The sequence below is a fragment of the Gemmata palustris genome (assembly GCF_017939745.1).
Classification (GTDB): Bacteria; Planctomycetota; Planctomycetia; order Gemmatales; family Gemmataceae; genus Gemmata; species Gemmata palustris.
This window is the reverse complement of record NZ_JAGKQQ010000001.1, coordinates 344762-401346: the sequence shown is the minus strand read 5'-3', so window position 1 is coordinate 401346 and position 56585 is coordinate 344762. Positions and strand designations below refer to the sequence as shown.

The 56585-nt window shown below is 63.8% G+C and carries 56 protein-coding genes, 2 tRNA genes and 1 pseudogene (1 of these 59 cut by a window edge); 36 read left to right on the top strand and 23 right to left on the bottom strand.

Annotated features, from left to right (window positions below; all coding sequences use genetic code 11):
• Positions 1-34: 34 nt before the first annotated feature.
• The 9 genes from J8F10_RS01705 (at position 35) to J8F10_RS01665 (ending at position 5421) form a co-directional block, all read left to right on the top strand.
• Positions 35-247, top strand: a complete 213-nt coding sequence (locus J8F10_RS01705) for a helix-turn-helix domain-containing protein (RefSeq protein WP_210652077.1) — start codon at positions 35-37, stop codon at positions 245-247.
• Between the two features lie 15 nt (positions 248-262).
• Positions 263-625 carry a hypothetical protein gene (locus J8F10_RS01700; RefSeq protein WP_210652076.1) on the top strand — a complete coding sequence of 121 codons (363 nt, stop codon included), beginning with the start codon at positions 263-265 and terminating at the stop codon, positions 623-625.
• A 62-nt stretch (positions 626-687) separates the two neighbouring features.
• The gene (locus J8F10_RS01695) at positions 688-1416 is read left to right on the top strand and encodes a hypothetical protein (protein ID WP_210652072.1); all 729 of its coding nucleotides are present in this window, start codon (positions 688-690) and stop codon (positions 1414-1416) included.
• A gap of 68 nt (positions 1417-1484) precedes the next feature.
• A complete protein-coding gene (locus tag J8F10_RS01690; RefSeq protein WP_210652071.1) occupies positions 1485-1763 on the top strand; it encodes a hypothetical protein in 279 nt (92 codons plus the stop codon).
• Between the two features lie 74 nt (positions 1764-1837).
• Complete coding sequence (locus J8F10_RS01685; RefSeq protein ID WP_210652070.1) at positions 1838-2821, top strand: hypothetical protein; 984 nt, start codon at positions 1838-1840, stop codon at positions 2819-2821.
• Positions 2818-3189 carry a hypothetical protein gene (locus J8F10_RS01680; protein ID WP_210652066.1) on the top strand — a complete coding sequence of 124 codons (372 nt, stop codon included), beginning with the start codon at positions 2818-2820 and terminating at the stop codon, positions 3187-3189. Before J8F10_RS01685 ends, J8F10_RS01680 begins: the two co-directional genes overlap by 4 nt.
• 532 nt (positions 3190-3721) lie before the next feature.
• Positions 3722-4417 (top strand): hypothetical protein, encoded by a 696-nt coding sequence (locus tag J8F10_RS01675; RefSeq protein ID WP_210652064.1) that lies wholly within the window; start codon positions 3722-3724, stop codon positions 4415-4417.
• 95 nt (positions 4418-4512) lie between these two features.
• Complete coding sequence (locus tag J8F10_RS40525) at positions 4513-4890, top strand: hypothetical protein (RefSeq protein ID WP_210661706.1); 378 nt, start codon at positions 4513-4515, stop codon at positions 4888-4890.
• Positions 4891-5142: 252 nt separating this feature from the next.
• A complete protein-coding gene (locus tag J8F10_RS01665) occupies positions 5143-5421 on the top strand; it encodes a DUF4177 domain-containing protein (RefSeq protein ID WP_210652062.1) in 279 nt (92 codons plus the stop codon).
• A 108-nt stretch (positions 5422-5529) separates the two neighbouring features.
• Here the strand turns inward: J8F10_RS01665 and J8F10_RS01660 are convergent, their stop codons facing one another.
• Positions 5530-6192: a hypothetical protein gene (locus tag J8F10_RS01660; RefSeq protein WP_210652061.1), complete on the bottom strand. Its 663-nt coding sequence runs from the start codon at positions 6190-6192 to the stop codon at positions 5530-5532.
• 84 nt (positions 6193-6276) lie between these two features.
• A complete protein-coding gene (locus J8F10_RS01655) occupies positions 6277-6414 on the bottom strand; it encodes a hypothetical protein (protein WP_210652060.1) in 138 nt (45 codons plus the stop codon).
• 437 nt (positions 6415-6851) lie between these two features.
• Between J8F10_RS01655 and J8F10_RS01650 the strand changes: the two genes are divergently transcribed.
• The 9 genes and pseudogenes from J8F10_RS01650 (at position 6852) to J8F10_RS01615 (ending at position 12728) form a co-directional block, all read left to right on the top strand.
• Complete coding sequence (locus tag J8F10_RS01650; protein WP_210652059.1) at positions 6852-7043, top strand: hypothetical protein; 192 nt, start codon at positions 6852-6854, stop codon at positions 7041-7043.
• Between the two features lie 61 nt (positions 7044-7104).
• Positions 7105-7317, top strand: a complete 213-nt coding sequence (locus tag J8F10_RS01645) for a hypothetical protein (RefSeq protein ID WP_210652058.1) — start codon at positions 7105-7107, stop codon at positions 7315-7317.
• Positions 7318-7436: 119 nt separating this feature from the next.
• Positions 7437-7739: a hypothetical protein gene (locus J8F10_RS01640; protein WP_210652052.1), complete on the top strand. Its 303-nt coding sequence runs from the start codon at positions 7437-7439 to the stop codon at positions 7737-7739.
• Positions 7740-7771: 32 nt separating this feature from the next.
• Complete coding sequence (locus J8F10_RS01635) at positions 7772-8041, top strand: hypothetical protein (protein ID WP_210652050.1); 270 nt, start codon at positions 7772-7774, stop codon at positions 8039-8041.
• A gap of 104 nt (positions 8042-8145) precedes the next feature.
• A complete protein-coding gene (locus J8F10_RS01630) occupies positions 8146-9582 on the top strand; it encodes a ParB N-terminal domain-containing protein (protein WP_210652048.1) in 1437 nt (478 codons plus the stop codon).
• A 219-nt stretch (positions 9583-9801) separates the two neighbouring features.
• Positions 9802-10335 (top strand): transposase, encoded by a 534-nt coding sequence (locus J8F10_RS38240; protein ID WP_246522776.1) that lies wholly within the window; start codon positions 9802-9804, stop codon positions 10333-10335.
• Positions 10336-10627: 292 nt separating this feature from the next.
• Entirely contained in the window at positions 10628-11167 is a 540-nt protein-coding gene (locus J8F10_RS38235) for a hypothetical protein (protein ID WP_246522759.1), read from the top strand.
• Positions 11168-11281: 114 nt separating this feature from the next.
• A pseudogene (locus J8F10_RS01620) lies at positions 11282-12086 on the top strand (IS5 family transposase).
• A 444-nt stretch (positions 12087-12530) separates the two neighbouring features.
• Positions 12531-12728 carry a hypothetical protein gene (locus J8F10_RS01615; RefSeq protein ID WP_210652047.1) on the top strand — a complete coding sequence of 66 codons (198 nt, stop codon included), beginning with the start codon at positions 12531-12533 and terminating at the stop codon, positions 12726-12728.
• Between the two features lie 355 nt (positions 12729-13083).
• Here J8F10_RS01615 and J8F10_RS01610 read toward each other — a convergent pair whose 3' ends face one another.
• The gene (locus J8F10_RS01610) at positions 13084-13503 is read right to left on the bottom strand and encodes a DUF6941 family protein (RefSeq protein WP_210652045.1); all 420 of its coding nucleotides are present in this window, start codon (positions 13501-13503) and stop codon (positions 13084-13086) included.
• A gap of 322 nt (positions 13504-13825) precedes the next feature.
• Between J8F10_RS01610 and J8F10_RS01605 the strand changes: the two genes are divergently transcribed.
• Entirely contained in the window at positions 13826-14113 is a 288-nt protein-coding gene (locus J8F10_RS01605; RefSeq protein ID WP_210652043.1) for a hypothetical protein, read from the top strand.
• Positions 14114-14392: 279 nt separating this feature from the next.
• Positions 14393-14665, top strand: coding sequence for a (2Fe-2S)-binding protein (locus J8F10_RS40520; RefSeq protein ID WP_210652041.1), 273 nt, complete (start codon positions 14393-14395; stop codon positions 14663-14665).
• Here the strand turns inward: J8F10_RS40520 and bfr are convergent.
• The gene (gene bfr / locus J8F10_RS01595) at positions 14623-15108 is read right to left on the bottom strand and encodes a bacterioferritin (RefSeq protein WP_210652035.1); all 486 of its coding nucleotides are present in this window, start codon (positions 15106-15108) and stop codon (positions 14623-14625) included. The two genes, J8F10_RS40520 and bfr, sit on opposite strands and share 43 nt — an antisense overlap.
• Positions 15109-15892: 784 nt before the next feature.
• On the opposite strand from bfr, the gene J8F10_RS01590 reads away from it, so the two are divergent.
• The 7 genes from J8F10_RS01590 (at position 15893) to mug (ending at position 21711) form a co-directional block, all read left to right on the top strand.
• Positions 15893-16852, top strand: a complete 960-nt coding sequence (locus J8F10_RS01590; protein ID WP_210652033.1) for a carboxymuconolactone decarboxylase family protein — start codon at positions 15893-15895, stop codon at positions 16850-16852.
• Positions 16853-17188, top strand: a complete 336-nt coding sequence (locus tag J8F10_RS01585) for a carboxymuconolactone decarboxylase family protein (RefSeq protein ID WP_210652030.1) — start codon at positions 16853-16855, stop codon at positions 17186-17188.
• Positions 17189-17191: 3 nt separating this feature from the next.
• A complete protein-coding gene (locus J8F10_RS01580) occupies positions 17192-17569 on the top strand; it encodes a DoxX family protein (RefSeq protein ID WP_210652028.1) in 378 nt (125 codons plus the stop codon).
• Between the two features lie 15 nt (positions 17570-17584).
• Complete coding sequence (locus J8F10_RS01575; RefSeq protein WP_210652026.1) at positions 17585-18622, top strand: hypothetical protein; 1038 nt, start codon at positions 17585-17587, stop codon at positions 18620-18622.
• A 72-nt stretch (positions 18623-18694) separates the two neighbouring features.
• Positions 18695-19711, top strand: coding sequence for a CPBP family glutamic-type intramembrane protease (locus J8F10_RS40180; protein WP_210652024.1), 1017 nt, complete (start codon positions 18695-18697; stop codon positions 19709-19711).
• 108 nt (positions 19712-19819) lie between these two features.
• Entirely contained in the window at positions 19820-21163 is a 1344-nt protein-coding gene (locus tag J8F10_RS01565; RefSeq protein WP_210652023.1) for a di-heme oxidoredictase family protein, read from the top strand.
• Positions 21160-21711: a G/U mismatch-specific DNA glycosylase gene (gene mug, locus J8F10_RS01560; protein ID WP_210652021.1), complete on the top strand. Its 552-nt coding sequence runs from the start codon at positions 21160-21162 to the stop codon at positions 21709-21711. The genes J8F10_RS01565 and mug overlap by 4 nt, the downstream gene beginning before the upstream one ends.
• Before the next feature lie 307 nt (positions 21712-22018).
• Here mug and J8F10_RS01555 read toward each other — a convergent pair whose 3' ends face one another.
• From J8F10_RS01555 to J8F10_RS01540, 4 genes are all read right to left on the bottom strand, one after another.
• Positions 22019-23176: a glycosyltransferase gene (locus tag J8F10_RS01555; protein ID WP_210652019.1), complete on the bottom strand. Its 1158-nt coding sequence runs from the start codon at positions 23174-23176 to the stop codon at positions 22019-22021.
• A gap of 15 nt (positions 23177-23191) precedes the next feature.
• Positions 23192-24331, bottom strand: a complete 1140-nt coding sequence (locus tag J8F10_RS01550; RefSeq protein WP_210652016.1) for a glycosyltransferase — start codon at positions 24329-24331, stop codon at positions 23192-23194.
• Between the two features lie 311 nt (positions 24332-24642).
• Positions 24643-26097 carry a DUF1501 domain-containing protein gene (locus J8F10_RS01545; RefSeq protein ID WP_210652015.1) on the bottom strand — a complete coding sequence of 485 codons (1455 nt, stop codon included), beginning with the start codon at positions 26095-26097 and terminating at the stop codon, positions 24643-24645.
• 45 nt (positions 26098-26142) lie between these two features.
• Positions 26143-29256 carry a PSD1 and planctomycete cytochrome C domain-containing protein gene (locus J8F10_RS01540; RefSeq protein WP_210652013.1) on the bottom strand — a complete coding sequence of 1038 codons (3114 nt, stop codon included), beginning with the start codon at positions 29254-29256 and terminating at the stop codon, positions 26143-26145.
• A 210-nt stretch (positions 29257-29466) separates the two neighbouring features.
• Here J8F10_RS01540 and J8F10_RS01535 point away from each other — a divergent pair, with 210 nt between their 5' ends.
• Positions 29467-30558, top strand: a complete 1092-nt coding sequence (locus J8F10_RS01535) for a transaldolase family protein (protein WP_210652011.1) — start codon at positions 29467-29469, stop codon at positions 30556-30558.
• 62 nt (positions 30559-30620) lie between these two features.
• Here the strand turns inward: J8F10_RS01535 and J8F10_RS01530 are convergent.
• The 7 genes from J8F10_RS01530 to J8F10_RS01500 all read right to left on the bottom strand — a co-directional run bounded on the left by J8F10_RS01530 (position 30621) and on the right by J8F10_RS01500 (position 36489).
• Positions 30621-30689 (bottom strand) — tRNA-Cys (locus tag J8F10_RS01530).
• A 16-nt stretch (positions 30690-30705) separates the two neighbouring features.
• A complete protein-coding gene (locus J8F10_RS01525) occupies positions 30706-30972 on the bottom strand; it encodes a hypothetical protein (RefSeq protein ID WP_210652010.1) in 267 nt (88 codons plus the stop codon).
• 27 nt (positions 30973-30999) lie between these two features.
• A tRNA-Arg gene (locus J8F10_RS01520) sits at positions 31000-31070 on the bottom strand.
• Between the two features lie 56 nt (positions 31071-31126).
• Entirely contained in the window at positions 31127-32410 is a 1284-nt protein-coding gene (locus J8F10_RS01515; RefSeq protein WP_210652007.1) for an RNA ligase family protein, read from the bottom strand.
• 58 nt (positions 32411-32468) lie between these two features.
• Positions 32469-33599 carry an N-methyl-L-tryptophan oxidase gene (gene solA / locus J8F10_RS01510; protein WP_210652005.1) on the bottom strand — a complete coding sequence of 377 codons (1131 nt, stop codon included), beginning with the start codon at positions 33597-33599 and terminating at the stop codon, positions 32469-32471.
• Between the two features lie 438 nt (positions 33600-34037).
• The gene (locus tag J8F10_RS01505) at positions 34038-36020 is read right to left on the bottom strand and encodes a serine protease (protein ID WP_210652003.1); all 1983 of its coding nucleotides are present in this window, start codon (positions 36018-36020) and stop codon (positions 34038-34040) included.
• Between the two features lie 79 nt (positions 36021-36099).
• Positions 36100-36489, bottom strand: a complete 390-nt coding sequence (locus J8F10_RS01500) for a hypothetical protein (RefSeq protein WP_210652002.1) — start codon at positions 36487-36489, stop codon at positions 36100-36102.
• Between the two features lie 117 nt (positions 36490-36606).
• On the opposite strand from J8F10_RS01500, the gene J8F10_RS01495 reads away from it, so the two are divergent.
• From J8F10_RS01495 to treZ, 3 genes are all read left to right on the top strand, one after another.
• A complete protein-coding gene (locus tag J8F10_RS01495; protein WP_210652001.1) occupies positions 36607-38037 on the top strand; it encodes a DUF1501 domain-containing protein in 1431 nt (476 codons plus the stop codon).
• 460 nt (positions 38038-38497) lie between these two features.
• The gene (treY, locus tag J8F10_RS01490; RefSeq protein ID WP_210652000.1) at positions 38498-41335 is read left to right on the top strand and encodes a malto-oligosyltrehalose synthase; all 2838 of its coding nucleotides are present in this window, start codon (positions 38498-38500) and stop codon (positions 41333-41335) included.
• 11 nt (positions 41336-41346) lie between these two features.
• Positions 41347-43224 carry a malto-oligosyltrehalose trehalohydrolase gene (treZ, locus tag J8F10_RS01485; RefSeq protein ID WP_210651999.1) on the top strand — a complete coding sequence of 626 codons (1878 nt, stop codon included), beginning with the start codon at positions 41347-41349 and terminating at the stop codon, positions 43222-43224.
• Positions 43225-43380: 156 nt separating this feature from the next.
• Here treZ and hslU read toward each other — a convergent pair whose 3' ends face one another.
• Genes hslU through hslV form a run of 3 tightly spaced genes read right to left on the bottom strand, consistent with a single transcriptional unit; the run spans position 43381 to position 46185 of the window.
• Positions 43381-44715 carry an ATP-dependent protease ATPase subunit HslU gene (gene hslU / locus J8F10_RS01480; RefSeq protein ID WP_210661704.1) on the bottom strand — a complete coding sequence of 445 codons (1335 nt, stop codon included), beginning with the start codon at positions 44713-44715 and terminating at the stop codon, positions 43381-43383.
• A gap of 35 nt (positions 44716-44750) precedes the next feature.
• On the bottom strand, positions 44751-45578 hold the full coding sequence (locus J8F10_RS01475; RefSeq protein ID WP_210651998.1) for a TIGR02996 domain-containing protein: 828 nt from the start codon (positions 45576-45578) through the stop codon (positions 44751-44753).
• A 58-nt stretch (positions 45579-45636) separates the two neighbouring features.
• Positions 45637-46185, bottom strand: a complete 549-nt coding sequence (gene hslV / locus J8F10_RS01470) for an ATP-dependent protease subunit HslV (protein ID WP_210651997.1) — start codon at positions 46183-46185, stop codon at positions 45637-45639.
• A gap of 206 nt (positions 46186-46391) precedes the next feature.
• Between hslV and J8F10_RS01465 the strand changes: the two genes are divergently transcribed.
• The 4 genes from J8F10_RS01465 to hemC all read left to right on the top strand — a co-directional run bounded on the left by J8F10_RS01465 (position 46392) and on the right by hemC (position 49590).
• On the top strand, positions 46392-46970 hold the full coding sequence (locus tag J8F10_RS01465; protein ID WP_210651996.1) for a hypothetical protein: 579 nt from the start codon (positions 46392-46394) through the stop codon (positions 46968-46970).
• A 68-nt stretch (positions 46971-47038) separates the two neighbouring features.
• Entirely contained in the window at positions 47039-48112 is a 1074-nt protein-coding gene (locus J8F10_RS01460; protein WP_210662333.1) for a hypothetical protein, read from the top strand.
• A 90-nt stretch (positions 48113-48202) separates the two neighbouring features.
• Entirely contained in the window at positions 48203-48682 is a 480-nt protein-coding gene (locus tag J8F10_RS01455) for an HIT family protein (protein WP_210651995.1), read from the top strand.
• Positions 48679-49590 carry a hydroxymethylbilane synthase gene (hemC, locus tag J8F10_RS01450; protein ID WP_210651993.1) on the top strand — a complete coding sequence of 304 codons (912 nt, stop codon included), beginning with the start codon at positions 48679-48681 and terminating at the stop codon, positions 49588-49590. Before J8F10_RS01455 ends, hemC begins: the two co-directional genes overlap by 4 nt.
• Positions 49591-49782: 192 nt before the next feature.
• Here the strand turns inward: hemC and J8F10_RS01445 are convergent, their stop codons facing one another.
• A complete protein-coding gene (locus J8F10_RS01445) occupies positions 49783-51843 on the bottom strand; it encodes an FG-GAP-like repeat-containing protein (RefSeq protein ID WP_210651983.1) in 2061 nt (686 codons plus the stop codon).
• 193 nt (positions 51844-52036) lie between these two features.
• Here J8F10_RS01445 and J8F10_RS38225 point away from each other — a divergent pair, with 193 nt between their 5' ends.
• Positions 52037-53629 (top strand): ATP-binding cassette domain-containing protein, encoded by a 1593-nt coding sequence (locus J8F10_RS38225; RefSeq protein WP_246522754.1) that lies wholly within the window; start codon positions 52037-52039, stop codon positions 53627-53629.
• Between the two features lie 5 nt (positions 53630-53634).
• Here the strand turns inward: J8F10_RS38225 and J8F10_RS38220 are convergent, their stop codons facing one another.
• From J8F10_RS38220 to glgA, 4 genes are all read right to left on the bottom strand, one after another.
• Positions 53635-54384 (bottom strand): hypothetical protein, encoded by a 750-nt coding sequence (locus J8F10_RS38220; protein WP_246522752.1) that lies wholly within the window; start codon positions 54382-54384, stop codon positions 53635-53637.
• Positions 54385-54636: 252 nt separating this feature from the next.
• Positions 54637-54837 carry a hypothetical protein gene (locus tag J8F10_RS01425; protein WP_210651981.1) on the bottom strand — a complete coding sequence of 67 codons (201 nt, stop codon included), beginning with the start codon at positions 54835-54837 and terminating at the stop codon, positions 54637-54639.
• 72 nt (positions 54838-54909) lie between these two features.
• The gene (locus J8F10_RS01420; protein WP_210651980.1) at positions 54910-55305 is read right to left on the bottom strand and encodes a hypothetical protein; all 396 of its coding nucleotides are present in this window, start codon (positions 55303-55305) and stop codon (positions 54910-54912) included.
• A gap of 23 nt (positions 55306-55328) precedes the next feature.
• On the bottom strand, positions 55329-56585 hold the 3' portion of the coding sequence (glgA, locus tag J8F10_RS01415; protein ID WP_210651978.1) for a glycogen synthase GlgA. It continues 249 nt past the right edge of the window; only the last 1257 of its 1506 coding nucleotides appear in the window; the start codon falls outside the window, past its right edge; it ends in the stop codon at positions 55329-55331.

The window sequence follows — 56585 nt, the reverse complement described above, 5'->3', positions numbered from 1 at the left end:
CGGAAGGTTTCACGAACCGCCGGGAGAGATCGAGATGCACGACGAGGTGAACACGACCACGGTTCCGGGTGAGGCGAAGTACATCACGTTCGCCCAACTGTGCGCGGCGTGGCAATGCAGTGAGGCGAGCGTTCGCCGGGGTATGCGGAACGGCGCGGTGCCGTTCGTGAAGTTCGGGCGGCTGGTTCGGTTCCCGCGGCAACTGCTGGGCGAGCGGACCGGCGGCCAGACGGTTCAGGCACGTTAACTCCAAGGGTGATGAATGCGGTACGCGATTGGGCACACAACGAACGCGCGGTTTGAAGCCGAGAAGCGCTACTTCGAGGCGCGAGAGAAGGGTGACCGGGCGGCGATGGCGCTGCACGAGCGGGTGGCGTTCGGGAAGCCCCTCGTGCGGGCCGGCGGGACGATGGCGGCGGACGTGGCGGCGATCAACGCGCTGCTCCGCAACGACCCGGTTCCCGCCGTCGGGCGGCCGGGCGGAAGTATGGCGGCGGACCTCATGGCGATTCAGGCGACTCTCGCGCGTGGCAACCAACGGCCTGGGGCGCGGCGCCAGCTTGACCCAGAGGACGAGATCGACCTTGCCCTCAACGGCTTCTGTGACACCGATTTTGACGGCTGAGAATTTCCACCGGCCGGCACGTCGCCGGTTGGTTCCATTCAAATGCAATTAGGGTGCTTAGCATGGCGAATCAGAGTACGGATGCGGCCCGCGACCTCGCGGCGGTTCAGGCGGTTCTCTCTCAAGTCGAAAAGGGGGCTCCGAAGCCGCGTGGGATGGCGCTGAAGCGCGAGCGAATCGATCAGCCCGCAACGGTGCCCGCGGTGGCCGGTGTGGACGTGGAAACCGACCCCGCCGTGATCGCGGCGCGCCAGAAGGCGGCGGACCTGCGCGAACGTTGGCTTGGAGTCTGTGACGAACTCGCGGACCTCACGGAGCGAACCGGACTGCAGCCGGGGCAGCGCCCCGAACCGGGTCAACTCGACGAACTGATTGTCGCGGCCATGCTCGCGGGCCGCGCGCCCATCGAAGAGGCCGACGTGCAGCGCCTGCAGGCACTCACCACAACCGAGCGCTGTTCCTACGAGGCCGCGAAGCAGGCGGCCGCCGCGGTGTGGCCTGCGATCGAGTCCGCGAAGCGGCGCGCGGTTCCCGCGATCGAAAAGGCACTCGCGCCTGCAGCCCGCGACTTCGCCCTGGGGCTGGTCACTATGATCCGCGCGGGTATGGAATTTAGCGAGCAAATCGCGCGGTTCGAGCGGCATGGCTGGGGCCATTCGATGCCCAACATCGTGTTCCGCCCGGGTATGTCGGTCGGAACGAATCCATACGACGCACAAGCCCTGATTCGCGAGCTGCTCAACGCGGGCGCACTCACGTCCGCGGACGTAAGTGACCTGCCCACGGGCTGATTCCGGCTCCCTCCCGCGCCGGCACTCGTCGGCGCGGTTCTTCTGCACATCCAACTGAAGGTGTTCCAATGGCGGGCGGGAACGCGATCGGGACCGGCGCGGTGGTTCTCACGGCGAACGCGGACCAACTGCTGGTTGGCTTGAAAAAGGCCGAAGCCGCGACTGAAAGTTGGGCGGCGCGCACCCGAGTGGCGGCCGGGAAAACGGCGTCCGCGATCGGCGGAAAGCTCGGCGGCGGTGCGAGCGAGGTTTTCGGTGTCGCGAAGGATAAAGCGAAACAGATGGCGACCGACTTCGCCACCGAGGGCGCGCGATCATTCGGTGGTACACGGGCACCGAGCGGCTGAACCGGTTTCTCGAAGAGACCGAGCGGCATCTGCAAAACATTACGGCGACGACGGACCGGCTCGCGAACATCCGCATGGAGTGGGTCGAATCCTGGGCGCGCCCGAAGGACGTGGTTGGGGGCTTGGATGTTGAGATCACTCGCGGCGAGAAGGAGCGATCCGCGCTGCTCGAAAGTATCAAGCTCGCGGAAGAGGAGCGGGACAAGCTCAACGACTTCAACTTCCGCACTCAGGGCTTGCGGATCGCGGGCAACCTGGACCGTTTCCAAGGCGCGGCCGACGCCGTCGTTGACACGTACCGCGACCAACTCAACAAACTGAATACCCGACTGCTCGACATATCGGAGCGACGCGGGCGCATCCTCAACCCGGAGCGCGACCCGGTCAAGGTCGGCGAGCTTAACCGCCTGATCGAGAACACAGAACGCCAGATCGCGGCGATGGGGAAAGCCGAGCACCAAATCAAAGCGCTCGAGATGGCGGCCGACGGGTACAGCAAAAGCCAGATCGCGAGCTTCGAGTTCTACGGCGAAAAACTGAAGAAGACCACGGAAGGATTTGAGTATGTCGCGAACGCGGTCGGGATGGGCGCGGGGATCGTGTTCGGTGCCGACGCGGACAAGTTCAAAGAGGTCACGGACGCGATCCGCAAACAGGGCGAGACGTTGGGGTTCAGCGCGAACCAACTCCAGCTTTACGAGCTAAAGGTGCAGGGGTTTGCGGATCGCCAACTCAAAGAGATCGAGAAGCTACAGGACAAGACGGAAGCGCTAGTCAACACGTACAACCTCGCGTCCGCAATCGCGACCGGGGTAAAGGACGCGAAGCCGGACGTGAGTGGCCCGTTCTTGTCGGGCGCCGCGCTGGGCGGGTCATTCGAGGCCCACACCGCGGTCGCGAACTTCCGCGCCAGCAACGCCATCGCGGGCGGGTCGATCGGGGACAACCCGGTGCAGATCCAGCGTGAAGTGTTGAAGGTGCTGAAGAACCAAGACCGCAACATCCGGCAGTTGATCGACATCCTCAAGAGCGGTCCAACCCTCAAGGTGGTCACATGAGCGCGGGAGCACGAGATGGTCCGGCGTACCTCGCGTACATCCGCCGCGGGATGAACCACCTGGGACTACCCGACGCGGTGCGCGTCACGCCGGTTGAGGTCACGGGGATTCGGTTGCACGCGCGCACCTTAACCGCCGAACAGTGGGCCGCGTTGTGCAAGTACGAGGAGCAGAACCCCGGCGACGTGAGCGGTCGCATGGTTCGCGTGGTCGCGTTCGGTCTGTGCGACGCGGAGGGGCAACCGCTGCTCACGATCGACGAGGCTCGCGACCTGCCGTACCTGACCGCGGTGGCCATCGCCGATCAGGTCGCGATCATCAACAAGCTCACGCCCCTCGCGCCGATACCGGCACAAAAGTCAAAGTGACATCCGTCAAAGTGTCGGGGCGGGGGTATCCCCCTGGATTCTCAGAGGTGGGGTAAGGAAGACCGTGTGCCCCTGCTCAAAAAACTCCCGCACGTATTGGAACCAAGAGGAGGGGGGATCTGTGGTTCGCTCAGTCGAGAATCGTGTGTGTGCCCACTGCGCGGGGCCGATCGTCCGGGTTCCTGCCCGCGGTCCGCTTCCGAGTTACTGTTGCTCCGCGTGCAGGTGGGCGGCCGGGCACAAGCGGGACTCGGACCGGCGCCAGAGGGAGCGTTCCGCGCTCACCTGCGAGGGGTGCGGGGATGGGTTCGTTGGGGAGAAGCGAAGGAACCGGTTCTGCCATCGGAACTGTGGGCAACGGCTGCGCAGGGCGACATCAGCGTAAGCGACACTGGAGGGTGTACGTGTGAACCATTTTCGATTCTGCTTGACGAGTGTATAGTTGTGTGGGTAAGCTCGATTTTGGCGCGCGGTCCGTACTGCGCCCATTGCACAATCACCCACGCCCTGTTGTTTTGGACAGGGACGAGTAATGGTAACCACCGCTAAGAAGTTTATCGGCAACGGGTTGTACACGGTCGCTGAGGCGGCCTTGTACGCTCGCGTATCCCCATCTCTCATGTCGCGCTGGCTGTTCGGCAGCGTTAGCAGTCAATCTGTCATTGAGCCACAATTTGCGCCCTCTGATTCGGAGCGGCTCGTCACCTTCCTCGATCTCGTTCAAACGTTAGCCATCAGAGAGATTCGGCTTCAACGAAAGGTACCGCTGCCCAAGTTCCGCCAAGCGATCAAGGTCGCGAAAGAGCATTTGGGACTTGATTACCCCTTCGCTCGTCAGCACTGCACGTATCTTTTGGGCGATGAGTTGGTGATTCGGCCGCCGGGGACGGTGGACGAGTTTATTGAGGTGTCCGGCAAGCATAAGGGGCAGAGGCTGATTGAGTTCGTGGAGATGTATCTCGAAGATCTTTCCTTCGACCCGAACGGGTTGGTGAATGCATACCGGATCTTCTCCAGCCATCACCTGCATCCCATACCCGTTAAAATGGACCCTCAGAAGCGCTTCGGGGAGCCCCTGCTCCCAAGTGGCTACACAGCAATGGCGATCTGGGAGGCGATCAAGACAGAGGGTGGAATCGACCGGACCGCGAAGGTCTACGGAATCTCGAAGGAGGAGGTTGAGACTGCTTACCAATTCGTTGACCATCTTGGTAAGTCAGCCGCGTGAGCACCCCCGCCCGATTCCTGTTCGATGAGTGCATCGGCAAGCCGGTGATGCAGACACTTCACCGATTGGTCTCTCCGGAATGTTAGTTTGTTCACATCTGTGACTATTTTAGCCAGGGAATAAAAGACGGTGATTGGATACCTCAACTGGCCGCCGAAGGCGGTTGGGTTGTCATTAGCTCAGACGGTGCGAAGCAATCAGGAAGAGGGGATAAACTGCCCGATCTTTGCAGAGCGTTCGGTATCACGCACATTGTTCTAAGCCCCTCATTGCATTCAAAAAGAGCCAGTGAGAAGTCGGGCGCCATCGCTAATTTGTGGACGCAAATCGAGTCTGCTGTTAGTGCGGCAGTGCCGGGAACGAGGTTCGTGTTGCGATACAAAAGCAAGAAGGGAACTAATTTAGTTAGTTTGGCACTTGTAGAAGTGCCCCGGCCCCCTGAACCTTCTCCCGAGGTTCAGGGGGCTGAATAATGGGTTCAACACGATCTAATGTCCGGAGGTTATCTGTGAGACACTATCGCCCCAACGGGCGAAACTGACGGCTCACCCGCCAGATCGCACAGGATCGCGTATACGGCCCGATCGCACTTCGGGGCACATTCCGCGCGGGCGCCCGTTCAAGCCGTGGGCGCGCAAGGTGGGCGCTGGGAGGGGCAATTGTCTTTGCGCCAAGACAATCGGGTATGATGTCGGCGGTCCCTCACCACATTCGGAGTGCCGTCCGTGAAACCTTCCTACCGCCTGTTCGTCGCCGTTGCCCTGTTCGCTGTCGGCGCGGTGTGCTGGTCTACGTTGGGTTCGTCGTCGGCGCAGGAGAAAGAGAAGGCGGCTCCCGCGGTGCAGAAGTGGGAATACAAAGTCGTGACCCTTCCGGGAGGGGGTGGGGGTAACGAGCCGGATCAAAAGGTGCTTAATGCGCTCGGTGATGAAGGATGGGAACTCGCTGGGGCGCCGCACGAGGTGGGTAGGGCGCGGGTAATCCTCAAGCGGCCGAAAAAGTGAGCCGATCCCGCCCGTGTTGCTGAAAAGCCTCTGGCAAATTGCCAGAGGCTTCCACGGGGTGTCACCTCCGACCCGATCCGTTCCGTGTTGCTGTGGATCGCGAGCGGCTCACTTCGGGTTCTTGGCCTTCCACAGCTCCGCTTCGAGTTTAAGCCGGTTTCGCGTCGCAATACTTTGGCTCTGGAACCTTATCGCCCCGGCCTCCACTCGCCGTATGGTGTATTGCTCGTATGCCTTCGCCTCGACCAGCAACTCTTCGAGCCAAGGGACGAACTCTTTCGGCTGCTTACCCCACAGTTCCCTACTCGCCTGAAGAACATCCTCAAGGCAGGCTTGGTACTCGGCGACACCGCTGGGATCGATGCCGGCGATAGCTTGCCCCTCTTGGTAGCCGCCCAGCGACAGAATCCCTTGGTGCAGCCGCGCCTTCATCAGCTTCCGTAAGGTGTCGTCTCCGTCTTCGATCTTCAGCGGGATTTTGCCGCAAAGACGCGGGCACGATTTGGCGAGCTGTTCGAGATACCGTTTACTGTCTGCTTCGTTCTTTGCTGGCTTGGGTGGCACGATATCTGGGAACGCGCTCGGCGGCAGCGGGATGAGGCCGCGTTTGAGTTCAGGTAGCCAGTCCCCGCTCTGGGGTTTGTCCTTGCTAGGTGGGGCCGGCTTCTCGTCAGCGACCGGAGATGTGTTGCCGGTCGTAATCGCGAACGTACCGCCCGTACCAACCGCTCCACTCAGGAACGCAACGGAGGTCAGGATCGTGATTCGCATGGGGCGCTCTCCGGGAATGTGGTTCCCGGATTCTACCTGACGCGCCCTGAGTGTACAGCGATTTAGTGAGTCACTTCAGAGGGATCAGCGCACGACTGTGTAGATCAGGTACACGACCGCAGCACCGAGGAGCAGAACGAGAAGGCGGACGGGGGCCGCGCGTCGCCAGAATCGGCGCTCCGCGGGAGTCGAACTGGAGGCCGGCGGATCGTCAGGTGTCACTTCTTCTTCCCCTTCTTCGGGGCCGGCTTCTCTGGCGGACTAGTGAGCGGCGGCAACGGTGGGACCTCAGCCGGGCGGGGCGGCGGCGGCGGATTGTCCAAATGCCGGCGGATTGCGAGCGCGAGAACATCTCGCACCTTTTCCCCGCGGCCTTTCGCGAACCTCTTCAACTCATCTAGCAAAGGGACGGGTAGTTCCGCGTTGATCTGGGCCGCCCCCTCAACCGGTCTCTTAGGCATTCGGCACCCCATCCGCCGGACGATCGCGAACGACACTACAGAGAGTATCGTAACTCGCCCCTAGCTATTTACTAGGTTGGGCAATTTGGATCGCCCCTAGGCTTTTTCTAGTTTCATCATTGACATGCCCCTAGGTCAAATCTAGCATCAGTGCAGGTCGCAACGGCGGTAACGAACAGCACGAACGGAGGGGATGCAATGACGCTTCAGAAGCTGATCGAACGGCTGGAATGGATGAAGGGTCAGGTCGGGGGTGAGTGCGAGGTGAAGGTGATCGACGACGAGGGGCAGTGGGGCTTCTCGATCCACAAAGAGGCGATCGATGACCCGAAGAGCGAGACGGGCACCGGGGCCGTGGTGCACCTGGACCTCACCGGCGAACCGGAGTGACGACACACCGGGGCCGGGTACTTCGCCCGGTCCCTCTTCCACATCGAACGAGGGCCGACAGATGGAACCCGAACTGGTCGAAGTCGAGGTCTGGGTTTTGGTCGATTCAAACGGCGACTACGAGGTCTCGAAGGATTCCGAAGAACTGCAGCCCGCCGCGGGGCTGTCGTCGCGGATGGTGAAGGTCACGATCAACGTGCCGACGCCGAAGCCCGTCGAACTGGTCGCGACCGTGGCGGCCGAACCTGACGCGGGTGAACTGAAGGTCGCGTAGCCTACCCGGGCCGGGGAGTTCCGGCCCATCCCCTGCACAACCCGAAGCACAACCGGCGACCCAGCGCGGGCCGCCCCGTCGAAGGTACGCCCTGAACGAACACCAACGAGGAACCTGAGATGTCCACGAACACGACAACGACGATCGCGACCACGAAGAGCAAGGCCACGAAGAAGGCCGCCCCGAAGCAGAAGCCGACCGCGCCGGCGGTCACGAGCGCGCCGGCCCCATCCGCCAAGGACAAATTCCACGCGCGAATGATCACGCTGGGCACGTTCGCCAACCGCCTCGACGATCTGGGCGACGAGATGCGCGGGGCCGGGGTGTGCGGCTGGGAGCACGTTGACGGCGCGTTCACGGACGTGATGGAGGAGTTCACCGAAGTTGCTGCCGCTTACGTCCGTGCCTGCGGGCGCGGCTGAACCACACGACCACAACCACCACGAGGACGATCATGAGCGCGAAGAACAGCAGCAAGGCTCAACCGAAGCGAGCGCGCCTGTACGAGGCGATGGTTGCCCTGGGGCGCCTCGTGGACGAGATGGAGCGCGTGCGCGAGGACTACGGCGATCTGATCGAGCAGAAAGAGATGCCAGAAGACAGGCACACGCACCCGTGGATCGACTTCTTTGAGGACGTGGCGCAGCAGTACGGGCGGGAAGAGTCGCGGGCCAATCACGGTGCAAATCTCACGCGCACAACGACTTCAGGCGGCAATCACTAGTGGCGGAAAGTGCCGACCTTACGGCATCGCATTTCACCCGTTATATACGTGTTCACTTCGCAGGACGGCAGGTCTGCTGTCCTGTGTCGCACCTGGGAGTTACTATGAGAATCGCCGAACAGAAGCGGCCGTCCGGACGTGTCCGGACGGCCGCCGCTATCGAAGAGGTTGCACTTGATAGCCTAATCCCGGCGCCGATCAACGACGTGGTTTACAGCACGGTGGACCCGACCGACCCAGACATCCGCGCCCTTGCTAAGAAGATTTGCCAACAAGGACTACTTGAGCCGATCGTTATCACCCTGGATGACGTCATCCTCTCCGGTCACCGGCGGCGAGTTGCGTGTCAGCTCGCCCGCCTGAAAACAGTGAAGGTTCGGCGGCAATCGATCCTTTCAACTGACCCTGGCTTTCTAGATTTGCTCGTAAACTTTAATGAACAAAGAGCCAAGTCAATTCCTGAAGTGATCCGCGAAAAGGTGGCGACCGCTGACAAGGGCGCCGCTTACGCTAACCTCCTCGCCAACCGCCGAGCGCAGGCCGATCGGGTCGAATTACGGTGCGAGGAGGCGGGGCTGCAGCTCCTCGCACCCGGCGCGGCCCGTAAGCGCGCAAGCATCTCCCCGGCAAAGCGACCAATGTTGGACGCCGCCGTGAGGGTTCTGAACGCGAACCGCGATTACTGGCCTCTGACGCTTCGGCAGGTGCATTACCGCCTACTGAATCACCCGCCGCTGAGGAACGCTGGCGATTCAAAAAGTACGTACTCAAATAACCAGAAATCTTACAAGGATCTATCGGACCTGCTCACGCGCGCGCGGCTGTCTTGCGTCGTGCCGTGGAACGCAGTGTACGATCCGACTCGGCCGCAGACTCAATGGGAGTGCTGGCGCAGCCCGCGTCCGTTCGTGAAGATTCAGGTAGACGAGTTCTTGGGGTCCTATCACCGCGACTTGCTCCAAAGTCAACCTGCCTACATAGAGGTGATCGGCGAGAAGATGACAATCCAAACATTTATCATACTAACAGTAGTCGACTACTGCATCCCGTACACTATCGGTCGCGGCTATTCATCTATCGATACTCGATACCAGCTCGCGCAGCGGTTCCAGGCGTCCGGGAAAGACCGCATGGTTTTGTCGTTTTTGAGCGATCTTGATCCCGAAGGAGAGAATATCCCTGATACGTTTGCTAGTTCTATGCGAGACGAATTCGGCGTGTACGACATCACGGCGGTGAAGGTCGCGTTGACCCCCGATCAGGTGGCTAGGTTCAAACTCCCCCCACTGCTAACGGCTAAAGAATCTTCCAGTCGCACTGCTGGATTCGTTGCAGAACACGGAGACGCAGTGTACGAACTCGAAGCCGTTGAGCCGGATCAGTTAGCTAACATTCTGCGCGCTGCTGTAGAAAGTGTTCTCGATATGCCCCTCTTTCGGACGGAGCAAGAGCGCGAGGCAGAGGACGCGACCGTCCTTGACGCTTACCGCGACCGCGCGATGCAGGCGCTGGGTGATGTCGTCCGGACTAGTCCGGACTGAGCGTATATTGAACCGGCCGCCCCACACCCGCCAATCGGCGGGTGTTTTCGTTGGGCTTGCGCTGGGCGCCGGATCGGTCATTCGGGGTTCTTGTTAGGTCTGTACTTTCCGCGAAGTTATAGGCGGTTGGCGTAAGTTGTGGGGTCGGGGTAGACGAGTGCCGGCCCGTCCGGGAGGATGGCGTTACCACACGACCTCCCGACCCGAACGGACGCGGCCATGCCATCTTCGCATACTCCGGCCCCTCGGTGCCACTGGTTTTCAACCCTGGCCAAGGCTCTGGACCCGCGGTCCGGGCGGCGGCTCGCGGTCCTGTTCCTCGGGATCATCCTGACCCGCGGGCGCCGCACCCTCGCGGGTTGGATCCGGGCCGCCGGGCTGTCGCCCCAGTACCGCCGGTGCTACGCCACGGCCGCGGCCGTGGGGCGCCGCACCGAGCGTATCGCCATGCGGTTGTTGGTCGAGGTTCTCAAGCCCATGGTGGCCGTTGCGCCTCGGGTGGTGCTGGCCCTCGACGACACCCCGACGGAGCGGTACGGGCCCAAGGTTCGAGGGGCCGGGGCACCACAACCCGACACCCGGGCCGGCCGGGGCCCGTTCGTGTACGGCACGTGTGGGTGGTCCTCGGGTTGTTGGTGGGACACCCCCTCGGGGGATTGTGGCCCTCCCCTGTTGGCCCGCCTGTACATCCGCCGCAAAGATCTCAGGGCCATCCCGGGCCGGACCGGCCCGAGTTCGCAACCAAGTTGGTGATGGCCGTGGACCTGGTCCGGTGGGCCCACGGGTGGCTGAAGACGTGGGGCCGGGCCGTGGGTGGTGGCCGACGGGGCGCGCCAAGGCCCCGGTGCTCAAGGCCCTACTCGCGCCCGGGTGACCATGGTGAGCCGGCTCCGCAAGGACGCGGCCCTGTGGACGGTGCCCCGGCCCGCGATCCGAGCGCCCGCGGGCGGCCCCGCGTGTACGGGGAGCAGCGGGTGTCGCTCGCCAAGCGGGCCGGGCACAAGGGCGGTGGACCACGGGCACGTTCACCCTGTATGGGAAGCCCGTGGAGAAGCGGTACAAGACGTTCGAGGCCACGTGGCGGCCGGCCGGGGGCACGATCCGGGTCGTCCTGGTGGACGAACCCAAGGGGTGGGTCGCGTTCTTCTGCACGGACCCCACGGCCTCCGTGGCCGACATCCTGGGCCTGATCGCGGACCGGTTCTCGTTGGAAACCTGTTTTCGAGATCTCAAACAGGTCGCGGGCGCCGGTCACCAGCAGGTACGCGGGGTCGCGTCGAACGTGGGATGCTTCCACCTGTGTGCGTGGTCCCTCACGCTCACCGAGGTGTGGGCCTGGAACCAGAAGGCGGATGAACTGGTGGCCCATCGGGCGGCCTCCCCGTGGGACGATCCGAACCGGCCCGAGCCACGCGGACAAGCGCCGGGCCTGGCAACGGAGCTGCTGGCCGAGGAAATTCAGGCCGTTGTGGGCGAGCACCACGACCCCGCGAGAATCCGCGCCCCGCGCACCGGTGCCTGGATCTGGCTGCTTAAACGCTATAAGTTCGCGGAAAGTACAGTTAGGTTTCAAGCCCCGAAATAATGCTGCGCTAAGAGCCTATCCCAGAACCTCGCGGGATAGAATGTAAGTGCCCACCGATTCGCCCGTTGGGGAGGATCGACATGGCCACGGCACACGGTCGTTGAAGCGTTTCGCATTCCGGACGCCCTGTGGGAGCGGGTCGAGCCGTTGCTTCCCAAGGTCCGGCGATCTCGCAAGGGTGGGCGCCCGCCGTTACCCCAACGACAGGTTCTCGACGGCATTTTCTACGTCCTGCGGACCGGGTGCCAGTGGAAGGCGGCCCCGCCCGAGTTCGGCTCCGGGAGCAGCCTGCACCGGTACTTCCGGCGTTGGCAGAAGCGGGGCGTGTTCCGCAAACTGTGGCAGGACGCCCTGCGCGAGTACGACGATGAGATGGGCATCGACTGGGAGTGGCAGAGCCTCGACGGGAGCATGACGAAGGCTCCCCTCGGGGGAAAAAGACGGGCAAGAACCCCACGGATCGGGCCAAGATCGGCACCAAGCGGTCGGTCCTGACCGACGGCCGTGGGGTTCCGGTGGGTCTGGAGGTGGCCGGGGCCAACCGGCCCGACATGAGACTGGTCGGGGCGACCCTGGAGGGTATCGCCGCCGAGCGCCCCGAGCCGACGAAGAAGAAGCCGCAGCACCTGTGCGCGGACAAGGGATACGACTACCCGTCGGTCCGGGCGTTGGTCGCCGCGTGGGGGTACACGGCCCACATCCCGGTCAAGAAGGCCAAGGGAGCCGAACCCGTCGTGCGGGCGAAGGTTCCCGGATACCGGGCGCGGCGGTGGGTGGTCGAGCGGACGCATAGCTGGATGAATCGGTTCCGGCGGTTGTTGATCCGCTGGGAGAAGAAGGTTCGAACTACAAGGCCTTCCTCCACTTCGCCTGCGCCGGGATCACCCACCAGGGCGCGGGGTTTTGGGATAGGCTCTAAGTCCCGGTCCAGCAGCCCGCCCTTGATAATCACCTCGATCGCGTCGAGGTCCACATCGGTTTCGGCGTCGCGCGAATAGTTCCGTCCCTTGATCTCCCGCAGCAGCGCCCGCATCGGGTCCACGGCGCCACGCTCGGCTCTCTTCTTTCGCGATCGCGATTATCTCCGCGTCACCTCTAATCGACTCTTCGCGCCCCGAATGCGGCGCCACAGCTGCTTCAGAGCTTCCGAAAATCCGGTCCCACGATCCTGTCCCCAAAGGCGCCGATCTGTTCGCATTCGACCGCGCATGAGGCGCCCGTCAATTCGTTTCTCTGGTTTGTCCCGTCGCGCGCTGACCGACTCTAGATCCCTTCCCGCTTGCACCGGGCGCCGGATCGGTCATGCTGGGACGGCTCTAATAAATGACTTCCAAACGAGTGAGGGGCGATGTTTGAGTACCGTATGACTACCGTTAAGTTCGGCCTGGGCTTCTCGTCAGCCGAGACGATCGCGAACAGGTGTGAGGTGCATATGTCCGAGATGGCGGCCGAAGGGTGGCGACTCGTTCACGCAGACCGGAATTCGCTGTCCATCCCGGGCTACTGGTCGTTCATATGGGAGCGTCTGAACCGCCTGAACATGACCGTCGAGTTCCCGTGAACTGCGCGTTTCGATCACTGCCGCGGACCGGGGCCGCACGTGCGGGTGCTGGGTTGTTGATCTGGCGCTGGGGAAGGAGTAGGGCGGATAGAAAGGGAACAACTCGGCTCCCGTGGCCCGCGGCGGTTACTCAGGTGTGTTCACCGCGGTTTACGTGGGCGCTCGTCAACCACGAGGTGCGGACGGATGCGCACGCCGCTCATGCGCAACAGCTGAACGACTTCGGGGCACAGGGTGCCGGTGGTGGTGTCTTGCGAACCGGGGTCGGTGGAGATGACGGGGCGACGGGAACGTTGTAGGCGAAGCTGAAGCTGACACCCGGCGCGGTGAAGGATCGAGGCGACTGGTCCGACATCTACCCGCCCTCTGGTGCGTGATCCGGAATAGCTATGGGAACCACGAGCAGCCGCCGTTCCATGAGCGGTGGCCCGTTCGAGAGAATCTGAACTCGGTACTCGCCGGGCTCGGGGAACGTGAGCGCCCCGAGTTGGATGTCCAGCTCAACGACCGCTAACGGGTCGCCTACCTCGATCACGTTCGATGCCTCGAATATCGCCCGGTCGTCGCTCGCGTCGGCGATGCGGAACGTCAGGGGTAGGTCACCGTGGCACTCGGTTAAGCAAACATAGACCGCCATTCGCGGGTGCGTCACGGGAAAATGAGATGCGTTGATTCGGGAGAACGTACCGAGCAAGGTTCTCTTGCCCGTCGCGTGGTCCGTATGCACCGCATCACAGAGCACTACCGCCAGGACAACTGGTTCGGGTCCGTTCATAGTTGTTGCACCAGCAGGGCTTACCGCACAGATGTAATGTCCCTAGCGGTCAACTTATCCGCGCTGTGGCACCCGGTGCAACTCTGATTATAATTTCTGTCAGAGGTAACAAGTTATTGATGTGGGCCTAACTGGGCCAGCCCGCCGTGCGAACAAAAATAGGGCCAGTCACCTGTCGGAATTTCAATCGGGCACAAGGGCACCCCAGCTGACTTTTCTTTGTGCCCACCACACACTTTCATCTCCCGCGACGCTCGTATAAGATCGCGCCCAGCGGCGCGCGTCGGGCGTACCGCGTTCACATCCCCCGAGGAGCAGCTACATGATCGGGATCGACAGCAGTGCCGAGACTTTGCCCGCGCTGGCGAAGCGGATCGGCAAGGCACGCATGACCGTTTACAACTGGGTCACGAAACGGATCACGGTCGGCAATCGAAAGGTCAAACTCACCGCGGTCCGCGTCGGGCGGCAGTGGTGTATCCAGGCGGACTGGTACGAGCAGTTCGTCAAAGACTGCAACCCGGAGCGGGCCGCGCTGCCGGAGTCGCCATCGGCAGAAAAGCGGCGACTCGCGGCAGAACACGCTCGCGTAAAAGCACTGCTCGGCTGAACGTTCGTGAAGTGTGGATCCACCCGCACATTTACGCGCGAACCGGATATTTCCCGGTGATTTTTACGTGCTAACTTGTCCAGTATCATAAAGAGTGCCGACGACGTAAGTTGTTGCGACTTAAGCTCTAAGATCCACTTCTACCTTACCCAAGCGATTCGTGGTTGGAATCGGAAAAGTGCATGGGAGCACGAGAAATCCCGCGCCCTGGTGTTGCACGCATCGAGAGGCATAAGTATGATGCCTTGAGACAGTATCTCAATAGGATGGGTTACGCCAATGGAATTGAGCCAAACGGCGGAGGAATGCGCCGGCTCGTGTCGCAGTTGCGCGACCGTCGGGAGTTGCCCCGACCGGGTCGTATGCCGCTGCCTCGGAGTAACGGAGCAGGCGATCGTTACCGCCATCGTTGCCCTCGGACTGCGCACGGTTAAAGAGGTGCGCCAGGCGACCGAAGCCGGCGACGGATGCACCTGCTGCCACCGCGAACTGAACGCCTACCTCGCCGTTTACTCTCCGTCTTCGTCCCCGGCAATCTGCTCCGCCAAGTAGCGCTCCAGACTCACCGCTTTGATCAGACCCAACTGCGTTTCCAACCAGTCCACGTGCTCTTCGGAATCCGCCAGGATTTCGAGCGCGAGCTTGTGCGTCCCGTTGTCCTTCACTTTAATGCAGAGGTCAACGAGTTCGTTGTAAGCCGTTACGCCGCCGGTCTCGAGCTTCAGGTCGTTCTCGAACTGCTCTTTCACATCGGTCCCGACGCGGATCACATCGTACCGGGCAATTTCCGGAGTTCCTTCCAGGAATAGCACGCGATCGATGATCTTCTCGGCGTGCTTCATTTCGCCGATCGATTCCTCGTAGTGTTTGTGTGCCAACTTCATGAAGCCCCAGTTCTTGCACATCTTCGCCTGGCAGAAGTACTGGTTGATCGCGGTCAGTTCGATGGTGAGTGCGCGGTTTAGCGCGTCAATAACGGTTTGGTTGCCTTGCATCGTCGTGCTCCTCGCGAGTTCAAGAGTGTTGTCGCAGTTGTCATAGCGATTTCTGCTCGCGGTCGCTCCCACGAAATTTGCAGGAACTGGTTCCGAATCCGTACCGGAGCTCTGCACATTTCTGTTTGACGGGGTCGCAGGGGTATCTAAGGGAAAAACCCCTTGTTGAGACAATTTCTCACAAGGGAGCCAGTTCCACTTGTGGCACAACCGCACTGGATTGACGGGTAATTGGTGCTCTGGTCTTATGGCGTTCCATACAGGTGGGCTGTCACGGAGCAGAACGCGAAGTTCGTAGTTCGGTTGGACGGGTCGGAGCGCGGGCGATTGCCGGAGATGGTGGATCGGGGTCAGGGCTCCAAAACGATCCGCAACCGGGCGCGGATTTTGCTGAAGGCCGACGAGGGCGAGGGCGGTCCGGCGTGGGCCGACGCGAAGATCGCCGACGCCTTCGGGGTAGATGTGCAGACCGCCGGGCGCACGCGCCGGTTGCTCGTGGTCGAAGGGTTTGAGGCCGTACTCGCTCGGAAGCCTTCGACCAATCGTCAGTACCGCAAGCCGGAGGCACCCACACAGGCCAGAGGCCTGTGCCACGAAACAAAAGGCATAAGCTTTCAACACAGCAAGCGCGCTTCTGTCTTGATCCTGTTCATCCTGTCAAAATATTCTGCTGTCTTGATCCGTGTTTATCGGCGTTCATCTGTGGCGGATTTGTTGCTCCGCTTTTTCACGCTTGCCGGTATGCTTCACTTTGGCCAATTCCGCCCCAACACAGGGGTCCATCATGCGCCGGTTCATTGTTCCCGGTCTCCTCGTATTCGCGTGCGCGGTGTCCGCGTCGGCACAGCCCACGAAGACCGTACCGCCGCTCCCGATGCTGCCCGAGGAGGCCGCGTGGGACAAACTCCCACCCCAAAAGAAGCCCTCACTACCAGAGTGGGCAAAGCGGTTCGCGGGTCCGTTACCGAAAACGACCGCGAAGATGCTCGAACTCGATTACCTGCACCGCGAGAAGAACCCGCTCGGTTCGCGGTTCGCGGCCCGAATCCGGTGGACTGTCGCCGACGCACTCAACAGTAAGTACGGGCGCGACACAGCAAAGGCCGATCTCGACCGCGCCGAACCGGTCCCACAACCTCTTACCGACGACGAAGTCGCGGCGCTCGCTTTTGCGAGAAAGCTAACACTCGCGGGCCACGCGATCACCGACAACGAGTTCGCCGCACTGCTCAAGCGATTCACTCCCGAGCAGGTGACCGCGATCGTTCACACTGTGGCCTGTGCCAACTTCCAAAATCGCGTCACACTCGCGCTCGGAGTGAGAGGTGAAGACCCGATCGCGCTGCCGGTCGCCACAAAGTTCGATCTCGATGCCGCGAAACTCAAGGCACCCGACCGGCCGCCCTGGGACGACCTGAAATCGGTGAAGGCCGACGGGATCTCGGTCCGCGTCGAGTGGGGCAAGGACGGTTTCGACGAGATCAACGCCTCGCTGGACCGGCAAAAAGAACGCACGCTCCGCGTTCCGCTCCCCGACGACGCGGTGATCGAGAAGTTGCCGCCGCGCGAGCGCGATTCCGCGAAGAAAATTCTCTGGAACACCGTCAGCGCCGGGTACCAGCCGGAACTGACGCGGGCGTGGTTCGCGTGCCTCTCGGCGTACTACGAGGAGGCCAAGGTCGATCGCGTGTTCACCAACTCCGTGTTCTGGGTGGTGACGCGGACCAACGACTGCTTCTACTGAATGGGCCACAGCGAAATGCTGCTCGCGGTCGCGGGCGTCAAGCAAGAAGACCTGAAGGCCCTGACGAAGAAGCTAGCGAGCGGGGACTGGTCCTCGTTCCCGAAGGCGCAACAATCGGCGTTCGGGCTGGCGTACAAGATGAGCAAGGAGCCCTCATCGATCACGGACGCGGACCGGGCCGCGCTGGTCGACGTGTTCGGCCGCGAGCGCACGGTCGATCTGATTTACTACATCGGGTGGTGCAACTACATGACGCGGATCGCGGATGCGTTCCAGTTGCCGCTCGAAAAAGAGAACCCGTTCGCTCCGCCGCCGAAGAAGGACGACAAGAAGTAAACGATGCTCACGACCAAAATCGCGCTGAAGTGGTTACTCGGCGTGTTGTTCGTCGCCGCGGGACTGAACCACTTTTGGAAGCCCGAGTTTTATGTGAAGATCATGCCACCATACATGCCGTGGCACTATGAACTCGTGCTGATTAGCGGCGCGTTCGAGATCCTCGGCGGGATCGGCCTCCTGGTTCCGTACCTCACGGTTCCGGCCGCGTGGGGGCTCGTCGCGTTACTGGTCGCGGTGTTCCCCGCGAACCTCTACATGGCCCTGAAACCGGAAGTCGGCGCCGAGATGTTCCCAAATTTGCCGCCCGCCGTATGGTGGGTACGGTTACCGTTCCAAGTCGTGTTTATCGCGTGGGCGTACTGGTTCACGCGCAAGTAATTTTCGGAAACCGTTATGCCCGACCGCGCCGCCGTTCTCAACGCACTCACCGAATATGCGCAGAAACCCGCGACCACACACGACGTTCGCGCAGAGCCGGCCGAGACCTTCGGCGGCCCGCCGTTCTCGACGCTAATGCAATTCACGCAGACGCTCGGGTCACGCACGGAACTAAACGCCCTGCTCGCGGCAATCGCCCCGCTCGTCCGCGCCGCGGACCCGTTCCGCGGCAGCACGATCGCGCTCAACTGCGGTACGCTCGTGGAAATCGGCGGCGACCCCGGACTGGTGTTCCCACACGTACTCGCCGAGTTGCCGCGCCACCTTGCACTGACTCGACGAGCACACGAGAAAGAAGCTGCCCCCAGCGCACTGTTTGATGCTGACGCGGACGCCGCGAAATCAGCGGGCGGGCTGCGGTACCTGCTGCTCGCGACGATGACGGTAATTTGCCGCTCGGCCGAGTACCGGCAAGCCCTTCGTGCGGACCCGGAGATCGTGGAGAACATCTTCGCGCTGCAAGAGCAGTACAGCGAAGCCAATTTTGTCGCACAAGTGCTCAGCCTCACCGATGGCCTCGATCTATTCGTCCTGGCCCCGAAGGAACGCAAAGGGTTTCGCCTCGCGTTGGACGCGGTCAGCACCAACGCGCACCTCTTCACGCTGCTCCAGGGGGCGCTCATTGGCGGCGGGCACCTCGCGGGCGAACCCGTCGACCCCGAAGTGATCGCCATCGCGACCGGTGAAAGTGCTCACCCGCGCCTCCTGACCGATCACGCACGGTTCCACTTCGACATCTGGTCCGGGTCACTCGAAGACCCTATGGGCACTCTCATATCACTACCGGTTGAAGAAACTCCCGCGGCGATCCCGCGGCTCGATGGCCAGCGCATCGTGATCGTCGGGCCGCCCGTCTTGGGCGGGCGCGGGTGGGACAGCAACTTCTTCGCGAACATCCACGACGCCTTGAAGTCGCGTGCGGAGGTCGTCGAAGTGCTACCCGAAGCCGAAGTGACCCGCTGGTTGGAACGAATCGCCAGCGCGAAGGCGTGACCCGCGGAGTAACCCGATTGGAAGATTTGACCGGCGAAGGCCAGACACTCCTGCTCACGGGATCGGACACAGGTGAACTCCGTCGAACGCCCAGACGCCGACATTTCGGCCACCCCGAACACGAGTGGGATCGCCTTCCGCGCGGTCCCGTGGCACCTCAATCACGCCCTCGTCGGTCTCGTCCCCCTCATCGCCATCATTCTTGTGGCTTCAATCGGTACACTGGCTCAGGCGGTCCCGCTCGTCGGTCGTTTGATCGCCCTTGTATTCGCCCAGGTCTGGTCGGTCGCGTACCCGCTCGCGCTGGCCCGGCGCTACGGGTGGCGCCCGCGGTTCTCAGTTCAGCCGCGCCGGATCGTGATCGAAGCTCTCATTGCCGTTCCGATTATGTGTGCCGTGTGGGTGTCCCTCGCGCTCGGTTACGTCGCGTGGTCCGCACTGTTCGGGGAGCCGCCCCAGGGGACCAATCCGCTCGAAAGCGCGGGTCGAACGACCCACCCCATGTTCTTGCTTCTGATCACCGTGCTGGCGGTTGTTGCCGCCCCCGTGACCGAAGAGGTTTTATTCCGCGGGATGGTGTACCGTGCTTTTTGCCGCTCAACAGTTCGCTTCATTGCGCTCGTGATACAGGCTGCGGTGTTCGGGCTCTTCCACTGGTCGTATGGCCCGACGCACGTCGTCACGATCGGGGTCATGGGGCTCGCGCTCGCACTCGTGTACGATCTCCGAAAAACACTCCTCACGCCGATCTTCTGTCACGGGTTGCACAACGCCACCGTGTTCGCGGTCTTCTTCTTGACGACATGGACGCCGAACCCACCGGTGCTGGGCATAAACGGCACTCCCCACGAAAACGGTATGCTCGTCACTCACGTCACACCGGACAGCGGGGCCGGAGCCGCCGGCATCCGAACGGGCGACGTGCTCCACTCGGTAAACGGCTGGGGCATTCAGACGACTCAACACGTCCGTGATGCGATCCGCGATAACAAACCCGGCGACCGAGTACCGGTCAAGTACATCCGCAACGGAGAGTTGCACGGCGCTCTTGTGCTCCTCCGGGGGCGCCAAGAGTTGAGCCCCGAATAGACAATCACTGGAACCGGCGCGTTTCTTCGGCCCGCGTGAAACGCGAGCAACGGGGCGACGTTCTTGAGTCGGTCACTTCGCCACCGTCATGCAGTTCGGAGGCCCTCTATGCTCCGCCTTTCGCTCGCAGGCCAGCGCCGACTGATTTATTCGATCGTCCTCGGAAGCGCGACAATCGGCACGTATTGGGGGTTCTTCTCGGACGGGCTCCCCATCATCTGGGGGCCATCGGCCCGCGCATCAGAAGTGGCTCAGGGGCGCGAACTGTTCGAGCACGAGTGGACCCCGAACGACCCGCTCGCACACGGAGACGGTCTCGGCCCGGTCTTCAACGCGCGCTCGTGTGCCTCGTGTCACTTCCAGGGCGGGTTGGGCGGCGCGGGCGGGAACGAGCACAACGCGACCAGTTTCGAGGTGCTCCCCAGGCCCGGCGATCTCACATTCATAAACGGTACCGTCCACAACTTCAGTACCGAACCGACTCTGAAGGAGACCGAGCGGAAACTACGACAGCTATACCCCGTTATCAAGGGCCGGACGTTTCAAACGGGCAGCCCGGGGTGCTTCACCACGACCACCATTCCCGATTTCGATCCGGTTCACACGCAATCCGTGCAAACGACGGCCCTGTTCGGCGCGGGCTGGATCGACATGATTTCCGATCGCGCCATTCTGCGGAACGAGCGCAACCGCGGGCTCCGCGTGGCCGCGAAGGAAATGAGCCTGAACTTCGACAACATCCCGGTCGGTCGGGCGCGCCGCGTCGCGGGCGGGATCGGCAAGTTCGGATGGAAGGCGCAGTTCGCCACGCTCGAAGAGTTCGTCGCGGCCGCGTGCGCGAACGAACTCGGCCTCGGTACACCTTCAACGGAACAGGTGAAACCACTCACAGGTGCCAGTCCCCCTGCTACCCCTGATCTCGACAAAAAGCAGTTCCGGTCACTTTTAGCGTTCGTGAAGACGTTGCCCAAGCCGGTCGCGGTAGTCGGCGATGCTTCGGCCGAGCACGGGAAGGAAGTCTTCGCCACAATCGGGTGCGCCGTCTGTCACGTTCCCGATATGGGTGGCGTGAAGGGCGTGTACAGCGACTTCTTGCTATACACTTTGGAAGACCCGCCGCCGACGGGCGGGAGTGGCGATTACAGTTCCGGTCCGCCCCCGCAATTACAACTCCCCGAGCGCCCGGACCACGAACCGAAGCCGAACGAGTGGAAAACTCCCGCTCTGTGGGGGGTGGCGGATTCCGCGCCGTACCTGCACGACGGCTCCGCACCGACACTGCGCGACGCGGTCATGAAGCACCGCGGGGACGCCAAGAGCGTGAGCGAGAAGTACAAAACCCTTGCCGCGGACGACCAGGCGGCGGTGCTCGCGTTCCTCGGAACGCTCAAGGCCCCGGGTGATGCGCCGCACTTGAGTAACCCCGCCGTTACCAAATTGGACCGGAAGTGACTCCAGCGCCTCGGCCCACGCCCGCACAACTGCGGGCCGCGAAAAACAAAACCGTGCCGGACGTGATCGCACCGGGGTTGCGTGTGCTGTTCTGCGGCATCAACCCCGGCCTCTACACGGCCGCCATCGGCCACCATTTCGGGCGCCCCGGCAACCGCTTCTGGCCCACACTGCACGCGGCCGGGTTCACGTCGCGTTTGCTCGATCCCAGCGAAGAACTCGAACTACTACCGCTCGGCTACGGCATCACAAACGTGGTCGCGCGCGCCACCGTCGGTGCGGACGAACTGGCGAAAAAGGAAATCATCGCGGGCGGCGAAATCCTGAGCGCAAAGGTGCGAGAGTTTGCTCCGCAGTACCTCGCGATCCTGGGCATCGGAGCCTACCGCACTGCGTTCGCGCAGCTCAAAGCCACCGTTGGGCTTCAACCGGATGCTATCGGCGGAACCCGCGTCTGGGTGCTACCGAACCCCAGCGGGCTGAACGCGCACTACCAGGGCAAAGATCTGGTGAAGCTCTTTCGCCAACTCCGCGACGCGGCCCGGTAACGCGCCGGATAAAGGCGCCCCTCGGTCACAGGAGAACGGCCGGTGCGACGCACGAACGCACTTCGCGGGCGGCGGCCAGTTTCACCACTTGTCCCACGGGCCACGAGATCCCAGTACCGCTTCCAGTCCCGTTGGGCTGCGTTCGAGTTCGTGTACGGCGGCAGTCCCGGCGCCGGGTCTCGTCCGGTTGCCGTTCTTCTGCCCCGGGTCGACGCAAGCATTCGTTGAAGATCGTCTGAAGACGTGCGAACGCGACCGAGGGTATCGCGGGGTGACCGGCACTACCCTCGGTCGCGTTCACGTCGAATCACCGGCCAGCAAGTTCACCATAGAAGGCCTCGAACCGCTTCGTCATAGCCTCGCGACTGTACTCGGTCCCCACGCGCCGGCGCGCCGCGGCCCCGTAACCCGCAGCGCGGAGCGGGTTCGCGAGCAGTTCCCCAATGGCACTCACCACTGCGGCCGAATCGCCCGCAGGAACAACCACGCCGCACTTGCCCCCGTCGAGCACGCGGGCGTTCGCACCGACGTCGGTCGCGATCACCGCGCGCCCGGCGGCCATGTACTCGAGCAGCGCGTTCGACATGCCCTCGGAGTGGGACGGGAGAACGGCGATGTCCACGCCCCGAAGGAAGCCGGGTACGTCCGACACCGAGCCGCGCAGGACGAAGCGGTTCCCGAGCCCGAGTTCCGCGTGCAGGGCCGCGAGTTCCGCGCGCTGCTCGCCGTCCCCGGCCACCTCGAACACCAACTGCGGGAACCGCTCGAGCGCGGCGCGCGCGGTCCGCATCAGGCCGTCGATGTTCTTCACCGGGCGCAGGTTCGCGACGCACCCGACGCGCACGACGCGCTTCGAGGTGTCCGGGAGCAGGAACCGCTTGAAGCGCCCCGTATCGACGCCGTTCGGGAGCACGGCCACGCGGGCGCGCGGGACGCCGTCCCCTTCAACGAGCGCGTCCCGACCCGCGTCCGTGTTCGTGAGCGTCAGGTCCACGAACGGGCGCAGCATCCGGTTCATCACGCGGTGCTTGCGCGTGAGCCAGTAACCGAGGTTGTTCCGCACGCGGAGCACGGTTCGGATGCCGCACATTTTGGCGAGCGGCGCGCCGAGGTACGCGGCGTCGAGGAAGTACGTTTGGAGGACCTCGGGCCGGTGCTCGCGCCAGAACGCGCGGAGCCGTTTCGCCGCGGTCACAGCTCGCCCACTGAAGAGCTTCCGCACCCCGAGTCTGATGACGGAACAGTTGGCCGGCTCGAGCGTGCGCGAGAGGTCGTCTTCACCGTCGAGCAACACGAGGGTCGGCCGCACGCGCGCGCGATCGAGTTCGCGAACGAGCGCGAGGAGCTGCGTTTCGGTCCCGGCGCGACTCAGCCGGTCGATCATGAAGCAGACGCGAACGGGGTCGGTCGCGGTGACCCGGGCGGGTGCGTGGAGCATGGGACGCGGTGCGAGTAGTGCGGACATCCTGTCCTTCCTTCCTCAAGCGACGACTTCGGCGGGTGTGGGACGCAAGGTGTTGAGTAATCGAAGGTACGCCGTCGCTTGTGCCTCAAAGGTGAACAGCTCGCGCATTCGGGCGCGCCCGGCGGCGCCGAAGCGGGCGCGGAGGGGCGCGTCGCGGAGCAGTTCACCGACTTTGTTCGCGAGGTCCGCCGGGGAACCCGGCGGGACGAGGAACCCATTGATGTTATCAGCTATGGCTTCGGGGGTACCGCCGACCGCGGTCGCGACGACCGGCACGCCCGCGGCGCTCGCCTCGAGCGCGACGTTGGGCAGGCCCTCGGTGTACGACGGCAGCACGACCACGTCGGCATTACTGATGAGCGCATCGAGATCGGTGCGGAAGCCCGGGAGCACGACGCGGCCGGTTAACCCGAGTTCCGCGATACGGTGCTCCAGTTCCCCGCGCAACTGGCCCTCGCCGAACAGCACCACACCGGTCGAGGGGCTCTCGGCAATAATCGATCGCGCGGCTTCGACCAGTACACCGAACCCCTTCTCGGGGCTGAACCGACCCGCACCGACAATGATCTGCGACACGCCCGTGTCGTGCCCGAAGAACCCGACCAGACGGGCACGCGCACCGGGGTCCACGCGCTCGAACGCGCCGAGCCGCGCGCTGTTACGGATCACGGTCAGGCGGTTCGAGGGGACGCGGCACCACCGCCGCACCTTCTCCGCTTGCCCCTCCGACACGCATACGACGTGGTCCATGAACTGCATGTGCCGGCGGTCGATCCACTCATAGGCCCGCACTTTGCGCGTTTCACCGGTCCACCCGCGCGACACCGCGACCGCGGGCACCCCCACGCGGCGCGCCGCGAGCCGACCGAGTACATGAGCCTTGTAGCCGTGACAGATGAGCACATCACACGCGGTGGCGCGGAGCAGTTCGGACACTTCACGAACGGCCGCGAACACCTTGGGAAAGTCGTTCTTGAGCGGAGCGGTCGCGAAACCGTGCGCGCGCACTTCGCTGAGGAACGCGCCACCGCGCCCGCCCTCGGAGAACGTACTGAACGTGGTGCGCACGAATTCGGGGAGCGCGAGCGCCAGCCCGAGCATCTGGCGCTCCGGGCCACCGAAGAACGTGCTGGCGGTAAGGTGAACGAGGTTCATTGTCCCGTGCGCATCCGTGCGGCAGGCGGGCGAGTCCGCTTAAGGGAGGAAGTGTAGAAGGTGCGCCGGTCCGTTGTCTACCCGACTTTTCACAGTTGTACGGACTGCAGTGAACACGCGGATTAAGAAGACTCTGATGAACCGGGTTGGCAACGCAAGATAGGCGCCCGCGCCAATGCACCGGCGCGAACCGCTCGGCCGTTTACGCGACGAGCCGGTGCCGCACGTCCATGTCGTCGAGCGGCACCCTTATCAAGGTCGTTCCGTGCCATCCTTCGCCGATGCACCGATCCCACCACCCACAGACACGCTCACGCGATCAAGTCCTTGATAACGTGCTGCTCCTCGACACCCGTGAGCCGCTGGTCGAGCCCCTGGAACTTGTACGTGAACTTCGCGTGATCGATCCCCATCAGGTGCAGAACGGTCGCGTTGATGTCGTTCACGTGGGCCGGCTTCTCGGTCACGTTGTAACTGAAGTCGTCAGTCTCGCCGTAGACCTGCCCGCCCTTGATCCCGCCACCGGCGAGCCACATACAGAAGTTCCGCGGGTGGTGGTCGCGGCCGTAGTTCGTCTTGGACAGCCCGCCCTGGCTATATACCGTGCGCCCGAACTCGCCGCCACAGACCACGAGCGTACTGTCGAGCAATCCCTTCTGCTTCAGATCCGCGAGCAGCGCGGCCGTCGGTTGGTCCGTGTCCTTGCACTGCGAACGGATCTCGCCGGGCAAATTACCGTGCTGGTCCCACCCGCGGTGAAGGATCTGCACCGCGCGCACCCCGCGCTCCACCAGTCGGCGTGCGAGGAGCGCGCTGGCCGCGAACGACCCGGGTTTCTTCACATCCGGACCGTACATTTCGAGCGTCTTCGCCGGTTCCTTCGAGAGGTCGGTGAGGTCGGGTACGCTCGTCTGCATCCGGAACGCCATCTCGTAGGCGGACGTCCGCGTGAGCGTCTCCGGGTCGCCGTACTTGTCGAAACTCTTCTTGTTCAGCGCGCCGAGCGTATCGAGCATCGCGCGGCGGCTCGCTTCGCTGACACCGTCGGGGTTCTGGACGTACAGAACCGGGTCGCCCACGCTACGAAGTGCGACGCCGCTGTACTTGCCCGGCAGGAACCCGCTGGCCCACATGCGCGAGAACAGCGCTTGTGCTGCAGCGCCGGAACTCCAGTACGGCGTAAACACCACGAACGCGGGCAGGTCGTTACTCGCGCTCCCCAACCCGTAGGACAGCCACGAGCCGATGCTCGGCTTGCCGGGCACTTCGCTCCCGGTCATCACGAACGTGCAGGCCGGGTCGTGGTTGATCGCGTTCGTGTGAACGGACTTCACGAGTGCGATCTCGTCGACCCACTTTGCGGTGTGCGGCAGTAGCTCACTTGCCCACATCCCGCACTTTCCGTGCTGCGAAAACTTGAACATTGAGGGCGCGACCGGCAGACGCGACTGCCCGCTGGTCATGGTGGTGATGCGCTGGCCCTTGCGGACGCTTTCCGGCAAGTCCTTGTCGAACTGGTCGATGAGTTTGGGCTTGTGGTCCCAGGTATCGAGCTGGCTCGGTCCGCCGTTCAGGTGGAGGTAAATAACGGCCTTGGCCTTCGGCGCGTGGTGCGGGAACCCCGGTAGCGGCGGGTGAACGGGAGCAACCGCCTTTGGTGCAGCGCCGTTCGCGCGGTTCCCCGCGAGTAGCGCCATCGCCAGCCCACCGATCTGTAACCCTGAGGTACCGAAGAACTGCCGGCGCGTAAGGTCGAGAGAGTGCATTCGAGTTCTCTTTGTTTTGTGAGGCGGACAGCGACGGCGTACCGACTAATTCCGCGTAACGGCTTCGTCCAAGTTCAGCACGAGGTTCGCGATCATCGTCCACACAGCGATATCCACATCTGACGCGACACCCTTCGGCTTCGATTCGCCCGCGAACACGACCTTCTTGGCCAGCTCCGGCTTCGCCGTAAATAGCTCGCGTTGCGTGGTGAGCGCCGCGGTGACGAGCTTGAGTTCGTCCGCGTCCGGCTTGCGGCTCAGCACGGCTCGGTAGAGGAACGTGACGCGATCCTCGGTTGTCTTTCCACCGTCGGCCAGCGCCAGTTCTGCGAGTGCGCGAGCGGCCTCGAAGTGCTGCACGTCGTTCATCAGTTGAAGTGCCTGGAGCGGCGTGTTGGTGCGGTCGCGACCAGCGCAGAGTTGCTCGCGGTTGGTCGCATCGAAATTCGTGAGGAACGGTGCCGGCGCGGTGCGCTTGATGAAGACGTAGAGGCTGCGCCGGTACAGCGCTTCGCCGTGATCCTGGAGGTAGTAGCGCGTGTTGCTGTCCGCGTAGCCGACCGGCTCCCAGATGTTCGGCGGTTGGTACGGGTTCACCCCGCGCCCGCCCATCTGGTTGCTCATCAACCCGCTTACAAACAGCGCGTTGTCGCGGAGCTGCTCGGCGTCGAGCCGGAACCGCGGTCCGCGTGACAGGAACCGGTTCGCCGGGTCTTTCGCACGCACATCGGCGGGCTGACTCGCGTCGCGCTTGAACGCATCGGTCATCACCAGGAGCTTCACGAGTTTCTTGGTGTCCCAATGGGACGCATACTCGCTCGCGAGCCAGTCGAGCAATTCCGGGTGACTCGGCGGTTCGCCCTGCGAACCGAAATCGGAACTCGTCTTCACGAGTCCGGTGCCGAAGAACTGCTGCCACAACCGATTCGCTGCCACACGAGCCGTGAGCGGGTTCTCCGGTGCGACGATCCAGTTCGCCAGATCGAGCCGAGTCGCACGCTTCTTGGGATCAGCCAGTTTCAGCGGTGGGAGCACGCCCGGCACACCGGGAACGACCTTGTCGCCCTTCTTGTCGTACTGACCGCGGAGCATCACGAACGAGTCACGCGGTACGGGCAAGTCGCGGAACACCATCGTGCCCGGAATCGCATCGGCCGCGATGAAGTGTTCGGCCCGCGCCTTCTCCCACTCCGTGCGGCGCTGATTCAGTTCTTCCGTGGCGGGGCGCGCGACGTGCGCGAGGTAAAACGCCTGCAATTTCGCGGCACCCGCCGGCGTGTGCGACTTTGCCGGGCCGTTGACTGCAATCGCGTTCAGATCCGTGGGTAGGTCGGGCGGAGCCTTCCCGTTCAGCGACTTCCACCACACTTGGAACGACGCCAGGGCATCGGTAGAAGGAACGCTCTGCCCTTTAAAGGCCACCGCATCCCAATAAACGACCCCACTGTGCTCCTGGAGCGTGAGCGACGAGACAGATTGGCTCTCTTTCAGGCCGAGATCAGCGAGGGTGATGCTCAATTTCACCCACTCACCCGCCTTTGGGAGTGCTCCGATTCGCGTTCCGAGGTTGCCAGGGGTCGAGTCGGTCCCCCACCAGAGTTTCTTGCCGCCCGAAAGTTGCAACGTGATCGCGCGGGGCGGCTGCTTGGGGTCGATGTAAACCCAGGCTTCCAGATTCGCAGTTCCAGGCACTCGGATCGCGTTTCGGAACTGAATCACGTCTTCGTGGAAGAACGTGTTCGCCTGCCTCAACACCCGGCGCCCGGAATGTGCCCGGAACGACGGATCGGTCACCCAATCGGCCGAATTGCGCGTCGTGTTCCGGTTCGTTGCGCCGGGCGGAAGTGCGTCATCGAACAGGACGTCGCGGACCTCAACGGGCTTCGCGGAAGTGGCCGTTGCGGGGTCGGTATATTTCGCCGACTCAGCCGCCTTTTCCAGTGCGACGCGGGCATCCTGCTCGGCTTTCGCTGCCACTTCGAGCGAGGTCTTTTGGGTCGGAGACGGCACTTTTACGAACGGACCGGTTGTACTGACGTTGCTATCGAGAGCGGGGTCCGCACCCGAGTAGAAGAACGCATACAGCGAGTAGTATTCTTTCGTCGAGATCGGATCGAACTTGTGGTCGTGACAGACCGCACAACCCGCAGTGAGCCCGAGAAACGCCTGTGTCGCGGTGGTGGCACGATCGACCGCGTTGCGGTACAGCCACTCCTCGTCGATGGACCCGCCCTCCCCCGTCGTCACGTTACACCGGCTGAACCCGGTCGCGGTGAGCTGGTCGCTCGTCGGGTTCGGGAGCAGATCCCCTGCGAGTTGGTAAACCGTGAACTTGTCGAACGGCAGATTCTCGTTGAAGGCCTTGACCACCCAGTCGCGGTACTTCCACATCAGCCGTTCGTTGTCGAGGTGCAGCCCGTGCGTGTCGGCGTACCGGGCCACATCGAGCCAGTGACGCGCCATTTCCTCGCCGAACCGCGGCGATGCGAGGTAGCGGTCCACCATCTTTTCGTAAGCATTCGGGGACTTGTCCGCGAGAAACTCGTCGAGTTCCTTGATCGTGGGCGGCAACCCGGTTAGCGCGAACGACACGCGGCGAATCAGCGTCTCGAGGTCCGCTGCCGGGGTCGGCTTCAGGCCCTCTTTCTGAAGCCGCGTGAGGAGAAACGCATCGATCGGGTTGCGCGTTTCGGGCGCCTTCTGGCGCTGAATCGTTTCAAAGGCCCAGTGCTTCTGGTACTTCGCCCCCTGGGAGATCCATAAGCGGAGCGTCTCCTTTTGGGCGTCAGTGAGTTTCTTGTTGCTGTGCGGAGGAGGCATCACGCTTTCGGCATCATCGGTCACGATCCGCTTCCAAACCTCGCTCTTCTTCGGGTCGCCGGGCTTGATCGGGAACGTGCCCTCGCGCTCCGCGAACGCACCTTCGGGGATGTCCAGGCGCAGTTTGGCCTTGCGCGACTTGGGATCGAACCCGTGACACGCGAAGCACGCATCCGAGAGAATCGGGCGCACGTCGCGGTTGAACTCGATCACGCGCTCGGGTGGTGCTGAGCCAGCGGCCGGTTTCGGCCCCTCCTGTGTTGGTGGGGCTGGAACGGGGTCCGCGCCGCGCACAGTGAGGAGGCACGAAAGAAGCGCGATCAGTGACAGGTGTTTCATGTCGCAAATGTCGGAAGAGGGCGCACCGGTGGTGGGAAGTTGATGGAAGCAGTTTCGGGGGCCGTTGTCAACAAAGAAGAAACCGAGTTGTTGTTCCGGTGGCATCGTTACAGGTAGACTGGCGCGAGTCGGTTCACCCGGATCACCCCTTCTTAGCTCGCGCGTTATCCTTAAGATTGCCTCCGACACGCACCCTCCCGGAGACTCGACATGACCCCGTTGCAGTCACTCGCCGCCACCGGCACCAAGTTGTGGCTCGATTCCGTTGACCCCGAGCTGATTAAGCTGAACCGGTCGCAGGGCGCCACGGGCGCGACCTCGAACCCGATCATCATCGCCGGGCTGCTCGAAGACAAGAAGAACCTGGACGCGGGCAAGCCCGGCCGGTTCGACGCCGACATGAAGACGTTCTTCGACCAGGGCCTCAACGACGAAGCCGTCGCGTGGGCCATGACCGACAAGCTGGTGAAGCAAGCACAGGACGTCTTTACGGACGTGTGGGCCAGCACGAGCGGGGACGACGGGTGGGTCAGCTTCGAGCTGGACCCGCTCCTCGAAGACAAGGCCCAAACGAAGAACACCGCGGAGCGCACGGAAGAATACATCCGCCTCGGGAAGAAGTGGGCCGCCGGGCACACGAACCGCATGATTAAAGTGCCGGCCACGCCGGGTGGTTTGGGGGCGATCGAAGAACTGGTCGCGTCCGGTGTTGCGGTCAACATCACGCTCATCTTCAGCGAACGGCAGTACAAGCTCGCCCAGCAAGCCGCGTGGCGCGGCGTCCAGCGGCGCAGCGACAAGCAGAACGTGAAGACCGTGTACAGCATCTTCGTGAGCCGCGTGGACGTGTACACCGAGGAACACGTTCCGGGCCTCTCGGCCGAGGCACAGGGCCAGGTGGGGATCGTGAACGCCAAACGGATCTGGAAGATGAACAAGGACTTCTGGGCCGACAAGGGACTGGCCCGGAAGCAAGAGCTGATCTTCGCCAGCACCGGCGCGAAGAAGACCGCGAAGAACCCCAACCCGGACCCGGTCAAGTACGTCGCCGCGTTCGCCGGGTCGGACATCGAAACGAACCCGCCGGAAACCAACGACGCGGTGGCGAAGACCAACCCGCCGCACGTGTTCACCCGGCTCGTCGATCAGTTGCCGCCGGCCGAAGTTCTGGCCGATATCGACGCCAAGGTCGACAACGCGAAGATGGAAGAAACGCTGATGTCCGAGGGGCTGGCCAAGTTCGCCGACCCGCACAAGAAGCTGATCGAATTGATCGGTAAGAAGCGCGCCGCACTGAAGTAATCGTGCGCAAACAACGACGGGGCGCGAGCCGAAGAATCGGCTCGCGCCCCGTCGTTATTGAGAGACGCCGTTGGGAGTTGAACCCACTCCGAACGCTTTGCAGGCGCCCGCCCGACCCGTCGGTCGGCGTCTTCGTTGCTCGGGCCGTCAACCCTTCGGGGCGGTCTCGGCGTCGCCGGTCGCTCGCAAGTGCGCCTTGCTCAACACGTGGAAGTCCGGCACCTGATCCGCTGGCAGCCGATTCTGACCGGCACCCGCAACGACCCAACCGTCGTCCCACACACCGTTTTCGCGCAACTTCACCACGCGCCCGGCCGTTGCATACGGCTCCGGAATCCACGACACCTGAACCCATTCGCCGTTTTCGACGCGCTTGACTAATCGGCACTGCCGATAGAACACGACCTTCGCCATTGCAATCTCCACTGACGCCCCGAACAGTGTCCCCGCCAGGAATCGAACCTGGTCCGCGACCTTCGCAGAGTCGCGTGCATCCACCACACCCCGAGGACGGGTACGCCAGAAGGGATGCGTGGCGGGAGCCCCAGGTTCGCGCAGCGCGGAAAACTCAGCGCTCGTCCGGCAAAGTTGCGACCGCGTCTTTTGCCTCGGCCAACGTGCGAGCGATTTGGCGCACAGCGGCCACATCGAGCCGCCCATCGAACGCGGCGAACAGCAGTGGCTTCAGCGGCATTTTCACGGCCCGTGCCGCGAAACACTTCCGCAAGAGTCGGTCATTCCCCGGGCCGGCTTCGGCCTCGGCTTCCTTGCGCACGACCGCGCCAACCGCCAGCCCCCAGTCGCGCAAGCGCGTGCAGTTCGCGATGTACTCCGCGAACACGTCGTAGTGCTCGCGGTAGAACCCGAGTACCTCTTCCGGAACTTGCTCGCGCCCGAGCGAGCGGAGGTGCGCTTCCACATCCGCCCAACCCGTCCAGTGCGGGTGCGCATCGATCATCTCGACGGTGCGGTCGTAAGTGCAGGTGACGACGAGCTTCAGCACGCGCAGGTAGTCCGGCCCTTTCACCTTCACGCGGTACACCACGCGGTGGCCGTGTTCGATGGTGATGACCGTCCCCTCTTGGTCCGTTCCCGCGATGATCGCCAGCAGGTTCTCGATCTGCTCACCGATGTTGTTTCCCGGCGGCGTGAACTCATCGACGTGCGCAAGTGCGTGGGCCGTTGCGAGTTCTTTCACCTCGGCGTAAGTGCGGTAACGGTGATCCGTGCGGTCGAAGCACGCGAGCAGCACCAAATCCTCGCGGTCACCGTAGTTGGTGATGACGCGCGTTTCCGGGTGAATGAACTCGAACACGAGCGTGGTGTTCTCGAACTCCGGCCGGGCCTCGCAGAGCGCCGGGTACTTCGCTTCCGCGAGTCGGCGCGCGGTGCCGAGGAAGTCGAACCCCACCGCGCGATCGGGCGCGTCCTCATCCTGGACGCCGTAGCACGGACCGCCCTCGATCATTCCGCGCGTCGTGAAGTACACGCGCCCGTCGTGCTGGAAGCGCTGCAGCAGCGTGCCATCGAGTTTGTGCAGGAAGTGCAGCCGGGCGTTTCCCGGTTCGGCGATGATCCCCGTGAGATCGGCCGCCGAAACGTTCTTCTCGCCGAGATTGTAAATCTTCACGAGCGGCAGTGACACCAGCTCGAACGGGTCGCGCCGGTATACGATGCCCTTCGCGAACAACTGGTGCGGCAACTGCGGCGTGAACAGCGCCCCGCCCGCGTTCGCGAGCACGAGCGCGCCGGACTGCCGCTTCACAAGAAGGGGGTCAGCGTCGATGGCGCGTAAAACGTCCGCGCCGTTCGTGCGTAACTCTTCGAGCAGGTGGTCGAGACGTAAGTTCATGTTGAGCGATCAGAAATAGCGATACGGATGCAACTGCGTTGAGTGAGACCGGAACGGATCAGCGGGTTCGGCGGGCCGAAAACAAGCTGATGTCGTGCTTCGTCGCTCCCCCATCCGCAAGGTCCGCGAGGATTTCGCCCACGGTCGGCGCGAACTTGAACCCGTGGCCCGAAAAGCCGCACGCGACACACACTTGCGGAAACTCGGGGTGCAGATCGATCACAAAGTGCCGGTCCGGGGTGACCGTGTACATGCACACCTGACCCTTCGTGAACGTGCCCAATCCGGGGAGCATTGTCGTCAGATTCTCGCGCATCACATCCACATCGGCAGAGTTCACGTCCCACTCCACGCCGTCCGGGTCGGGAAGCTCCGAGGCACCGTAGTGCCGCGCCACTTTCGCGCCGAACGCATCGATCGCAGGAAGCCCATAAAACGGCACGCCGGGCACGTCCGCAATGAAGATCGGGAACCGGTCGCGTCGGAATAGTTCTGGGCGCTGACCTGCGGCGAACCAGAGCAACACTTGTCGCATCACGCGGAGCGGAACGCCCACGCTCGCGAGCAACTTCGTCGCCCACGCCCCGGCCGTCACAACAAGTTTTGCAGCACGATACGTTCCACGATCCGTCGTCACTTCGACGCCGTCACCAACCACCTTCCACGCGCGAACGGCTTCTTCGGGGTGGATCTCGGCGCCAAAAGAAATCGCACTGTCGATATGCGATCGAACGCACTCCTCCACGAACAAGAAGCCCGCAGCTTGCTCCACGACGCCCGTGAAATCGCCCGGGAATCGAAACGCCGGGTACCGCCGGTTGATCTCGTCGCCGGTCAGTTCTTCGGCCGCGAGGTTGTGAGTGCGCACCGATGCACGAACGCCCTCAACGTGTTCGCTCCCCGGCGGCCCGGCGTTCAGACACGGGCACTCCGTCAGCAAATGGCGACCGGTGAGTTGTTCCAGTTCGTACCACTTCTCGAACGCGCGCCGCGCCAGCGGGACGTAACTCGGGTGCTCGGCATACGCGGTGCGAATAATGCGCGTGTGCCCGTGCGAACTGCCGCGTGCGTGTACGAGCGGGAACTGCTCCAAGCCCAGCACGCGGCGGCCCCGGCGCGCCAACTCGAAGCACGCGGCGGACCCCATCCCGCCCACGCCCAGCACGATCACATCGAACGATTGAGACATCGACCATCCCTCAACTCGCTCACAACACCTTGCTACCGAACCGACTGTTTCGGGCCTCAAGAATTGGGACCAAGAGTCATTCTAAACCCGGCCTACACGTCCTGTGCCCCGTCCCCAACCGCAGGGTAACATTTGCTAACATTTTTGGCCCCGGAGGGCGTCTCACTGCGAAATCGTCGCACCAACTTCTGACATCTCAACGAGTTACGATCCCGTCCGCCCTCTTGATTCTCTCTGCGGCCGCTAACATTGGCTAACAATCGCCTAAAAACCTGCAGTTTCCGCCTAGCTCCGGGCCGATTTCGACTAACAACCGGCTAACAGTCCCGCCAGAACACTCCCCTTCTCAGTCGTAGCCCGCGGCCGCACTCACAAATTATACACTAGTGAACACAAGAATACAAACAATTTATCCCGTTCGGCTCGCGCTCCGAAGCGTCATTTCAACGCGGCTGCGCCATCTCTCAGGAGCTTCAGGCGCATCAAATCGTCTTTCGCAGCACTGGCGGATTTGAGGAGTTCCGCGAGCGCGGCTTTCGCCTTCGGGTCGCGTGTGCCCTTCTCTGTCGCGGCGAGCGCCTTCACGAACCACTCCGACACAATACCGGGCGAATCGGGAAACTTCTGTTCCAGTGCGTCGGCGTGCTCGGTCATCAACTTCGCGACCGCCTTGAGCCGCCCCGAATCGGCGCGAACCGCGTCGCCGAGCGCGGCCGCAGCTTTCATATCATCGCCGAGTCCCAGGAACGCGCGAGCCAATCCTTCGCGTGCTTCCGTGTCCGCGGGGTACACGTCGAGCACGCGATCCAGATCACCGCGCGCTTTGCGAAAATCCTTCACCGCAACCGCGAGTGCCGCTCGGCGCACAAGAATGTCGCGGTGAAACGGCCCCTTCTCGATTGCCACATCCAGTTCTGCCAGCGCCGCATCCGGCTCGAACATGAGCGCCCGGTTGAGGTGTGCGTCCCCACAGCCAACATCGAGTGCCACAGCGTCGTCGCAATCCCGCTTCGCCTCTGCGAACCGGCCCGCAACACGGTGCTGTTCAGCACGACGGCCCAATCCGCGTGCGAGCAGTCTCGCCTGTTGCACCGGGATCGCCTCAATGCGCGCGATTAACCCAGCAAGCGTCCGGGCGGGCCGATCGCGCAGTGCGGTATCCAGAAAAGCGCGAATCTCATCCGTCGTCGCTGCATACCCGACTTGCTGCGCGCTTTCGCGAGTCGCCAGCACGCCAACGAGTTCCCCGCGGGCATTGACCAACGGCCCGCCCGGTGAACCACCCTGCGCCGGGAGCTGGCCCACGAGCGCATTAACAGCGGGCGCCTTGTCTCCGACATCAAACGCCACGCGCCCGCGTTGCCGAACGGAGCCGTTCGCGTACACCCACGCGAACTCCAACCCGCCGGGGTGACTCATCGCGTGGAGCGCATCGCCCGGGTTCGGTACATTCGTCGCAAGCGGAAGTGGCTTCATTTGATCCGAACCCGAATCGAGCCGGATGAGCGCCAGGTCGCGTGCCGAATCGCATGCGAGCACACGTCCGCTGCGCCACGCGGCCCGAAGGTGTAGCGCGAGCGGGTCGCGGTAGGCGCTGCGTTCGCTCACCCACCGGTCGCCGTCACGCAGCGGAAGTGCAACGCCGACGCGGTCCGTCGCGGTTAATCCGCGTGCGCAGGTGAGTACCAGGTCTTTCTCGATCAGTACACCGGCAACGTGAACGTCGGTCGCCGTGGGCCGAACCCACACCGTCGCGCGTATCAGGGCTTCGGCAATTGAAGCCGGTTCAGCAACCTTGACCGGATCGGGAGGCTTGTTCAGGAAGGCGCGAATGTCGGTCGCCGAGATCACGATGGCCGCGAGCGGACACGATCGCCGAAGAGCACAGTCCATGCCCACAACTTCGCCGGCCGCATTGAACACCGGTCCGCCGGAATCGCCCTCTTCGATCGGGAATTGGGCGATGATCGCGTTCGCACCAAGCGCGAGTTTCTTCCCGCGCCAGAAGTATCCGTCTGTGAGTGTGCCGCAAACCCGCAGTGGGCCGGTGGTCATGTTCCACGCGGTATCAAGGTCGAGCCTGTGGCCGATTACGCGGAGCAGATCGCCCGGTTGCGGCGGTTGTGTAGAAAACGTGACGGCTTTCGTGCCTGGGGGAAGTGACTCGAGTTCGACGAGCGCGAGGTCGAGTTCGTCCGAGGCCTTCAGCACGGTCCCGCTGACGAACAGCCCGCGCTCGCGGAGCGCGGGTCGATTGCGAAGGTACTCGCGGCGGTCCGTAACGAGTTCGCCATCGCGGTACCAGGGGAGGAAAACATCGACCTTCTTGCGGTCCGCGACGACGTGCCGACAGGTGACGAGCAGGCGCTTCTGAACATCGACGACGAACCCGCTCCCCGCCCCATCGTTCTCCGCTCGCACCCACGCACACGACGCCGGTGGCGCATTTACGGGTGCGGCACTGAGAACAAGAGCAAGCGCGAAAAGCATGCACTCCAGATTAGCCGATCTTCGGCTTCACGGCGAACACCGGCGCGAAGTGCGAGCGGTAGGCCCACACCAGGAAGAAGCACAAGCCGGTCAGCACCACGCCGAGCGCCGGCTGACCCACGAGGAACAAATCGAAGAGGGCAATGTTCACCGCAACCGGCGTCGCGATCACCAAACCCAGCGGCACCAATCGACCGGACAGGATCAGCGCCCCGCCGACCACTTCCAGCACCTTCACCACCTTCATATAGCCGGAGGTGCTCAGCACAGTCGCGAACTGCGTCGCGTCCGGCGGGAGTTCCGGTGTAGGCATTTGGAGAAAATGCACAAAGTAATCCAGTCCCAACACGAAGAACGGCAGCCCGACCAACACGCGCGCGACGAGTACGGCCCAAAACATGGCAAGCTCCACGGTTGATGTTTGAAGATCGATCACTCGTTTGATGTGAACTGTTCGTGGATACCACATGCACAGCACGTCCTTGCAGCACTTCTGCGCTGCGGGTACGCTGGCACCATGAACACGCACTTTCCTCTCGCTTCGTCGCGTCGCGAGTTCCTGCTCCGCTCCGGCGGCGGGCTGGGCGGTATCGCGCTGAACTGGCTCTTGCAGCAGGAGGCGCGCGGGACCGACGGCCCGCGCGCCGGGGGCAATCCGCTCGCGGAGAAGAAGCCGCACTTCCCGGCGTCGGCGAAGCGCGTCGTCTTCATGTTCATGGTCGGCGGGCCGAGCCAGATGGACCTGTTCGACCCCAAGCCCGCGCTCGCGAAGTGGGCCGGCAAGCCGCTCCCGGAATCGACCGGGCGGCCCAAGAGCCAGTTCACCACCGGGAAGGAAGTGATCCTGCCGAGCACGCGGAAGTTCGCCAAGCGCGGCAAAAGCGGGACCGAGATTTCCGACCTCATGCCGCACCTCGCGACCTGTGCCGACGACATCTGCTTTCTGCGTTCGTGCTGGTGCAGCAACACCGTTCACGCCCCGGCGATGTACGAACTGCACAGCGGGCGCACGCTGATGGGCTGGCCGAGCCTCGGTAGCTGGGTGACGTATGGCCTCGGCAGTGTGAGCGAGAATCTCCCGGCGTACTGCGTGATGCCGCAGCCGGAGGGCGTACCCGAGGGCGGCGCGCCGTGTTGGTCGGGCGCGTTCCTCCCCCCGGTCTACCAGGGCACGCTGTTGCGGCGCGGACCGAACCCGATCATCAACTTGAAGCCGCCCACCGACACGAGCGCCGAGCAGAATCGCAGGGCGTTCGATCTCGTGCAGAAGCTCAACGCGGCGCAATCGATCGGCGACCCGGAGTTGGAAGCGCGGGCTTCTAGCTACGAACTCGCCTTCAAGATGCAGAAGGAAGCGCCGGACGCGGTCGATCTCGCGAAGGAAACGGAAGCGACCAAAAATGCCTACGGCTTGAACAACAAGGCGACGGCCGATTTCGGGACGCGCCTCCTCCTCACCCGGCGCCTCCTGGAACGCGGCGTCCGGTTCGTGACGGTTTACAGTGGTGGCGGGCCGGTGGTGGTGCAGTGGGACGCGCACGACGACATCAACGCGAACCACGAGAAGATGTGCGGGCACACCGATCAGCCGATCGCCGCGTTCCTCAAAGACTTGAAGCAGCGCGGGATGCTGAAGGACACGCTCGTGGTCTGGTGCAGCGAGTTCGGGCGCACCCCGAACAGCCAGGGCGGAAAGGGCCGCGACCACAACCCGCTCGGCTACACGATGTGGCTCGCGGGCGGCGGGGCGAAGGGCGGAACCGTCGTCGGGTCCACGGACGAGTTCGGGCTCAAGACCGAGGACGACCCGATTTCGGTGAACGACTTCCACGCCACGATTCTGCACCTGCTGGGGCTCGATCACGAGAAGCTGACGTTCCGCCACAGCGGGCGCGACGAGCGCCTCACCGACGTCGGCGGCACGGTGATCGATAAGGCCGTGGAGTGAAAAGCCGAAAAGCCCGCGAAGCCGAGACGTTAAGAGCAATTTGACAGGATTTAAGATTTCGGATTTCGACATCATCAGAAAAAGAACCAGCGCCGCGGATAACGCGGATAAACGCTGATCCGAAAAAATTCCGGCACCCAACGCTTCACACGTTCTTGGGTTCTCTAATCTCGGACCTGCGTTTATCTGCGTTATCCGCGGCGCTGGTTCTTCAGTTCCCGCTGCCCAATCTGACCGAATGACCTTTCGGTGCGTGTTCAGTTTTCGTCCAAGCGGCCGGAGTCCCTTCCGTTTCGTCCGATAACACAAATCGCGATCATCGCTCTGGCGCGGACTCGATACGGGCGCGCAACTTGCAACCTTTAGGGTCATGGCAGCTTAAACGGTGCGAGCGCGCGCTGAATAAGGCAGAATGGCGCCTCCGACTACGATCGACGACGATTTAAAACGAAACGACCCAATGACTTCCACGCAACCGCCGGCGAACGCGGCCCGCACGCCCGGGTCCACGTATCGGCTCCAGTTTCACGCTGACTTCACACTTCGCGACGCGCTCGCGATCGTGCCGTACCTGCGCGCGCTCGGGGTCACGCACCTGTATGCCTCACCCATCCTGAAGGCGCGCCCTGGGAGCACACACGGCTACGACGTCATCGACCACGCCGTACTGAACCCCGAAGTCGGAACGGAAGACGACCTCGCGGCACTCGGAGCCGCCCTGCGCGAGCGCGGCATGGGGCTCCTTCTCGATGCGGTGCCGAACCACATGTGCGTGGCGGCCGGGAACGCGTGGTGGGCGGACCTGCTCGAACACGGTCAGGCGTCGCGGTTCGCGGGGCACTTCGACATCGCGTGGGACGATTCGCCGCGCCCGCAGATGCACGGCCGGTTGCTGCTCCCCGTATTGGGCGACCAGTACGGGGCCGTGCTCGAATCCGGACAGTTCGCGCCCGCGTTCGAGAACGGCGGGTTCGTCGTCCGCGTTCACGACAACCACCTCCCGCTCGATCCGCGCACCTACGACCGCGTGCTCGCGCCGGCGGCCGCTCTTGTGCGCGAGCAGTGCGGCGCTGAGCACCCCTCCGCGATACAGTTGGCGAGCGTCCTCCACGCGGTGAAGAACTTGCCCGCCCGTACCGAGGCGGACCCGGCGCGGATCGCCGAGCGGCGCGTCGAAGTGGTCGCGATCCGGCGCCGGTTGTCGGAACTCGCCGAGCGGTTCCCGGAAGCGGCCGATGCGGTCAAAACCGTACTCGTCGCGCTCGCGGGAAAAGCCGGCGACCCGGCGAGCTTCGCCGCGCTCGACGAGCTCCTCGAAGCGCAAGCGTACCGCCCGTGCTTCTGGCGCGTCGCGTCCGACGAGATCAACTACCGCCGGTTCTTCGACGTGAACGACCTCGCCGCGCTCAGTACCGAGCACGCGGAGGTGTTCGACGCGGTCCACGCGACCTGGTTCCGCTGGGTGCGGTCCGGGCTCGCGGACGGGCTCCGCATCGACCACCCGGACGGGCTGTTCGACCCCAAAGAGTACCTCGACCGGCTCCAGTCCGCGTGCGGCGGGGAAGAACCGCTGTACGTCGTTGTGGAGAAGATCCTCGGCGACGGCGAAACGCTCCCCACGGACTGGGCGTGTGCCGGAACGACCGGCTACGAGTTCATTCACGCGATCAACGGCTTGTTCGTTGACCGCGCGGGAGAAGGTCCGCTCACGGCGTTCTACCAGCAGTTCACCGGGCTCGATGACCCGTGGGCCGAGATGGTGTACCGCGGAAAGCGGCAGGTCTCGCAATCGTCGCTCGCGAGCGAACTGAACGCGCTCGCGCACCAGCTCGACCGTGTCGCGCGCCTCGACCGGCGCAGCCGCGACTTCACGCTCAACGGCATCCGCAAGGCGCTGCGCGAAGTGATCGCGTGCTTCCCCGTGTACCGGTCATACGTCACCGACGCCGTGACCGACACCGACAAGGCCGTTGTCGGGAAGGCGACGCGCTGGGCGTACCGGCGGAACCCCCTTCTGGGCAAGGCGGTGTTCGACTTCATTCGCGACACCGTGCTCCTGAAGGATTCGCCCAGCGGCCCGGCTTCGTCCGAGTACCGCGCCCTCCAACGGAGCTTTGCCGGTAAGTTCCAGCAGGTCACGTCACCGGTCGCGGCGAAGGGCGTGGAGGACACCGCGTTCTACGTGTACAACCGGCTGACTTCACTCAACGAAGTGGGCGGCGAGCCGGGGCGGTTCGGGTGGAAGCCGGACGCGGTCCACACCTTCCTCGCCGCTCGCGCCCCAGCGCCCGGCGGGTTATCGCCGCTGTCCACGCACGACACCAAGCGCGGCGAAGACGTGCGGGCGCGGATCAGCGTTCTGTCCGAGATCCCGAACGAATGGGCCGAGCGCGTGACGCACTGGTCCGAGTTGAATCGCGCGCACAAAATTGATGTTGATGGCGCACTCGCCCCGGACGCGAACGAAGAGTACCTCCTGTACCAAACGCTCGTCGGCGCGTGGCCGGGTTCCGAAGAGGGCGCGTCGGACTCGTTCCGCCAGCGGATTCGCGAGTACATGCGGAAGGGACTGGCGGAGGCGAAAGTTCACACGAGTTGGATCAACCCGAACCCGGAGTACGAAACCGCGATCGCGACGTTCATCGACCGCGTACTGGACACGGATTCGTCCGGCGCGTTCCTCCGCGACTTGGGCGCGTTTGCCGCGCGAGTCGCGGGATTCGGACGTATCAACTCGCTGGCACAAACGCTGATCCGCTGCACGGCCCCCGGGGTGCCGGACACGTACCAGGGAACGGAGTCGTGGGATTTCTCGCTCGTGGACCCGGACAACCGCAGGCCGGTCGATTACGATGCACGCGCGGAGTGGTTGCGCGACGTTGATGCGCGAATCACTACGAACAGCGCCCTGAACCGCCTCGCGCGCGAACTCGCTGAGAACCTCGCCGATCCACGCGCGAAACTGTTTGTGACCGCTCTCGCACTGCGCTCCCGGCGCGAGTGGCCGGACGTCTTCGCCCGCGGCGAGTACGTTCCGCTCGCCGTAACCGGCGAGCACGCGGACCGGGTGTTCGCATTCCTCCGCACGGCCGGTGGGCGCGCGGCGGCCGCGATTGTCCCGCGCCTCCCGACCGGTCAGAGTTCGTGGGGCGACACCGCGTTGTCATTCCCGGAAGCGTTCGCGGGGGTGCGGTGGGAGAACGTGTTTACGGGTGAAGTGGTGGAACCGCGTGCCGGTTCTCTGCCGGTGGGGGCAGCGCTGGGAGCGTTTCCCGTGGCGCTGCTCCGGTCCGTGTGATGAGGAAAGCGATGTCGTCAATTGAGTACGTTCGGCGGTACCCGGTGGGTGCGGAAGTCACACGCGAGGGGACGCACTTTCGCGTCTGGGCACCGATCCGCTCGCGCGTGGAAGTGGTCCTCGAAGGCGGGCCGAACCTGGAACTGAGCGCCGAGGGCGGCGGATACTTCTCCGGGTTCGCGCCCGCGTTGGGCGACGGCACGCGGTACCGGTTCCGGCTCGACGGTGGGCAGTCGCTCTACCCCGATCCGGCCGCGCGGTTCCAACCACAAGGCCCCCACGGACCGTCACAGGTCGTTGACCCGACGCGGTTCGGGTGGGACGACGTTCACTGGCCCGGCGTGCCCGCCGAGGGCCAGGTGCTCTACGAGATGCACATCGGCACGTACACGCCCGAGGGCACGTTCGCGGCCGCGGCGGCGCGCTTGCCCGAACTCGCACAGCTCGGCATCACCGCCATCGAAGTCATGCCGGTGGCCGACTTCCCCGGACGGTTCGGGTGGGGCTACGACGGCACCTGCCTCTTCTCCCCCACGCGGCTCTACGGAACCCCGGACGACTTCCGCCGGTTCGTGAACGCGGCCCACGCGAACGGTCTCGGGGTCATACTCGACGTGGTCTACAACCACTTCGGCCCGGACGGGAACTACATCCGCGAGTTCGCCCCGGCGTTCCTCAGCACGATCCACAAGACCGAGTGGGGCGAACCGTTCAACTTCGACGGCGCGGACTCCGGCCCCGTGCGCGAGTTCTTCATCGCGAACGCCGCGTATTGGATCGAAGAGTACCACATTGACGGACTGCGGTTGGACGCGACGCAAGCGATCTTCGACGACTCGCCGACGCACATCCTCACGGAGATCGCGCGCCGGGTGCGGGAAGCGGCCCGCGGGCGCGCGACTTTCCTGATGGGCGAGAACGAACCGCAGGACGCGAACCTCGTCCGCGGGTGCGAGAACGGCGGGTGCGGGCTGGACGCGATCTGGAACGACGACCTGCACCACTCCGCGCGTGTGGCCCTCAGCGGCAAGAACGAGGGGTACTTCATGGACTACCGCGGCACGCCGCAGGAGTTCGTGAGCGCGGCGAAGTGGGGGTTCTTGTACCAGGGTCAGCAGTACCGGTGGCACAACCGGCGCCGCGGGCGCCCGGCGTTCGACATCCCGCGCCACCGGTTCGTCGCGTTCCTGGAGAACCACGATCAGGTGGCGAATTCCGGGCGCGGCTTCCGCGTGAACCAGATGACCAGCCCGGCGCGGTTCCGCGCGATGACCGCGTACCTGCTGCTCATCCCCGCAACACCACTGTTGTTCCAGGGGCAAGAGTACGCGAGCACCAAGCCGTTCCTGTTCTTCGCCGATCACCATCCGGAACTCGCAGCGGCCGTCTTCAACGGGCGTCGGGACAGTATGCGCCGGTTCCGCAGCCAAGCCGGTGTGGAGGGGATGAGTCTGGTCCCGGACCCGGCCGACATGAAGACGTTCGAGCGGTCCAAACTGGATCGAGCGGAGCGCGACTCGCGCCCGGAGTGGCTCGCCCTGCACCACGACTTACTGGCACTACGCAAGATCGATCCCGCGTTCCGCACGAAGGTCATGGACGGTGCGATACTCGGGCCGGAAGCGTTCGTGTTGCGGTTCTTCGTGCCCGGCGATCAGGACCGGCTGCTGGTCGTGAACCTCGGGCGCGATTTGCGCCTGGACCCGGCCCCGGAACCGCTGCTCGCACCGCCGGAGGCGCACTCACACTGGTACCCGATCTGGTCGAGCGAAGACCCGAAGTACGGCGGGCACGGCACGGCCCCGCTCGACACGGACGATAACTGGTGGGTTCCGGGCGAGGCCGCGGTCGTACTCGCGGCCCGGTCGCGCGACGCCGAGAACAAGTGACAAAGGCGAACGGCCGGCGTGAGCCGGCTGGTGGCGTGGCAAGTCACAACACAGTTGGATCTTTCTACCCCGAAGGGGTTGGACATCTCAGCCCAGGGTCGATCGCGACGCGAGCGCCCCTGGGGAATCTTCACGCCGGCCGGCCACCCGCACGCATCACAAGATGAACTTGCTCAGGTCTTCGCGCTGCATGATCGGGCCGAGCTTGTCGCGGACGAACTTGCCGTCAATTACTACTCGCTTGTCGGCCAGATCCGGCCCGTTGAAACTCACCTCTTCCACGACCTTCTCGATGACCGTGTGGAGCCGGCGCGCGCCGATGTTCTGGTTCGAGCGGTTCACATCGAACGCGATATCGGCCAGGGCCTCCAACCCGTCGCGGGTGAACTCCAGGTCCACGCCCTCGGTCTTGAGCAGTTCCGCGTACTGCTTCGGGAGCGCGTGCTTCGGCTCCGTGAGCACGCGGAGGAAGTCCGCTTTCGTGAGGTCGGTGAGTTCCACGCGGATCGGGAACCGCCCTTGCAGTTCGGGCATCAGGTCCGCGGGCTTCGATACGTGGAACGCCCCGGCCGCGATGAACAGGATGTGGTCCGTGCGCACCGGGCCGTGCTTCGTGTTCACGGTGGTGCCCTCGACCACGGGGAGCAGGTCGCGCTGCACGCCCTGGCGCGACACGTCCGGTCCGCTGCCCGCCGACGGGCCGCACACTTTGTCGATTTCGTCGAGGAACACGATGCCGTGGTTCTCGACGCGATCCACCGCTTGCTCGACCACCGCGGCGCGGTCGATGAGCAGCTCGGTTTCCTGTTCGACGAGTACCTTGCGCGCGTCCTTCACCGGGAGCTGGCGCGGTTGGGCGTTCTTGGGCATCATCTTGTCGAACATGCCCTGCAAATCGACGTCCATGTTCTCCATGCCGAGGTTGGAGAAGATTTGCACCGGCGTGGCCTTCTGCTCCACGGTCAGTTCCACCACGCGGTCTTCGAGTTCGCCGGCTTCGAGTTTCGCCTTCATCTTGTCGCGCGTGCGCTGGCGGCGCTCGAGTTCCTCTTTCTCCTGCTCCGGTTCCCACGGGGTGTTCTTTGGCATCGGCACGAGCAGATCGAGCAGGCGCTCGGTGACCTTCTCCTGTGCCTTCTCGCGCACGGTGACGCGCATCTCCTGGCGCACGAGGCCGATCGCGGCTTCGGTCAGGTCGCGGATGATGCTCTCCACGTCGCGCCCGACGTACCCGACCTCGGTAAACTTGGTCGCTTCGACCTTGATGAACGGCGCGCCCACGAGTGACGCCAGGCGCCGGGCGATCTCGGTTTTGCCGACACCGGTCGGTCCGATGAGGATAATGTTCTTGGGCGTAACGTCGGCGCGTAAGTCGGCCGGCAACTGCTGCCGGCGCCAGCGGTTACGGATCGCGACCGCGACCGCCTTCTTCGCGGCCGCCTGCCCAACAATGTACTTGTCCAACTCGGCCACGATCTGCTTCGGGGTCATTGAATCAGCCACGGTCTATCTCCGGTCTCGCGTCACTACTGGTCCGCAACGCTTTTGCGTAATGGAGCGTCGCTTCCGAATCGGGCGACGACAAGATTAATCAGTTCTCTGTTTTCGGGCGTGTCGCCGTTCGCCAGGGACAGTTTTTTGACCCCGGTCAGGTGCGGCGAGCGAAGGATTGCCAGTTGCCCGTCGGATGTGGTCATCCGATTGCCTGACAGGTCAAGAATCGTCAGGGCTGTCAAGTTCGAGCAATTGGCGAGAGCGAGCAGGTGTTCATCCTCCAGCGCGATGGCCGTTGCGGAAAACTCGCGCAGCCCAGAGAGATGCGGCGAGTGTATCAACGCCTCCCAATCATCTAAAGAGAGGCAGACACGGTGGCTACCGTTGAAGCAAAGAGAGCAGAGCCTTGCGAGTTCGGGCATTGCGGTGAGCTTTTGGATACCGTCAAGGAGAAAATATTCCGGCGAGATCGTCAGCTTGCACACCGGCAACCGGGCGAAAAGGACTCTCCCTTCGGCGACAAAATCCTCCACGTTCCTGTAGGCAGCTTTTGTGAGCAATCCGCGCTCGAATCCGGCACACTCCCACGACAAGGGTGCTACTTTCAAGCCGACCTTTTTGATCCAAGCTTCGCCACGCGCGCCTTCGAGTCCGAGGAGCCGGGCGCGTAATTCTTTCCACCCTTCTGCCCCTTCGGACATCAGGGATAACTTGATCGAGGCACGAATGAACTGCGCTTGTCCTCCGTCGCCGTTCTCCTGGAGCCAGTCGGCGTAGACGAGGCGCGGGGTGTCTTCGTCCGGCTCCGCGACGATCGCGGCCAGGAGTGCGGCTTGTTCGTCGGGGATCGGGGCGGACATCACACCAGTTCCTGCACACCGCCCGGCGCGGCCAGTGGCGACTTTACGACATTCGACCTTACGACTTGAGACCTTCAAGTTCCTGTACATCAATGTTACGGTTCGTGTAGATGCACAGGTCGCCGGCGATCTCCAGCCCGGCGCGCACCAATTCGGCCGGCTTCAGTTGCGTGTGCGCCATCAGCGCGCGGGCCGCAGCCAGTGCGTAGGGGCCGCCGGACCCGATCGCCAGAACGTTGTCGGTCGGGGCGATCACGTCGCCCGTTCCGCTCACGAGCAGCAGGTGTTCACGGTCGAGGACCACGAGCATCGCTTCGAGCCGACGCAGGACACGGTCCGTTCGCCATTCCTTCGCCAGTTCGGTCGCGGCCTTTGGCACGGAGCCCTGGAAATCGCGGAGTTTCTGCTCGAAACGGTCGAGCAGGCTGAATGCGTCCGCCGCGGCGCCCGCGAACCCGGCGAGCACCTGCCCGTCGTACAACTTGCGGACCTTGCGGGCGTCGGCCTTCATGACGATGTTGCCGAGCGTAACTTGGCCGTCGCCGCCGATCGCGGCCCCGGCGGAAGTTCTGACAGCCAAAATAGTTGTAGCGCGAAGTCGGGACACGTTAAGATTGCTCCGGGTGCGGCGAATACAACTCAGGCCCACACAAACGACGGGACGGCAACGGGGCCTCATCCTCGCGATGCGTTCAGGATATGATACGGGTCGCAAAACCCGGAGCGATTTGCCGCCGCACGCGGCACGCGGTGAGATAGAATGCGACAGGCTCTCGACGAGTCGTTCGACCGTCGCGACCTTGAGGAGTTCCGATGATTCAGGTTGTCGGCGGCCTCGGTTCCGTTTTCGCCGTGCTGGTGTGCGGGCTGATCGCCCTCCCGGTCTCGGCGCAGCCCAAGAAAAAGGAGCCGGTGAAGAAGCCCGGCGCGCTGCACGTGTACGACGGCGGATCGCTGTTTACTAACAGCGCCATCGATAAGGCGAAGGCCGCGATGGGCAAGACGGTGTTCGAGCGCGAAACGGCGCTGACAGTTGAAACGTTCGCGACGATCCCGAAAGACAAAACCGCCCCGGAAAAGGGCGAAGAGGCCAAATTCTTCACGAACTGGGCGAAGTCCGAAGCGGCACTGGATAAAGCGAAAGGCGTCTACGTTCTCGTGTGCCGTAGCCCCGGGTACGTGACCGTGATTGTGGACAAGGCGGCGCGCGACCGCGGGTTCACCAACGAGAACGAGCAGAAGCTCCGCGACATCCTACTGGCGTCGTTCAGAGAAGCGGGCCAGGCGAAGAAGGACGGGAAGTCCGACGAGGAGCAGTTCAAGATCCGAGACAAGGCCCTTTCGGGTGCCGCCGATTACGTGTCGAGCGTCCTGAAGGGAACGGCCAAGTAAGTAGAATGTGATCTGGAGCTTGTGGCCGGTTGCTTGCCATGCACCGCCCGCTACCACAAGGAGACGCAATGAACAGATTGACGACGAGTTTGGCGACAGCGGCCGTGCTGGTCGGCGGGCTGCTCGCGCCCCCGACCACCGCACTCGCTTCAAAGACGGCGCCGAAAGCGGGCACGCTGCACGTGTACGACGGCGGCTCGTTGTTCACGAGTAGCGGCATCGACAAAGCCAAAGCCAAAATGGGCAACACCCAGTTCGACCACGGGCTGATGCTCACCATTGACACGCACTCCGCACTCCCCGCAGGCAAGACCGCGCCGGAAAAGGGCGAAGAAGGCAAATTCTTTCGCAAGTGGGCCGAAGAACTAGCAACTGGCGATAAGGCCAAGGGAATTTATGTCCTCGTGTGTCGCAGTCCCGGGTACGTGCAGGTGATCGCGGATAAGACGACGCGCGACCGCGGGTTCTCCAACGACAACGAGCAGAAGCTGCGAGAGTTCTTCGGCAGTTCACTCCGGGCTGCCAGGGATAAGCCGGAGACGGAGCAGTTCAAACTGCGCGACGAGGCCCTGCAATCCGTCGTTGATTACGTTATCAGCGACCTCAAAGACACCGTCGTGGCTGGAACGACCGGGGGCACAACCGCCTCCACTCACTCAACACCAAAGAAGGCCGGTATGGGCATCGGGGGCTGGATCTGCCTGGGTCTGTGTGTCCTGCTCTGCATCTGGCTGGTCACCGGCCTGATCCGCGCGCTCACCGGTGGGGGCGGCGGCGGTTACGGTGGCGGTGGGTACGGCGGTGGTGGCGGTGGCGGGTTCGGTACCGCGCTGTTCGGCGGGTTGTTCGGCGCGATGGCCGGGATGTACCTCTACGACAGTATGTTCGGCACCCACTACAGCCACGGGAGCGACGCCTACGCGAACGACGGTTACTCGAACAACGACACCAGCGGTAACGACACCGCGGCCGGCGACGGCGACTTCAGTGGTGACGCGGGAGCCGGTGGCGACTACGACGGCGGTGGGGATTACAGTGGTGGCAGTGGTGGTGGCGGTGACTACGGCGGCGGTGGTGACTACGGCGGGGGCGGCGATTTTGGTAGCGGGGGTGACTTCGGTGGTGGCGGCGGCGACTTCTAACTCCACCTGCTGACAAGAACGTTCAATGATGAAAGCCCCGGTCAATTGACCGGGGCTTTCTTCTTTCCGTGCCCCCATTACGATAACCGCATGGCACACGATCCGAACTGCCCCTTCTGCCAGAAGCTCGCCGACCCAATCGGCTGGCCGGAAGGCGAAATCGTCTGGCAGTTCCCGCACTCTGTCGCGCTCCTCGGGCCGTGGCAGCACTACACCGGGTACTGCGTGCTCGTCGCGCGCGAGCACGCGACCGAACTCAGTCAACTCGGCCCGAAGCGCGCCGCGTTCCTTGATGAAATGGCCCGGCTCGCCGAAGCCATCGAAGCCTGCTTCCGCCCGCACAAACTGAACTACGAACTGCTCGGCAATCAGGTGCCGCACCTGCACTGGCACATCTTCCCGCGCGACATCAACGACCCCGAGCGCCTGCGACCGGTGTGGTTCGCGATTGCAGAAGCCGACACCAACGCGGACGAAAAGCAGCGCCTGGAAACGGGCACGGTGCCGCGCGCCGATGCGGTGGCCCGGCTCCGCGCCTGGCTCACGACCAACGGAGCACCGAGCGCATGAGTACGGCTGCCCTTCGACTCGGTACACGCGGCAGCCCGCTCGCGCTGTGGCAAGCGAACCACATCGCCGACAAACTGCGTCCAGTCGCGATACCGCGTGCGGTCGAGTTGGTGCTAATCGAGACGCACGGCGACCGCGATCAGGCCTCGGCGCTCTCCGCGATGGGCGGGTTCGGGGTGTTCACGAAGGCCATTCAGAACGCGCTGCTCGACGGGCGCGCGGACGTCGCCGTCCACAGCCTCAAAGACCTCCCCACGATCCCCGAGCCGCACCTCGAACTCGTCGCGGTGCCCGCACGCGGCCCTACCGGGGACGCCTTCGTTTCACGGAAGTACAAGCGATTCGATGATTTACCGCAAGGCGCGACCGTGGGCACGAGTAGCTTGCGGCGCCGGGCACAGGTGCTGAACCAGCGCCCGGACTTGAACCTGCTCGACCTCCGCGGGAACGTCGATACGCGACTGCGAAAGCTCGACGAGCAGAACCTCGACGCGATCATCCTCGCCGAAGCGGGCCTCGTGCGGCTCGGGCTTGCGGACCGCATCACCGAAATTCTCGATGCGAGCTGGATGCTTCCCGCGGTGGGTCAGGGCGCGATTGGGTTGGAGTGTCGCGCGCAGGACACCGAGACGAAGCGCCTCGTTGAACAGTTGCGCTGCCCGGAGACATTCGCCCGGGTGCAGGCCGAGCGCGCGATGCTGTACGCGCTTGGGGGCGGGTGCCTCGTCCCCATCGGCACCACGTCGAAGGTGCTCGACGGCGTACTGACGGTCCGCGGGGCCGTGCTCTCGGGCGACGGGAAGCGCCGAATCGTCGCGACGCACACCGGGCTCGTGGGAGCCCCGCTCGCGCTCGGTCAGGAACTCGCCGCGATGCTTCTGGCCGAAGGCGCGAACGAAATTCTGTAGGTTGCGGAGTGCCGGACGAGCCGCGACCGCAAGGGATCGCAAGAACGCACAAGGAAGAACAGGGCGGAAGTAAACCAGGGGCAAAGACCTGCGCCTCCAATGCGTTTCCGCCCCGGAGGGGCCGGCGTTCGTAGCACAGGGCGGAAGCCCTGTGCGATCGGACTGTGCGCTATGTGTATTCTCACGCCCGAATCACTTCACAGGAACCGATGAGAACAGCGCGGCCGCGCCGGTCTCGGTTCCCGTCAGTGCGGCCAGCGCCGCGCACGCCCCGCACATACACTTGTGCGTTACCGGCGGAATCGTGACCGTGTAAGGTTCGTCTCCGCTGTTCGTCGTTTCAGAGGAAGCCGAGTCGGATGTGGTTGCGGGCGCAAGGTGCAGGCCGGCGTACAGGCCGTCATAAGTAACGGTGGTGCTGAACGGTTGCGCGGTCGGCGCCCCGGCTCCGCCCGCGACCGCCTGCTCGTAGCTGAACACGCGGGCCACCGAATTGAGGCGGTTCCCACTAGCGGCAAACAGTTCGTCGCGCCCGTCGCCGTTCGTATCGCGTAGCGCCAGTCGCGCGCCACTCGGGTCGGTCGGCGGGAACGCATAGAAACTCGCCGTGAGCGGAAGCGCGCTGGCCTGCACACTGGAACCCGCCGTCAGCGTCGCGCCCGACCAGATCTTGACGTGCGCGGGACCACCGCGATCCGGGGAGATGGCCAGTTCCGCGTACCCGTCGCCGTCCATGTCGCCCACGGCCGCGTTCAACCCCGTCCACAGCCCCGCGAACGGGATGAAATCCGGGATCAACCGCGTCGCGGCGCCCCGACGCAGATCGGACCCGCTGTAGACCGCGACCCGCCCGATGGCCTGGCCGCCGGTCGTGACGACCACGTCCGCGTACCCGTCGCGGTTGATGTCCCCGACCGCGACGCGCGCCCCACCGCGGAACGCGGGGTTATCGAACGCGAAGAAACTCGATTGGAGTTGAAGCCCGCCGCCCACCACGCGGAACGTCTGAATGTGCGGACCGGCCCCCGCGTCGGCCGAGATCACAAGGTCATCGATCCCGTCGCGATCAATGTCGCCGGCCGCGAGGAACAGCCCGCCCGTGAACCCCTGGAAGACGATCGTCTGATCCATCAACAGGCTGCCGTCCGCGCCGTTGACGATTTCGACAACGGTTTGCGGACCGGCGCCCGTGGTGAAGGCGTAATCGGTCACGCCGTCCCCGTTGAAATCGCCACTCGCCACGCGGATCGCGCCGCGGTAGCCGACGAACGGAGTTAAGCGCGTACCCGTGTCGGTCAGAACACCGTTGGACACGGTGAACAGCGACACCGTGCCGTCCGCGTTCCCGGTGAACGCGATCGGCTGCGTCCCCGCGACCGGGACGCGCACGATGGGCGGCACCGTCGGCTCGGGGGTCGAGGCCGCGGTCGTGTTCCAGCCCAGGTCGCGAAGTGCGGCGGCGTCGAGCGCGGACCACGCGACGCGGAGCCCTTGCGGGAGAATCGGGTCCATCACGGTCGCCTTACCGCCGACCGTGACGCCATCGGCCCAGTGCGCGCCGTCGGTATAGAGGGGAATCGCGCCGCCGTATGCGGCCATCGATTGTGCCCCCCGGAACGTCGACCCGCTGACCAGCGCGGTCCACTGCGGCGCGGTCCCGATTCCTAGCAGGTGCCCGAGTTCGTGCGTGGCGGCAGTGTAGAAGTCGGCCTTGTTCGAGGTCAGCCCGGAGGCGGATTGACCGAAGTACCAGCCCACGGAGGTGTCGAACGAGAGGCTCCCGCCCCACGGCGCGTACCCGCTGTGCCCCCGCGACAGGAGCGAACTCGACCACGCCGTCGAGCCCGAAATGCGGTACCCGCCCGGCCCACCGACCCCGGCCTCCGAGCCCGCGGTCGTGCGCGTGCCGACGAACACCTTCAGCGTGTTCGCCCCGATGCTCAGGTTCGAGAGCGAGATTTCGCCCGAGCCGGACGGGTTGAAGAACGTCGCGGTCCAGGAGTTCGAGCCGGACGGGTTGATCGCGGCGAGGTTCGCGGTGAGGCTGTTACCCAAGTCGGTGGCCGCGCGCTCGAGGACCGCGCGGGCGTCCGCGTGGCTCGCGAAAAACCCACTGGTATCGTAGCTGTAGTCGAACTGGATGAGGATCGCGGGGACGTCTCGCGGTTCCAGTGTTTCGAGCCTGAGAGCGGGGGCCGTGAGCGTTGTACCGGCGCGGGGACGATGCGCGCGAAGACGGGTGTCGGTCCGCATTGGTGATCCCGGAATCAAGTTGCACGGCTCAAGTGAGTTTACCGGTTCTCAAGCTTATGTAATTTGTTCCGGCCGTGTCGATACGGACCCGTGAAATGACTGTGCGGATTGGTAGCGTGGTTTCGATTGTAGCGATTGAAGCGAGTTGGCTGAATCCGTGGTACGGGGAAGCGGCGGGACGTATACCACCCCGATGAGTGATTCACAGAACGTACTCGAATTGACCCACGCGACCGTCGTCTGCGGGGTACGGGAGATCCTTCGCGCCTTCGATTGGACCGTGCGCGAGGGCGAGGCGTGGGCCGTGATCGGACCCACGGGGAGCGGCAAAACGACGCTCGCGGAAGCGCTTTTGGGGCGCCACCCGCTCAACGGCGGCGACCTGCGCTGGCCGCTGTTCGACCGGCTCCGCGCGGAGGGGCGGAAGATCGATTACCCCTCGCAGGTGGTTGCGCACGTTACGTTTCGGGAAGACTCGCGGCTGTTCTCATACGCGGGTCGTTATTACCAACAGCGGTTTGAATTTTCCGACAGCGAAACTCCGTTATCGCTGGAACAGTTCTTGCGCACGGGCACCAGTGCGAGCGGCGCCGAGCTCGCTGCGATCTGCCAGAGATTCGGAATCGCGGACCTGCTCCCGCAACCGTTCATGACGCTCTCGAACGGCCAGACGCGCCGGTCCCGGCTCGCCCGCGCGATGCTCTCGAAACCGGAAGTGCTGGTCCTCGACGACCCGTTCATCGGGCTCGATGCGGCCGCGCGCGCCGACCTCGCCGCGCTGCTGCACGAACTGGTGAACGACGGGAAGCGGCTCGTGCTGATTTGCCGCGAGGACATGGCGCCGGAGTGGACCACGAACGTACTGAGATTGGGGGAAAAAGACAGACCTACCCCCCCTGCCCCCATCGCCTCTTGTGAGGGAGCCCCCCCCACGGTTTCCCCCTGCGACCCCCTCCTGGCAGGGAAGGGGGAACAAAGGCAACCTCCCCCCCCGTCCCCCCTCCCTGAAGGGAAGGGGGAGCAGGCGCGCGAAGCCTCAGAGATTGGGACCACACGCCACGACCATTCTTTCTCCCCCTTCCCTTCAGGGAGGGGGGACGGGGGGGTAGGTTCCTCCCCCCCACCCATTATCGAGCTGCGTAACGTGACCGTTGCGCACGCGGGGCACACGATCCTGGACCGCGTGTCGTGGACGGTACGCACGGGCGAACGGTGGGCCGTGTTGGGGCCGAACGGGAGCGGGAAGACGACCCTGCTCAGCCTGTTGTGCGGCGACCACCCGCAAGCGTACTCGAACGACATCCAGTTGTTCGGTCGGCGCCGCGGAACCGGCGAAACCATTTGGGACGTGAAACGCAACGTCGGGCTACTGTCGCCCGAGTTCCACCTGTACTTCACCCAACCGCTCACCGCGGACCGCGCCGCGGCGACGGGGTTCTTCGACGCGGTCTCCGATCACGACACCACGCCCGAACAGAACGCCCGCGTGAAGGACCTGTTCGCGGCGTTCGGTATCACGCACCTCGCGGGGCGCGCGTTCAAAACCCTTTCGACCGGCGAGCAGCGGCTCGTGCTCCTCGCGCGGGCACTCGTGAAGCGCCCGCCGCTCGTGATCCTGGATGAACCGTTCCAGGGGCTCGATGCGGCCGCGACCGCGCGCTGCCGCGCGTGGCTCGAAACCGAAATCGGCCCCGACCAGACGCTGCTGTTCGTGACGCACGAGCTGAGCGAGCTCCCGCGCACGGTTACGCAAACACTACGCTTGCAAAAAGGGCGCGTGGTGTAGCGACATCACGCGAAGCCCAGCGCGAGATCAACGACCCAGCACCCGTGCGCGTGGCCGCCCGGTCGCCGACAATGCCACAAAACGCTCTCGTCGTCGCACCCCGCGTCCTGGAGCGCATCGGCGAGAATCGGCAAGCGGTCGAAGGCGCGCTCTGCGTAGATGCCGTGTGCCAGTGCCAACACGTCCGATGTGCGCCACCGGCGCCAGTTGGCGTCCGGTTCCGACTCGCCGAGTACCTCGCGGACGGTTGCGAACAGGCTCTGCCATTCCCACCGCTGCGTCTGAGCGTCGTTCCACGCGGTGCCCGGGTTCTCCAGTTGGAGAGCGCGATACGCGGCACCCGCAGCGACCGAAGCCGGGTCGCAGATTCCGGTCCACACGCCATCAAGGGTGCCGCCCTGCTTGGCGACCCGGCACTCGTAGCGAATCGCTCGCGGGTCGCACGGCGAGCAGCACGGGCACGGGTTAATCAACTCGTAGTCGTCAAAAGATTCTGGCGCAAGCCATATCGTTTCGCCGGATTCGCGCGCGGCTTGCGATCGCGTCCACGCGAGTACGGCGGCGGATACGGCCCCGTCCGCGAACTTCTCGGTGGCTTCGACCGCGGATCGCGAATGGTACGAGGGCAACCGGTCCCACACGCGGCGCAAGAACGCCGCGGTGAGTAAGTGCAGTTTTCGGTCTGAAAATGCGCTGAGTTCGAGTGGAAGGGTCCAGATATCGTCAAAACAAGCGAGCCAGTCGTCGAGCGTCATTGCGAGCCGCTTCAACGGAAGCAGCGGGGTTAGGACGGGTGCGCAATTAGGTTACCACGCAGGCGCGGTGAGTCAACGGGCCGTTTCGTGTTTCACCTGGGACCGCGGACATCTTGTCCGCTCTTCGTTGACGATGAGTGAGGTGAGGCACACGCGAATCGGGAGTGCGCTGCGGGTCATTGCATTCCGGGCACGATTCAGACTTTCGCAGCGAACAGCGGGCAAGATGCCCGCGGTCCCAGGGGTCCGGTGTCACGCGCTGGGACGATTGGAATTGCGCGTGCGGTTCACGAGCCGAGTGCCGATCCAGAACGTGCCCCACCCGAGGCCGATTCCCGCGAGCCCCGCGCCCATTCCACTCCCGCACGAGCGGAACAGTCCGCGCCGAGGTTGGTCCGTGACGGGGAGGTTCCGGTTCACGCTCGGGGACGACCCGGGAGCGTCATTCGTCACCTCGGGGTCGGTGGCGGAACTGCATCCCCACATCTACCGAGGGACAACTGCGTTTGAAAGTGGAATTCGCGCTCAATAACGGTCCCGGTCCCGATCGCGACGTTCGTCCCGATCGTAGTCGTCGTGCTCGCGCCGATCGCTGCGCCCGCGGCGCTCATCACGGTCGTCGCGCTCGTAGTCGTCGTAGTCGCCCGTGTGGGCGGGTGCGATCGCTTTCACAATCTGGAACGCAACCACTGCGCCGACGATCGCTCCGAGAATTGCGGGCGGGTACATCACTAATAGGTTCGGCTCTTCGTCCCCCAGAACGGCCAGTGATATGATCATTCCGATTACCGTTCCGAACACCTCGCCGCCGAGCCACAGGGCGAGCAACAGGAACACGAACGGTGCTCCCCCGCGGCCCTTCTCGCGCGCCTTGGCCGCGATGCTTTTGCTAAGTCTAATGAGTATCAAAATCTCGATCACGGGCGTTCTCCTGGGGGCCGGAATCAACTGAGCCCGGCGACGCGGCGGTACAGGCGCTCGTAGACCTCGGCGCTGCGGTCCCAGCTCCAGTCCTGGACCATCGCGGTGGTCACGATCTGTTTGAAGTCCTTGGGCCGGTCGCGGTACAGCGTCAGCGCCCACCGCACCGTTTCGTACAGCGCGCCCGCGGTGTAGTCGTTGAAACTGAACCCGGTCGCGCGCCGGTCGGCGAGGTTCTCTTCGGTCGCGTTCACCACGGTGTCCGCGAGACCGCCCGTCGAGCGCACCACGGGCGGCGTGCCGTACTTCAGACTGTACATCTGATTTAGGCCGCACGGTTCGTAGCGGCTCGGCATGAGGAACAAATCGCTCCCCGCTTCGATCACGTGGGCGAGCGTTTCGTTGAACCCGAGGTAGATGCCGACCTGGTCCGGGTTCTTGTCGCGGAGCGCCTGGAGCTGGTCGTGGTACTCGCGGTCCCCGTCGCCGAGCACCACGAGTTGACAGCCGAGGTCGAGAAACCCCTGCGCCGCACTGAGGATGATGTCGATGCCCTTTTGGGCGACGAGTCGGGCGATGACGCCCAGAACGGGCGCGGCGGGCTTCCCCGGCAGGTGGAACCGGTGCTGCAGGTCCGCCTTGCACCGCGCCTTCTTCTCGAACACGGTTTCGGGCGTGTACTGTGCGGCAATACGCAGGTCGCGGGCCGGGTTCCAGTGCTCGTAGTCGCACCCGTTTACGATGCCGGACAGTTTCCAGTGGAGGTTGTTGAGCAACCCCTCCATTCCGTAGCCGAACTCGCCCGTCTGGATCTCGCGCGCGTAGGTCGGGCTAACGGTGGTAACCGCGTCCGCGAACACGATGCCGGCTTTGAGGAAGTTCAGCCCGTAGTGTTCGAGTTGACCGGGGTTGTACAGCCACCCGGGGAGGCCCGTGAAGTTCATCAACTCGCGCGGGAACGAGCCCTGGTACGCGATGTTGTGAATGGTGAACACCGAGCGGATGCGCTGGTACCCGGGATTGTGGCGGTGCGTTTCGGCCAAGTAAACCGGTATCAGTCCCGTTTGCCAGTCGTTCGCGTGGATGATGTCCGGCGCGAACCCGAGGTTCGGAACGAGTTCCATCACCGCGCGGCAGAAGAAGACGAACCGCGCGCCGTTGTCGCCGTAGTCCTGTTTGTTGCCACCCACCTGTTCCTGGTACAGCCCGCGCCCGCTCTTCGGGTCGTCGCGCTCGAAGTACGGGGCGTGTTCGACGAGGAACACCGGGACGGACGTGCC

Coding starts and splice junctions, on each gene's coding strand:
- J8F10_RS40520 (WP_210652041.1), top strand. CDS start 14,393: ATGGAATTGAGCCAAACGGCGGAGGAATGCGCCGGCTCGTGTCGCAGT.
- J8F10_RS01545 (WP_210652015.1), bottom strand. CDS start 26,097: ATGCACTCTCTCGACCTTACGCGCCGGCAGTTCTTCGGTACCTCAGGG.
- J8F10_RS01590 (WP_210652033.1), top strand. CDS start 15,893: ATGCGCCGGTTCATTGTTCCCGGTCTCCTCGTATTCGCGTGCGCGGTG.
- J8F10_RS01555 (WP_210652019.1), bottom strand. CDS start 23,176: ATGTCCGCACTACTCGCACCGCGTCCCATGCTCCACGCACCCGCCCGG.
- J8F10_RS01460 (WP_210662333.1), top strand. CDS start 47,039: ATGAACAGATTGACGACGAGTTTGGCGACAGCGGCCGTGCTGGTCGGC.
- J8F10_RS01695 (WP_210652072.1), top strand. CDS start 688: ATGGCGAATCAGAGTACGGATGCGGCCCGCGACCTCGCGGCGGTTCAG.
- J8F10_RS01455 (WP_210651995.1), top strand. CDS start 48,203: ATGGCACACGATCCGAACTGCCCCTTCTGCCAGAAGCTCGCCGACCCA.
- J8F10_RS38240 (WP_246522776.1), top strand. CDS start 9,802: ATGCCATCTTCGCATACTCCGGCCCCTCGGTGCCACTGGTTTTCAACC.
- hemC (WP_210651993.1), top strand. CDS start 48,679: ATGAGTACGGCTGCCCTTCGACTCGGTACACGCGGCAGCCCGCTCGCG.
- J8F10_RS01465 (WP_210651996.1), top strand. CDS start 46,392: ATGATTCAGGTTGTCGGCGGCCTCGGTTCCGTTTTCGCCGTGCTGGTG.
- J8F10_RS01690 (WP_210652071.1), top strand. CDS start 1,485: ATGGCGGGCGGGAACGCGATCGGGACCGGCGCGGTGGTTCTCACGGCG.
- treZ (WP_210651999.1), top strand. CDS start 41,347: ATGTCGTCAATTGAGTACGTTCGGCGGTACCCGGTGGGTGCGGAAGTC.
- J8F10_RS01580 (WP_210652028.1), top strand. CDS start 17,192: ATGCTCACGACCAAAATCGCGCTGAAGTGGTTACTCGGCGTGTTGTTC.
- J8F10_RS01640 (WP_210652052.1), top strand. CDS start 7,437: ATGTCCACGAACACGACAACGACGATCGCGACCACGAAGAGCAAGGCC.
- bfr (WP_210652035.1), bottom strand. CDS start 15,108: ATGCAAGGCAACCAAACCGTTATTGACGCGCTAAACCGCGCACTCACC.
- J8F10_RS01675 (WP_210652064.1), top strand. CDS start 3,722: ATGGTAACCACCGCTAAGAAGTTTATCGGCAACGGGTTGTACACGGTC.
- J8F10_RS01515 (WP_210652007.1), bottom strand. CDS start 32,410: ATGAACTTACGTCTCGACCACCTGCTCGAAGAGTTACGCACGAACGGC.
- J8F10_RS01705 (WP_210652077.1), top strand. CDS start 35: ATGCACGACGAGGTGAACACGACCACGGTTCCGGGTGAGGCGAAGTAC.
- J8F10_RS01550 (WP_210652016.1), bottom strand. CDS start 24,331: ATGAACCTCGTTCACCTTACCGCCAGCACGTTCTTCGGTGGCCCGGAG.
- J8F10_RS01630 (WP_210652048.1), top strand. CDS start 8,146: ATGAGAATCGCCGAACAGAAGCGGCCGTCCGGACGTGTCCGGACGGCC.
- J8F10_RS01540 (WP_210652013.1), bottom strand. CDS start 29,256: ATGAAACACCTGTCACTGATCGCGCTTCTTTCGTGCCTCCTCACTGTG.
- solA (WP_210652005.1), bottom strand. CDS start 33,599: ATGTCTCAATCGTTCGATGTGATCGTGCTGGGCGTGGGCGGGATGGGG.
- hslU (WP_210661704.1), bottom strand. CDS start 44,715: ATGACCCCGAAGCAGATCGTGGCCGAGTTGGACAAGTACATTGTTGGG.
- J8F10_RS01615 (WP_210652047.1), top strand. CDS start 12,531: ATGACTACCGTTAAGTTCGGCCTGGGCTTCTCGTCAGCCGAGACGATC.
- J8F10_RS01680 (WP_210652066.1), top strand. CDS start 2,818: ATGAGCGCGGGAGCACGAGATGGTCCGGCGTACCTCGCGTACATCCGC.
- J8F10_RS38220 (WP_246522752.1), bottom strand. CDS start 54,384: ATGACGCTCGACGACTGGCTCGCTTGTTTTGACGATATCTGGACCCTT.
- J8F10_RS01535 (WP_210652011.1), top strand. CDS start 29,467: ATGACCCCGTTGCAGTCACTCGCCGCCACCGGCACCAAGTTGTGGCTC.
- J8F10_RS01500 (WP_210652002.1), bottom strand. CDS start 36,489: ATGTTTTGGGCCGTACTCGTCGCGCGCGTGTTGGTCGGGCTGCCGTTC.
- J8F10_RS01475 (WP_210651998.1), bottom strand. CDS start 45,578: ATGTCCGCCCCGATCCCCGACGAACAAGCCGCACTCCTGGCCGCGATC.
- J8F10_RS01650 (WP_210652059.1), top strand. CDS start 6,852: ATGACGCTTCAGAAGCTGATCGAACGGCTGGAATGGATGAAGGGTCAG.
- J8F10_RS01645 (WP_210652058.1), top strand. CDS start 7,105: ATGGAACCCGAACTGGTCGAAGTCGAGGTCTGGGTTTTGGTCGATTCA.
- J8F10_RS01610 (WP_210652045.1), bottom strand. CDS start 13,503: ATGAACGGACCCGAACCAGTTGTCCTGGCGGTAGTGCTCTGTGATGCG.
- J8F10_RS01445 (WP_210651983.1), bottom strand. CDS start 51,843: ATGCGGACCGACACCCGTCTTCGCGCGCATCGTCCCCGCGCCGGTACA.
- J8F10_RS01495 (WP_210652001.1), top strand. CDS start 36,607: ATGAACACGCACTTTCCTCTCGCTTCGTCGCGTCGCGAGTTCCTGCTC.
- J8F10_RS01660 (WP_210652061.1), bottom strand. CDS start 6,192: ATGCGAATCACGATCCTGACCTCCGTTGCGTTCCTGAGTGGAGCGGTT.
- J8F10_RS01585 (WP_210652030.1), top strand. CDS start 16,853: ATGGGCCACAGCGAAATGCTGCTCGCGGTCGCGGGCGTCAAGCAAGAA.
- J8F10_RS01700 (WP_210652076.1), top strand. CDS start 263: ATGCGGTACGCGATTGGGCACACAACGAACGCGCGGTTTGAAGCCGAG.
- J8F10_RS01575 (WP_210652026.1), top strand. CDS start 17,585: ATGCCCGACCGCGCCGCCGTTCTCAACGCACTCACCGAATATGCGCAG.
- J8F10_RS01565 (WP_210652023.1), top strand. CDS start 19,820: ATGCTCCGCCTTTCGCTCGCAGGCCAGCGCCGACTGATTTATTCGATC.
- J8F10_RS01635 (WP_210652050.1), top strand. CDS start 7,772: ATGAGCGCGAAGAACAGCAGCAAGGCTCAACCGAAGCGAGCGCGCCTG.
- treY (WP_210652000.1), top strand. CDS start 38,498: ATGACTTCCACGCAACCGCCGGCGAACGCGGCCCGCACGCCCGGGTCC.
- J8F10_RS01605 (WP_210652043.1), top strand. CDS start 13,826: ATGATCGGGATCGACAGCAGTGCCGAGACTTTGCCCGCGCTGGCGAAG.
- J8F10_RS01685 (WP_210652070.1), top strand. CDS start 1,838: ATGGAGTGGGTCGAATCCTGGGCGCGCCCGAAGGACGTGGTTGGGGGC.
- J8F10_RS01525 (WP_210652010.1), bottom strand. CDS start 30,972: ATGGCGAAGGTCGTGTTCTATCGGCAGTGCCGATTAGTCAAGCGCGTC.
- J8F10_RS38225 (WP_246522754.1), top strand. CDS start 52,037: ATGAGTGATTCACAGAACGTACTCGAATTGACCCACGCGACCGTCGTC.